The organism is Chryseobacterium vietnamense (assembly GCF_031454475.1).
GTDB lineage: Bacteria > Bacteroidota > Bacteroidia > Flavobacteriales > Weeksellaceae > Chryseobacterium > Chryseobacterium vietnamense.
This window is the reverse complement of sequence record NZ_JAVDQX010000001.1, coordinates 749727-807397: the sequence shown is the minus strand read 5'-3', so window position 1 is coordinate 807397 and position 57671 is coordinate 749727. Positions and strand designations below refer to the sequence as shown.

Annotated in this window: 46 protein-coding genes (2 of these 46 cut by a window edge); 24 read left to right on the top strand and 22 right to left on the bottom strand. The window is 37.2% G+C overall.

All coding sequences use genetic code 11. The annotated features are described in order from the left end of the window. On the top strand, window positions 1-584 hold the 3' portion of the coding sequence (locus tag J2786_RS03580) for a nucleoside phosphorylase (RefSeq protein ID WP_047431311.1). It extends 271 nt beyond the left edge of the window; only the last 584 of its 855 coding nucleotides appear in the window; its start codon lies off the left edge, out of view; the stop codon is at window positions 582-584. Between the two features lie 175 nt (window positions 585-759). Here J2786_RS03580 and J2786_RS03575 read toward each other — a convergent pair whose 3' ends face one another. From J2786_RS03575 to J2786_RS03565, 3 genes are all read right to left on the bottom strand, one after another. Next, entirely contained in the window at window positions 760-1521 is a 762-nt protein-coding gene (locus J2786_RS03575) for a Rossmann-fold NAD(P)-binding domain-containing protein (protein WP_047431314.1), read from the bottom strand. 175 nt (window positions 1522-1696) lie between these two features. Beyond that, complete coding sequence (locus tag J2786_RS03570; RefSeq protein ID WP_047431317.1) at window positions 1697-2974, bottom strand: phage tail-like protein; 1278 nt, start codon at window positions 2972-2974, stop codon at window positions 1697-1699. Window positions 2975-3224: 250 nt separating this feature from the next. After that, the gene (locus tag J2786_RS03565) at window positions 3225-3785 is read right to left on the bottom strand and encodes a DNA-3-methyladenine glycosylase I (protein WP_047431320.1); all 561 of its coding nucleotides are present in this window, start codon (window positions 3783-3785) and stop codon (window positions 3225-3227) included. A gap of 139 nt (window positions 3786-3924) precedes the next feature. Between J2786_RS03565 and J2786_RS03560 the strand changes: the two genes are divergently transcribed. After that, a complete protein-coding gene (locus J2786_RS03560) occupies window positions 3925-4224 on the top strand; it encodes a hypothetical protein (protein WP_047431323.1) in 300 nt (99 codons plus the stop codon). 120 nt (window positions 4225-4344) lie between these two features. Further along, the gene (locus J2786_RS03555) at window positions 4345-5154 is read left to right on the top strand and encodes an enoyl-ACP reductase FabI (protein ID WP_034697597.1); all 810 of its coding nucleotides are present in this window, start codon (window positions 4345-4347) and stop codon (window positions 5152-5154) included. Between the two features lie 159 nt (window positions 5155-5313). On the opposite strand, the gene J2786_RS03550 is transcribed toward J2786_RS03555, so the two are convergent. From J2786_RS03550 to J2786_RS03525, 6 genes are all read right to left on the bottom strand, one after another. Continuing rightward, on the bottom strand, window positions 5314-6753 hold the full coding sequence (locus tag J2786_RS03550) for a glycoside hydrolase family 30 protein (protein ID WP_047431325.1): 1440 nt from the start codon (window positions 6751-6753) through the stop codon (window positions 5314-5316). A gap of 40 nt (window positions 6754-6793) precedes the next feature. Next, window positions 6794-7603: a glycoside hydrolase family 16 protein gene (locus tag J2786_RS03545; protein WP_047431328.1), complete on the bottom strand. Its 810-nt coding sequence runs from the start codon at window positions 7601-7603 to the stop codon at window positions 6794-6796. A gap of 81 nt (window positions 7604-7684) precedes the next feature. Beyond that, window positions 7685-9907 (bottom strand): beta-glucosidase BglX, encoded by a 2223-nt coding sequence (gene bglX / locus J2786_RS03540; RefSeq protein WP_047431331.1) that lies wholly within the window; start codon window positions 9905-9907, stop codon window positions 7685-7687. A gap of 9 nt (window positions 9908-9916) precedes the next feature. Continuing rightward, window positions 9917-11341: a glycoside hydrolase family 30 protein gene (locus tag J2786_RS03535; protein WP_047431334.1), complete on the bottom strand. Its 1425-nt coding sequence runs from the start codon at window positions 11339-11341 to the stop codon at window positions 9917-9919. A 3-nt stretch (window positions 11342-11344) separates the two neighbouring features. Continuing rightward, window positions 11345-12874: a RagB/SusD family nutrient uptake outer membrane protein gene (locus J2786_RS03530; protein WP_047431337.1), complete on the bottom strand. Its 1530-nt coding sequence runs from the start codon at window positions 12872-12874 to the stop codon at window positions 11345-11347. Between the two features lie 9 nt (window positions 12875-12883). Continuing rightward, window positions 12884-15802, bottom strand: a complete 2919-nt coding sequence (locus J2786_RS03525) for a SusC/RagA family TonB-linked outer membrane protein (RefSeq protein WP_047431340.1) — start codon at window positions 15800-15802, stop codon at window positions 12884-12886. A 176-nt stretch (window positions 15803-15978) separates the two neighbouring features. Here J2786_RS03525 and J2786_RS03520 point away from each other — a divergent pair, with 176 nt between their 5' ends. The 8 genes from J2786_RS03520 (at window position 15979) to J2786_RS03485 (ending at window position 28387) form a co-directional block, all read left to right on the top strand. Beyond that, the gene (locus J2786_RS03520; RefSeq protein WP_082001965.1) at window positions 15979-17163 is read left to right on the top strand and encodes an MFS transporter; all 1185 of its coding nucleotides are present in this window, start codon (window positions 15979-15981) and stop codon (window positions 17161-17163) included. A gap of 16 nt (window positions 17164-17179) precedes the next feature. Further along, window positions 17180-17968: an NUDIX hydrolase gene (locus J2786_RS03515; RefSeq protein ID WP_052186977.1), complete on the top strand. Its 789-nt coding sequence runs from the start codon at window positions 17180-17182 to the stop codon at window positions 17966-17968. A 128-nt stretch (window positions 17969-18096) separates the two neighbouring features. Continuing rightward, window positions 18097-19275, top strand: a complete 1179-nt coding sequence (locus tag J2786_RS03510) for an acyl-CoA dehydrogenase family protein (RefSeq protein WP_034698448.1) — start codon at window positions 18097-18099, stop codon at window positions 19273-19275. A gap of 160 nt (window positions 19276-19435) precedes the next feature. After that, a complete protein-coding gene (locus J2786_RS03505; RefSeq protein WP_047431347.1) occupies window positions 19436-21394 on the top strand; it encodes a T9SS type A sorting domain-containing protein in 1959 nt (652 codons plus the stop codon). A gap of 292 nt (window positions 21395-21686) precedes the next feature. After that, complete coding sequence (locus J2786_RS03500; RefSeq protein ID WP_047431352.1) at window positions 21687-24482, top strand: TonB-dependent receptor plug domain-containing protein; 2796 nt, start codon at window positions 21687-21689, stop codon at window positions 24480-24482. A 21-nt stretch (window positions 24483-24503) separates the two neighbouring features. Continuing rightward, complete coding sequence (locus J2786_RS03495) at window positions 24504-25724, top strand: DUF4876 domain-containing protein (RefSeq protein ID WP_047431355.1); 1221 nt, start codon at window positions 24504-24506, stop codon at window positions 25722-25724. A gap of 1 nt (window position 25725) precedes the next feature. Further along, window positions 25726-27240, top strand: a complete 1515-nt coding sequence (locus tag J2786_RS03490) for a DUF6850 family outer membrane beta-barrel protein (RefSeq protein WP_047431358.1) — start codon at window positions 25726-25728, stop codon at window positions 27238-27240. A 7-nt stretch (window positions 27241-27247) separates the two neighbouring features. Next, a complete protein-coding gene (locus J2786_RS03485; protein ID WP_047433305.1) occupies window positions 27248-28387 on the top strand; it encodes a cytochrome-c peroxidase in 1140 nt (379 codons plus the stop codon). A 99-nt stretch (window positions 28388-28486) separates the two neighbouring features. Here J2786_RS03485 and J2786_RS03480 read toward each other — a convergent pair whose 3' ends face one another. From J2786_RS03480 to J2786_RS03455, 6 genes are all read right to left on the bottom strand, one after another. Beyond that, the gene (locus J2786_RS03480; protein ID WP_047431360.1) at window positions 28487-30850 is read right to left on the bottom strand and encodes a patatin-like phospholipase family protein; all 2364 of its coding nucleotides are present in this window, start codon (window positions 30848-30850) and stop codon (window positions 28487-28489) included. Window positions 30851-31018: 168 nt separating this feature from the next. Beyond that, window positions 31019-33706, bottom strand: coding sequence for a PD-(D/E)XK nuclease family protein (locus J2786_RS03475; protein ID WP_047431362.1), 2688 nt, complete (start codon window positions 33704-33706; stop codon window positions 31019-31021). Beyond that, window positions 33703-34239 carry a DUF922 domain-containing protein gene (locus tag J2786_RS03470; protein WP_047431364.1) on the bottom strand — a complete coding sequence of 179 codons (537 nt, stop codon included), beginning with the start codon at window positions 34237-34239 and terminating at the stop codon, window positions 33703-33705. Before J2786_RS03470 ends, J2786_RS03475 begins: the two co-directional genes overlap by 4 nt. Next, entirely contained in the window at window positions 34239-34643 is a 405-nt protein-coding gene (locus J2786_RS03465; RefSeq protein WP_047431367.1) for a hypothetical protein, read from the bottom strand. Before J2786_RS03465 ends, J2786_RS03470 begins: the two co-directional genes overlap by 1 nt. A gap of 62 nt (window positions 34644-34705) precedes the next feature. Next, window positions 34706-35341, bottom strand: a complete 636-nt coding sequence (gene rsmG / locus J2786_RS03460) for a 16S rRNA (guanine(527)-N(7))-methyltransferase RsmG (protein ID WP_047431370.1) — start codon at window positions 35339-35341, stop codon at window positions 34706-34708. Between the two features lie 98 nt (window positions 35342-35439). Then, window positions 35440-36777, bottom strand: a complete 1338-nt coding sequence (locus J2786_RS03455) for a M20/M25/M40 family metallo-hydrolase (protein ID WP_047431373.1) — start codon at window positions 36775-36777, stop codon at window positions 35440-35442. Between the two features lie 239 nt (window positions 36778-37016). On the opposite strand from J2786_RS03455, the gene J2786_RS03450 reads away from it, so the two are divergent. The 5 genes from J2786_RS03450 (at window position 37017) to J2786_RS03430 (ending at window position 42634) form a co-directional block, all read left to right on the top strand. Beyond that, window positions 37017-38210 carry a pyridoxal phosphate-dependent aminotransferase gene (locus J2786_RS03450; protein WP_047431375.1) on the top strand — a complete coding sequence of 398 codons (1194 nt, stop codon included), beginning with the start codon at window positions 37017-37019 and terminating at the stop codon, window positions 38208-38210. Window positions 38211-38243: 33 nt separating this feature from the next. Next, entirely contained in the window at window positions 38244-41183 is a 2940-nt protein-coding gene (locus J2786_RS03445; protein ID WP_047431378.1) for a M16 family metallopeptidase, read from the top strand. 148 nt (window positions 41184-41331) lie between these two features. Beyond that, window positions 41332-41964, top strand: a complete 633-nt coding sequence (locus J2786_RS03440; RefSeq protein ID WP_034698496.1) for a peroxiredoxin — start codon at window positions 41332-41334, stop codon at window positions 41962-41964. Between the two features lie 113 nt (window positions 41965-42077). After that, on the top strand, window positions 42078-42386 hold the full coding sequence (locus J2786_RS03435) for a thioredoxin family protein (protein ID WP_034698499.1): 309 nt from the start codon (window positions 42078-42080) through the stop codon (window positions 42384-42386). Next, the gene (locus J2786_RS03430; RefSeq protein WP_002980002.1) at window positions 42386-42634 is read left to right on the top strand and encodes a DUF6952 family protein; all 249 of its coding nucleotides are present in this window, start codon (window positions 42386-42388) and stop codon (window positions 42632-42634) included. Before J2786_RS03435 ends, J2786_RS03430 begins: the two co-directional genes overlap by 1 nt. Before the next feature lie 1471 nt (window positions 42635-44105). Here J2786_RS03430 and J2786_RS03425 read toward each other — a convergent pair. Genes J2786_RS03425 through J2786_RS03415 form a run of 3 tightly spaced genes read right to left on the bottom strand, consistent with a single transcriptional unit; the run spans window position 44106 to window position 46352 of the window. Next, the gene (locus J2786_RS03425; RefSeq protein WP_047431380.1) at window positions 44106-44795 is read right to left on the bottom strand and encodes a Bax inhibitor-1/YccA family protein; all 690 of its coding nucleotides are present in this window, start codon (window positions 44793-44795) and stop codon (window positions 44106-44108) included. Window positions 44796-44832: 37 nt separating this feature from the next. Further along, a complete protein-coding gene (locus J2786_RS03420; protein ID WP_310023984.1) occupies window positions 44833-45270 on the bottom strand; it encodes a peptidylprolyl isomerase in 438 nt (145 codons plus the stop codon). A gap of 47 nt (window positions 45271-45317) precedes the next feature. Then, window positions 45318-46352, bottom strand: a complete 1035-nt coding sequence (locus J2786_RS03415; RefSeq protein ID WP_047431386.1) for an acyl-CoA reductase — start codon at window positions 46350-46352, stop codon at window positions 45318-45320. Window positions 46353-46411: 59 nt separating this feature from the next. On the opposite strand from J2786_RS03415, the gene J2786_RS03410 reads away from it, so the two are divergent. The 7 genes from J2786_RS03410 to J2786_RS03380 all read left to right on the top strand — a co-directional run bounded on the left by J2786_RS03410 (window position 46412) and on the right by J2786_RS03380 (window position 54444). Further along, complete coding sequence (locus J2786_RS03410; RefSeq protein ID WP_034698512.1) at window positions 46412-46762, top strand: 4Fe-4S binding protein; 351 nt, start codon at window positions 46412-46414, stop codon at window positions 46760-46762. A 111-nt stretch (window positions 46763-46873) separates the two neighbouring features. Beyond that, window positions 46874-47938: a 3-phosphoserine/phosphohydroxythreonine transaminase gene (gene serC, locus J2786_RS03405; protein WP_047431391.1), complete on the top strand. Its 1065-nt coding sequence runs from the start codon at window positions 46874-46876 to the stop codon at window positions 47936-47938. Between the two features lie 112 nt (window positions 47939-48050). Then, entirely contained in the window at window positions 48051-49016 is a 966-nt protein-coding gene (locus tag J2786_RS03400) for a D-2-hydroxyacid dehydrogenase (protein WP_047431393.1), read from the top strand. A gap of 2 nt (window positions 49017-49018) precedes the next feature. Further along, window positions 49019-50263: a DUF1015 domain-containing protein gene (locus tag J2786_RS03395; protein WP_047431396.1), complete on the top strand. Its 1245-nt coding sequence runs from the start codon at window positions 49019-49021 to the stop codon at window positions 50261-50263. 54 nt (window positions 50264-50317) lie between these two features. After that, complete coding sequence (locus J2786_RS03390) at window positions 50318-51721, top strand: M28 family peptidase (protein WP_047431399.1); 1404 nt, start codon at window positions 50318-50320, stop codon at window positions 51719-51721. A 2-nt stretch (window positions 51722-51723) separates the two neighbouring features. Continuing rightward, entirely contained in the window at window positions 51724-53082 is a 1359-nt protein-coding gene (locus tag J2786_RS03385; protein WP_310023978.1) for a M20/M25/M40 family metallo-hydrolase, read from the top strand. Window positions 53083-53085: 3 nt separating this feature from the next. Further along, on the top strand, window positions 53086-54444 hold the full coding sequence (locus J2786_RS03380) for a M28 family peptidase (RefSeq protein ID WP_047431402.1): 1359 nt from the start codon (window positions 53086-53088) through the stop codon (window positions 54442-54444). A gap of 329 nt (window positions 54445-54773) precedes the next feature. Here the strand turns inward: J2786_RS03380 and J2786_RS03375 are convergent, their stop codons facing one another. After that, a complete protein-coding gene (locus J2786_RS03375; RefSeq protein WP_156121430.1) occupies window positions 54774-55226 on the bottom strand; it encodes a hypothetical protein in 453 nt (150 codons plus the stop codon). A gap of 655 nt (window positions 55227-55881) precedes the next feature. Here J2786_RS03375 and J2786_RS03370 point away from each other — a divergent pair. Next, a complete protein-coding gene (locus tag J2786_RS03370) occupies window positions 55882-56112 on the top strand; it encodes a hypothetical protein (protein WP_142015312.1) in 231 nt (76 codons plus the stop codon). Window positions 56113-56292: 180 nt separating this feature from the next. Here the strand turns inward: J2786_RS03370 and J2786_RS03365 are convergent, their stop codons facing one another. The 3 genes from J2786_RS03365 to J2786_RS03355 all read right to left on the bottom strand — a co-directional run. Further along, window positions 56293-56514 (bottom strand): hypothetical protein, encoded by a 222-nt coding sequence (locus tag J2786_RS03365; RefSeq protein WP_156121432.1) that lies wholly within the window; start codon window positions 56512-56514, stop codon window positions 56293-56295. Between the two features lie 144 nt (window positions 56515-56658). Continuing rightward, entirely contained in the window at window positions 56659-57234 is a 576-nt protein-coding gene (locus tag J2786_RS03360) for a hypothetical protein (RefSeq protein ID WP_047431411.1), read from the bottom strand. A 167-nt stretch (window positions 57235-57401) separates the two neighbouring features. Continuing rightward, a protein-coding gene (locus J2786_RS03355) for a peptidylprolyl isomerase (protein ID WP_238594424.1) crosses the window boundary here: on the bottom strand, window positions 57402-57671 show its end. It continues 768 nt past the right edge of the window; the window shows 270 of its 1038 coding nt (coding positions 769-1038); the start codon falls outside the window, past its right edge — the gene reads right to left on this strand; its stop codon occupies window positions 57402-57404.

Genomic DNA, 57671 nt, shown 5'->3' with positions numbered 1-57671 from the left:
TGGATGCTTTGGTGAATATCGATCTTCAGAATAAAGAATTTAAAACCGAGCACAAAGCTCTTGAACTTTTCCGTATGGGAACCTGCGGAAGCGTAAACCCTGATGTACAGGTAGACAATATGCTGGTTACTCAGAATGTTGTTGGTTTGGACGGATTAATGCACTTTTATCAGGATTACAACTTCGAAAATGAGTTTTCGAAAAGTTTCTTAGAAAAATTCCCTTACGAAAAAATTAAGCCGATGCTTTATTTCTCAGACTGGGCGGAAGAAATGGGAGAATACTACAAAGATGCCAAATACCATGGAAACACGGCAACATTCCCGGGATTCTATGCTCCACAAGGAAGACAGCTTCGTTTAAAGGCCGTAGATGATCAGTTCTTAGAAACATTGAACGACCTTGGAATCACCAATTTCGAGATGGAAACTTCTGCAATCTATGCCCTTTCAAAATTATTAGGACACAAAGCTATTACTGTAAATAACGTTATTGCCAACAGAAGACGTGGAGAATTCTCTGCAGATCACCATGCTTCTGAGAAAAACCTTATTGAATGGGTATTGGAAAGAATTATTAAGTAATTATTTATTGATATAATAAAAAACCTCCGGAAACAACTTCCAGAGGTTTTTTTTATAGGTTTTGGCTAAAGCCAATGAAACTGATCTATTTTGAAAACGGGCTAAAGCCCGTTCCTAATTGAACTTTTATTGTTGAGTTTTTAAAGGCCAATAATCAATGATACAAATGCCATGATTACAAATGAAAAGTTTTAGGATCCGGATATTGAAATGTATAATCCAGTTCTGAAACCAACTTTGAAGACATAACCTTCTTTCCTTTCACCTCAAATTCTTCATCATCAGGAATATTTTTCTGTGCATTGATTACCTGGCTTTTTGCCGGATGAATGGGTGCCGTTACATTGTATAGTTTTGACTCAGTATTCTGTTCAATCATTTCGGAGATAATCCCGCTGATATCAATATAATGAATGTGATTTACCGCGTGATCCGGATTACTCACATTGTAATTTTTCAGAAGCCTGTTGTCTCCCATGAGGCCACCAAGCCTTAGAATATTAAGTTGGGGATATTTATTTCTAAGCATTCTTTCACCAGATACTTTTTCCAAAGGCATATCTTCTTCTGTAAATTCTTTCGGTAGATCAGGATAAACACCTGTTGAACTCATCAGAAACATTTGTCCTTTAAAATCCCCGATAAAGGCTAACAAATTCTGAATCCTGTTATACAATGAACTCACACAGCAGCTTTTTTCAGAAACGGGAATGGTAATAATCAAAACATCCATATCTTTAATCTCAGACCATCGGGAATAAGGTTCTGTAAGCTGATAATCCGGAAAAGAAGCTAGTACTGCATGAATTCCTTTGCTGTTAATATCATCTCTTTTCTTATCTGTTGTCGTGGTTGCGGATATACTATACTTTCCGGACAAGGAGGACGCTATTCTTTCTCCCAGCCAGCCATAGCCTATAATTCCTATATTTTTCATATCTCGATAGAAATTTTCATTTTTTAATGATACAAAAGTAACTTATTTGCAGATGTATGATATTTTAATATGAAAAGAAATTTCAATTTAAACCTGTATATATGCATAATAATAAAAAAAGGACTCCCAATCCGGAAGTCCTTCACACCATATCAACTATAATAAAAAATATTATTTAAAATTCATTGATCATCACATAAAAATGTCCGGAATACAAGCTGTTGGCACTTCCTGAAATATTAGTGAGATTAATTGTAATACTGGAAGTGGAAGTCAACCTTGGATTTGAGATTGAAAAAGAGGCATTCCCCTGAAAGTCACCTGCCGGAGAAACCACAACTACAGCTCTTGTAGAGCCAGGCTGGTATTCTGCCGGAACCGGAATATCAATGGTTGTAGATTTTCCCGGTTGTATATTGTTGATAGATATTCCAGGCCAAGCTTCAAAACTCATCTGATTTTTCTGTACACTGCCCTTTTCTCCCAATTTAAATTGTCCACTTACATCCAGTTTCGCGGAGACATTTGGAGCACTTGTTCCAATGCCTACATTAGCATTGCTGTTTCCCAGAATGATCGCATTGGCTTGTGAAGTAGAAGCTCCGTATCCCACTGCTGTTGAGTATTGTCCCAATGCATTAGCTTCTGAGCCTAAAGCAGTTGAGTTCTGACTATTGGTTACGGCATTATATCCCAAAGCCGTTTCACTATTTGTATTCGTTTTTGCATTATATCCCAATGCAATAGACTGAAATCCATCTGCGGAAGAGTTATTTCCTACAGCTACAGATTCATTACTGCCGGTCTGTGCATGAAATCCTATTGCTGTAGATCTGAATCCTGCTGCTGTAGTTTTATTTCCTACTGCTAAAGCTTCATTTCCGGAAACTACTGCTGCACTTCCAATAGAAATTCCCATAAATGCTGAGCTTGCACTTCCCAAAGCAATACCATTCTGCCCGGCGGCCGATCCTATTCCAAGGCTTACTGAATTATCAACCCCCAATCTTCCGGCTGTTAAAGCGTTTACTTTAAAGATCAGATCATCATATGTTTTTGTTCCTAAAGCCAGAGTTGTATTGGCGGCTCCATAATTCCCTACATTCGTTCCTGTAAGATTCCAGTTGGCTCCATCTTCTGTTTTAGTGGTATTTCCGCCGTTTGCTGAAATTTTGTTCCATTTAGATTCAAACCAGTAATAAAATCCAATATCTGTAAGGGTGGAACTTCCATTATTCCATACAATAAGTCCGTCTGCTGGTGAAGGTACCGTGATATTATCCGTTGTCGCAGTCAAAGCAACACTTGGGAGAAGCACTCCTTTATTATTTGCATTTACATGAAGCATTGCTGAAGGTTCTGGACTGGATATTCCTATCCCAACCTGAGCATATATACAACAAGTAAATAGCAGTAAAAGTAAAGTGTATTGTAGTTTATAGTCTTTTGGCATTCCTCTATTTTTAGGAGGTGCAAATATACGAATTTTTAACAAATCACCGGTTTTATTAAAAAAATCATAATTAAAAACACAATATAGTGATTAAAATAAAATTTAATCACAAAGCAATGAAAAACGTTTAATATCAAATACTTACCAAACAAGCATTCATTAAGCTTTTTCAGGTATCGCTTATCTTGCGTTTAAATTTTTTAATTATATAATTGACAATAAACTTCACTAAATTCTGAATAAAAACAAATTACTTTTTCCTGGTAAAGCATTCTTTTATATGGTCATTGACCATTCCTGTAGCCTGCATATGGGCATAAATGACTGTAGATCCAACGAATTTGAACCCTCTTTTTTTAAGTTGTTTGGAAATAAGATCAGAAATCTCTGTTGTGGCAGGGACATCTGATAGTTTTTCAGGATTGTTATCCATTGATTTTCCACCAATGAAACCCCAGATATAGTTGGAAAAGCTTCCAAACTCCTTTTGAACTTCTATAAATTTTTGTGCATTGGTTACCGCTGACAGAATTTTGAGCCTGTTTCTTATAATACCAGGATTATTCATTAATTCCTCAATCTTTTTATCAGAATAGGCAGCCACTTTTTTATAGTCAAAATGATCAAAAGCCTTTCTGAAATTTTCCCTTTTAGACAAAATGGTATACCAGCTCAGGCCCGCCTGAAAGCTTTCCAGAATCAGAAATTCAAATATTGTTTCATCATCGTAAACAGGTCTTCCCCACTCTTCATCATGGTACTTCCTGTAGAGATCGTCTTTTTCACACCAGCCACAGCGAATTTTTTCCATAATTATCATATTTTACAGGTTAAAGTTACTACTGATTTTGAAAGATATAACAAAATATTATGAAAAGTTTAACAGAGACTTCCTGTTTTAGGAATGGTTATTGTTTAATTACCATTACCAAATTAAAATTTATACTATTATGAACAATTCAGAGTACAACAAAGCGGAAAATGCAGTCAATAATGTAGAAAATTCTTTACAGAATGCAACGGACAAAGCCAAATGGAAAATCGATGAATTGGCAGACAAGGCTAAGGATTATATCAATGAGAAGAGGGATAATGATCAGGAAGCCAGCCAAGAAGACTGGCTCGACAGGGTAAAAGCTAATGTATCCGATGCATGGGAAGATATCAAGGATAAAGCAGATGAAGCATGGGAAAAAACCAAAGATGCAGCAGAGGATGTAAAGGCAGAATGGAATAAGAAAACCAATTAGTATTTCAGTCATATAAATATTTTCAATAAAATGGAGTCTTAAATTGATAAGGCTCCATTTTTTATTATGCCATAAGCACAATTATTGTTACATTTGTATTATAATAAACATTAAAAAATTATGTCATACGGTTTACTTAAAGGCAAAAAGGGAATTATTTTTGGAGCCCTTAATGAACAATCTATCGCATGGAAAGTTGCTGAAAGATGCCATGAGGAGGGTGCTGAATTCATTTTATCTAATGCTCCTATTGCTTTGAGAATGGGAGAACTTAATGGTTTAGCAGAAAAAACAGGTTCTGAAGTAATAGGTGCTGATGCTACTTCTATAGAAGATCTTGAAAAACTTTTTGATGCCGCTGTTGCAAAATTTGGAAAAATCGACTTTATCCTTCACTCTATCGGAATGTCTATCAACGTAAGAAAAGGAAAACATTATACAGAAATGAATTACGACTGGTTGGAAAAAGGCTGGGATATTTCCGCTGTTTCTTTCCATAAAGTAATGCGTGTAGCTTGGGAAAAAGACTGTATGAACGAATGGGGAAGCATTTTGGCGCTTACGTATATTGCAGCTCAAAGAACATTCCCGGACTACAATGATATGTCTGATAATAAAGCGTATCTTGAAAGTATCGCAAGAACTTTTGGAAACTACTGGGGAGAAAGAAAAGTACGTGTAAATACCGTTTCTCAGTCTCCAACAATGACTACTGCAGGTAGCGGTGTGAAAGGTTTCGGAGGATTCCTTGGATATGCAGAAGATATGTCTCCACTAGGAAATGCTACCGCTCTTGAATGTGCAGACTACTGTGTAACTTTGTTCTCTGATCTTACTAAAAAAGTAACGATGCAGAACTTATTCCATGATGGAGGTTTCAGCAGTTCAGGAGTAACTCAGAAAGTAATCAGTAAATACGATGCTGAATAATAACGAACTGACACAGTTTCGTTCAAAATAAATAAACCCCATGAAAATTTCATGGGGTTTTTGTTTTTATCATTCTGATCTTCATGATTCACCATAAAACCGGCGGCCTCTTCGAGGCCGCCGGGTCTGTCAAAAATAATATTAATATGTAATATGAAACTATAAAATTACGGTCTGTATAGAGTGTGCAGGAGCATTCAGTTTGGCAGCCTTTCCTTCTATCCATAGATTGGTTTCAATATCATTATCGGAATCGTTCATAATAACGGTTACCAACTGTCCGTTTTCATTCATAAAAGCAGAAGATGTCAGTGCTGCTCTGTTAGAAGAACTTCCGATTCTTTGAGCATTCGGTTTGATATATTTTGAAACGTGGCCTATATAATAGTATTCATAAGTATAGAATACCTCTCCTGTTTTGGTGTCAGCAATAATTGGGGCAAAGCAGAAGTTTCCTTTGTGGTTAGGTCCTCCGGTTTCATCCAGTAGAATATTCCAGTCCGTCCATAAAGCATTTCCTTTATTGAAGTCGTTCAACATGTTTTTGCTATACAGCTCTCCCAAACTTACATCATAAATTTTATCCATATTGAACTGTTCCTTACATCCTTCGGTAAAGGCAAGAAATTTATCTGGAAAGGCTCTGTGCGTTTCTGCTAAATTATCAAAAAGCTGGGTTTTATTGTTCCATGTTTCATACCAGTGATATCCGATACCGCTGGCATATTTTGAAGTTTCAGGATCGCTTAATGTAGTAGTGGCTCTTTGATAGATAAGGTCTCTGTTGTGGTCCCAGATCATTACTTTTTTGTCTTTATATCCGTTTTTCCAAAGCGTTGGCCCAAGATTTTTTTTCAGGAACTCTCCTTCTTCTTCAGCGGTGTAGATGCATGATTCCCAGCTTTGGGTAGCCATTGGCTCATTCTGAACTGTTAATCCCCAGATATTGATACCTCTTTTTTCGTATTCTTTGATGAATTTGATATAATAATCTGCCCACGTCTGGTAATACTGATTTTCCAGTCTTCCGCCTTTATATAAGCTCTGGTTTGATTTCATCCATGCCGGCGGGCTCCATGGAGAGAAATAAAATGTGAAATTATTTCCTATCGCTTTCTGAGCTTCTTTGATCATCGGAATTTTATACTTCTCATCGTGAGCAACGTTAAACGTCTTTAGAGAAGTATCATTATCCTCTACATAGGTATAAGAATCACTGGAGAAGTCACAGGAGTTCATATTGGTACGAACCACAGTATATCCTAATCCGTTTTTTCCAAAATAAGCATCCAGAATTTCCTTCTGCTTGTTCTTTGGCATTTTATAAAAAGTTTCTGCTGATGCATCTGTGATGGCACCGCCAATTCCTATCAGTTTCTGATATTTAAAGTTGGGAGCTACAAAAATACAGGCTTCCGTTTCCTTAGGCTGACCAAATTGTTCAAATTTAACGGCTCCTTTATCCGCCATCTTCTCATTCACTTTCGAATTGGTAAGAATTACTTTAGCTGTTTTTCCTGCATTTTTTTTCCAATAATTCTGAGCATTGACATTAACAGCAACACCTACTACAAAACAACTTACAATTAGTTTTCTCATGATTTTTTTCTGTTTCCGGACCCAGTGGTCCTCATTTTCATTATTTATTCTGATAGACTCTTACGTAGTCTATATAATACTTCTGTGGAAAAACAGCATCATCAATACCTTTTTGTCCTCCCCACATTCCACCTACAGCGAGGTTTAAAATGATAAAGTAAGGTCTGTCAAAGGGCCATGCTTCCTTGTTTTTCTCTTTATTCACATAGGTGAAAAACTTTTGGTCATCAATATAAACATCTATTTTTTCCGGTGTCCAGTCTGCTTTATAGATATGAAACTTTTCGCTTGCATCTTTTACAAACAGCGTATCGGTTTTCTGGGTTCCCTGGATATGGTTGTACTTTTTAGTATGAACAGAAGCATGTATAAATCCCTGGTTATAACCAACATGTTCCATAATATCCAGCTCACCATCATCCGGCCATTTCTTCATATTTTCGCTCATCATCCAGATAGCAGGCCATGTTCCGCGGCCTTTGGGAAGCTTTGCTCTGACTTCTACTGTTCCGTACTGAAAGGAGAATTTTCCTTTGGTTAAAAGTCTGGCAGAAGTATATTTATTGTTTTCCCAATTTTCTTTTCTGGCCTCAATGATCAGGTTTCCCTTTTCCATTCTGGCGTTCTCAAGCCTGTTTTTGGTATAAAACTGAGCTTCCTCATTTCCAAAACCTCCACCTCCTACATCATAATTCCATTTTAATGAATCCGGAAGACCTTTCCCATTAAATTCATCATTCCAGATCAGGGTTCTGTGAGCATCAGGTTTGTGCGAGGCACAGTTCAAAACAGTAAGGAAAAAAGTTCCTGCTGCGCATATTTTGATGATATTTTTAGCTTTGAGATTCATATATATTAGAGTTTTAAGTTTTGGCTAAAGCCAACTTTTCTGATGTTTTTAATGAGCGGGTTTAACCCGCTCCTATTGAATTTATTTTGTCCAGTTGATTCTTTTGGTCTGTACATGTTGAGAATCAGTTCCGATCATAATATCAAACTCTCCACCTTCCCAGTCAAAATTCAGCTCATCATCAAAGAATTTCAAGTCTTCAGGAGTAAGTTTAAAATCTACTTTTTTACTTTCTCCTTTTTTGATGAATACTTTCTGGAAGCCTTTCAACTCTTTTACAGGTCTTACTACTTTTCCGAAAAGATCCCTGATATAAAGCTGAACGACCTCCTCGCCATCATATTTTCCTGTATTGGAAACGGTAACACTGATATTCAGCGTCTGATTTCCTGTAAGGCTTGTTGAACTTAATACCATATCGGAGTATTTGAAATCGGTATAGCTTAAACCATATCCAAACGGATATTTCGGATCATTATCAAGATCTATATACGCTGAAACATAGTTTCTGTCTGTATTATTTTTTGCAGGTCTTCCTGTATTATAATGATTGTAGTATACAGGAATCTGACCTTCTGTTCTCGGAAAGCTCATTGGAAGTTTCCCTCCGGGGTTTACGGTCCCGAACAGAACATCTGCAATAGAGTTTCCAGCTTCGGTTCCCAACCACCATGTGTACACAATTGTTGGAATATTATCTGCCGCCCAATTGAAAATCAGAGGTCGTCCTGCATTGATCATCAGAATGATGGGCTTCCCTGTTTTGGCAATTTCTTTTAATAAATCTTCCTGAACGCCAGTAAAACCAATAGTACTTCTGCTTTTTGCTTCTCCACTCATCGCATGGCCTTCTCCCAGTGTCATAATGACAACATCAGCTTTTTTCGCCGTTTCTATAGCTTCTGCAAACTGGCTTTTATCCTGATCATCTACATTGCAGCCTTTTGCATAGAGTAAAGTAGAATTTTTATCCAGTTGATTTTTAATTCCGTCAAATTGTGAAATGATTCTCTGGTTGTCATCTTTGAATGCAACAGACCAGAAACCATGGTTGGCTACTGTTTCTTTACCGAAAGGACCAATCAGAGCTACTGTTTTTGTAGTTTTTGAAAGCGGAAGAATATTTCCCTGATTTTTAAGAAGAACAATACTTTTTGATCCGAATTCTCTTCCAAATTTTCTGTTTTCCTGATTATCGGTCTGTTCTTTCTGTCTTTTTTCATTACTGAACCTGTAAGGATCATCGAAAAGTCCCATTTCAAATTTCTTGGTTAAAATTCTTCCCGCTGCATCATCTACCAGTTTAGGATCTACTTTCCCTTCTTTAACCAGTTTTGGAAGTTCTGCCATATAGACACGGCTTTCCATATCCATATCGCTTCCCCCCTGTATTGCTTTTTCAGCAGCTTCAGCACCATTTTTTGCGTAACCGTGAGGAACCATTTCTCCGATGCTTCCCCAGTCTGAAACTACAAAACCTTTATAATTCCATTTTCCTTTTAAAAGATTTCTCTGAATATATTGATTGGCTGTTGCAGGAATTCCGTTAATATCGTTGAAAGAGTTCATAAAAGTAGCTACTCCTGCTTCTGCCGCAGCTTTGAATGGCGGAAGGTATGTTTCGTTAAGCTGTCTGAGACTCATATCTACAGAATTATAATCTCTTCCACCTACGGCAGCTCCATATGCTGCAAAATGTTTTGCGCAGGCCATTACAGCATCCAGACTTCCCAAACCTCTGCCCTGAAACCCTTTAATCCTTGCCAACCCTATTTTTGTTCCCAGGTAAGTATCTTCCCCGGAACCTTCCATCACTCTTCCCCATCTCGGATCTCTGGCAATATCCACCATTGGAGCAAATGTCCAGTGAATACCATAAGCGGCGGCTTCTGTTGCAGCAATTCTCTCTGATTTTTCTATCATTCCAAGATCCCAGCTTGCTGCCTGTCCTATATTCACAGGAAATGTGGTACGGTATCCATGGATAACGTCCTGCCCGAACAGCAAAGGAATTTTCAGCCTTGACTGCATCGCCAGTTTCTGAAAGGCTCTTGTTTCTTCCGATCCGGCAACATTCAGCATAGAACCTACTTTCCCTTTTTTAATTTCTTCTAAAACAGCAGCAGAGTTGGATTGCTGTGGTCCTGTAGCATATTCAAAACCACTATATTGTACCATCTGCCCAACTTTTTCTTCAAGGGTCATTTTAGACAGCAACTCTGTTACTTTCTGATCAATTGTTTTTTGTCCGTAAGCATTCAGTCCAAATGCGGAAAATGCCAGTAAGAAATAAACTCTTTTCATAGTATCAAATTAAAAAATATAGGTTGCTGTAGAACGTCCTGAAATTGTTACTGCAGCGGTTTTGCCAGCAAATTTAATATTAAAATTCTCATCTGCCTGATTATCGTTCTGTACAATTAAAACTATTTTCCCAAATTGAGTCTTAAAAGCCGCCGTGGAAAGTTTATCCGTCTGTGTGGAAGCGATACGTTGAGAACCTGCAGGAATAAATTTTGAAGCATGTGCAATAATATAATAGGAAACGTTTCTGGTGAAATTCCCGCTATCGGAAACGGTTATTGCTCCTTTACATTCCGTACATCCGCCATCTGTATGAGGGGCAAACTTCAGATCGTTGGCTAGATTCCATTCCAGCGCAATTTTACTCCAGTTTCTCATAGATCCGATGATCACGTTTTTTGTATGCCAGTTCAGATCTTCGGTAAAAGTTCCTTTGGAACCTGTCCATTGTTCAGTAAAGTATAAATTCTTATCCGGGAAAGCATCATGTACCGTACTTAAAGCAGAGATATCTCCTTCGTACAGATGAAAAGCAGATCCGTCTATGTATTTGTTTGCTTCGGAATCCTTTAAAATATCAATCGCATATTCAGGTTTGTTGCAATTGTGATCATACACAACAATTTTGGTGGTAATTTCATTGGATTTAAAAACCGGACCCAAATGATTTTTGATAAAATCTCCCTGTTGCTCAGAAGGCATATATAAACTTGGGTTATTACCAGGATGTAAAGGCTCATTCTGAGGAGTTATAGCATCAATGGTGATCCCTTCTTTTTTCATTCCCTGAATGTATTTTACAAAATACTCAGCATATGTTTTATAAAATTCCGGTTTCAGACTTCCTCCTTTTGATTTTCCGTTGTCTTTCATCCAAACAGGAGGAGACCAAGGTGCTGCAATGATTTTAATGGAAGGATTAATCGTTAGAATTTCTTTCAGCATTGCAATCAGGTTTTTGTCCTTTGCAAGGCTGAATTTTGAGAGAGCAATATCTGTTTGTCCTTCCGGCAGGTCATCGTATGAAAATACTTCGCCATCAAGATCGGAAGCACCAATACTTAATCTTAAATAGCTGATAGAAATTGAATTTCTATCATTTCCAAAAAGTTCGTTAAGCAGTGCTTTTCTTTTGGAAGGCGACAAACGGTTGATTACCTCAACACTTCCTCCTGTTAATGTATATCCAAAGCCATCAACATATTGAAACTTTTGAGCATCATCAATTTCAATATTCTGAAAGCTGTTGGTGTTATTTAAAAATTTAACAGAGGTCTGCTGCTGTAATTTTACACTTTCATCTCCTTTTGTAAGCCAGTACTGTACTTCATTTCCTTTATGGGAAGCCATTGATGTACATGATAAAGGAAAAAGGGCCACACCACTAAGTAGTGCGGCACCTCTAAAGAAACTATATAAGTTGTGAAACTTCATATTTTAGTAACCAGGATTTTGTTTGATCTTCGTATTAAGAAGTTCATTATAAGGAATCGGTAAAAGCTCATTCTTATTGGGTTTAAATCCTCTAGATGCTAATTTGGAAGGTGCTTCTTCCCATCTTACGAGATCAAACCATCGATGCCCCTCACCAGCCAGTTCACGTCTGCGTTCATCTTTAACAGCTTGCAGTGTTACTGGTACTGAAGGCAGCCCAACTCTGGCTCTTACTGCATCCAATAGAGCCTGGGCTCTTGCACCAGAGCCGTTTAATGCTTCGGCTTCCATTAAGTAAGTATCTGCCAGCCTGATTACGATATAATTCCTGCTGTAGTTAAGCTCCGGAGCTCCGGGAAGATTGGATACCTCATCTCTTCTGGGAAGATATTTATTCAAAAAATAACCGGTATCATTATGAGCGGGTGAATATTTGATCTCTCCGCTTGCAGTCAGTTGTTTTGCGTTCAGGATCGTGGCATTCACTCTCGGATCGTCCTTCAGGAAATTATAAAGATCTTCTGTTGCAGTATTAAATGCCCATCCTGAAACAATATCAGGTGCTGTAGTCTTTAATCTATCATATCCTCTCGGTCCTATCATTATACAGATAGAGTTTCCTTCATCCTTTCCTTGCCCCCAGAAGCCCCAGTCTGAATTTCCTTTATTGGTATGCATCACTTCCAGAATAGATTCTGTGGTGAACTTGTTGTCCTGTCTCCACAGGTCATTATAATTGGCAATTAATTTATATCCGTACTGACTGGCTTGTCCCGGCGTTCCGTTCACTTCTGCAAATTGGGCTGCAGCAAGATCTTTCTTATTGTTATACAGATAAATTTTTCCCAGGATAGCTCTGGCTGTCCCCTGGCTTATCCTTCCTACCTCAGCTTTGTTAGTAGGTGCAATAGATAGCGGAAGATCATTAATGGATGCTACAATATCTGATTCAATCTGCTCATACACTTTCTGGGTCTCTGCCTGAGGGATATTATAATAATCATCGGTTGCTGTAATAGGCTGTAAGATGAGAGGAATATTTCCAAACATTTTAAGCAGCTCAAAATAGTAAAGTGCTCTCAGCGTTTTAGCTTCAGCAATAAATCTTTTGCGTACCTGATCATTCATTTTAGCACCCGGAATTCTCTGAATAAGGAGATTTGCTCTTGCAATTCCCTGGTAGAAATCATTCCAGTAGGTTTTGGGAACAGTGATCTGATCAATAGAATAGTTGGAGAAACTTTGTATTCCGGTACCGTCTGTAGGACTTCCGCCGCCGGAATAGAAATCATCGGAAGCTGCGTTAAAGAAAGTGACCGTATTTTCAAACCCGCCAGAATATTTTCTTAGCAGGTCATACACTGATACCAGCGCACTAAAAGACTGCTCTTCATTCTGGAAGTAGTTATTGGAGTCAAAAGCTCCTTTATTCTGCACATCTTCAATGAACTCATCACCACAGGATACGGAACTGAATCCAATACCTGATGTAAGTGCGATCAGTACTATTGCTTTATAGAATCTATTTTTCATGTTTGTTTTTTAAAATTGAATGTTAGCACCAAATATGAATGTTCTGGCCTGTGGATAATATGCCCTATCTATACCATAGGAATCATTAACTGCAATTTCAGGATCATATCCTGTATATTTTGTAAAAGTGAAAAGATTTTCTCCTGTTACATAAAACCTTACCTTACTGGCACCAAAGCGTTTGGAAATTTCTACTGGCAGCGTATATCCCAGCTGAACCAGTTTAATTCTCATAAAATCTCCTTTCTGAAGATAATAATCGGACATTTTGGTGTAATTTTCATTTTTATCATCGGCATCCAATCTTGCCACTGTATTTGAAGTACCTGGTCCTGTCCATCGATCAAGAATTGTAGTTTGGTAATTACTGTAGAACAGATCAAGTCTTCTGAGACCCTGGAAAATCTTATTTCCTCCCTGACCTTGTAAAAACACCATCAGATCTACGTTCTTATAATTAAGATTTAATGTTAAACCATAGGTAAACTTAGGGACAGAACTTCCCAGATATTCATAATCATCCTGATTGATTCTGCCATCGCCATTTACATCAAGTCTTTTGAAATCACCAGGCTTGGCATTAGGCTGTATCAGGCCACCACTGGCATTTCTATAGGCATCAATTTCTGCCTGTGTCTGGAAGATACCCAGATTCTGATATCCATAAAAAGCTCCGTAAGGTGAACCCACCTGGAATCTTGTTACCGGTCCCATAGACTGGAAAGATGCAAAGTTTTCGTAGATTTTATCATCTTCAAGTCTTGTTACTTCATTCTTTAAATAAGAGAAGTTACCATTTACTGAAATTCCGAAATCAGACCAGGTCTTTTTATATCCCAGATTAACTTCAACACCAGTATTGTTCATATCCCCCACATTTCTCCAAGGTCTGTCCGGTGCACCTACATATCCTGGAATATCCACCTGGCGAAGAATATCCGTTGTTTTCTTCTTAAACCAATCCACTGTCAAAGTAAAATCATTTAAGAATTTCAAATCGGCAGCAATATTCAACTGAGAAGTCTCTTCCCAGCGAAGATCCGGGTTTTCAAGAGTAGTTGGAGCATATCCGATAATGATATTATTATCACCATAAGTATAATTGCTTCCTGATTTAAGGAAGTTTGCAAACCTGAAGTTTTCAATAGCATCATTACCTAAAACACCATATCCTCCCCTGAACTTCAAAGTGTTAACGATCTTATTCTCCGGCCAGAAATTTTCGTTGGAGACATTCCATCCCAAAGAGAAGGCAGGAAAGTTCCCCCAATGTCTGTTTTTTGCAAATTTAGAAGAACCATCTCTACGGATTGTACCGGTAAACAGGTATTTATCTTCATAATCGTAAATCACTCTGGCAAAATAAGAGGCCTTGTGGGTTTCAACCCCGTCATAAGCTGATGTTGAACGGTTTTCCTGGGGAACATCAAAATTAAAGGACGCGTCCTCCCAGTTATTAACCGGCAGGTTGATATAGGTGGTATTATTTCCGGAACCTATATTATAAAAGTAAGCTCCCTGTCCGATTAATACACTCAAATTATGATTTCCCCATTTATTCTGATACGTCAATGTATTTTCCGTATTCCATTCCAGCTTTCTGTTGCTTTCTCTTAAGAAGCTATTAAATACTGTATTTCTTGAATTGGTATTAAGATAAAATTTAGGGGTAAACTGTTCTTTTCCCCAATAAGATAGCTTTCCGTTAAGGGTAGTTTTGAAAGTAAAATGTTGTAAAAACTTTAACTCTGCAAATATATTCGCCACAAAATCATCCGACCAGTTGTATCTTCCAAGCTGAGTTTGTCTGAATGCCAGTGGGTTTGTCATCTCATTCTCTACAATAGTTGATACACCATACGGATTTCCGAAAGCATCTCTAATCAGATAAGGAGAAATACCTGCATTATTGTACGGGCTTGTATTCAATAAGGCAGGATCTGTAACCACTACCTGTGTTATAGGGTCTAAATTGATCGCTGAACTTAAAGGACCTCCGAATTCGTCATTCGCATTAACTCCTTTCGTCTTTTGGTGAGTATAGGAGAATGTTTGTCCAATGGTAAGGAAATCAAAAACTTTATGGGTAGAATTCAACCTTACATTCATCCTTTTGTAATTTGAAATATCTTTCAGGACAATTCCGTCCTGTTCATAATACCCGAAAGAAGAATAAAAAGTAGATCTGTCATTTCCTCCACTCAGACTGAATTCGTGAGACTTTCTTTCAGCAGTGTTGAATACTACATCCTGCCAGTCTGTACCGGCTCCAAAAGATTGAGGATTAGTAAAACGCGGGGCCTTTCCGGCATTAGTCAGAGCTTCATTAATAATAGTTCCGTATTGGCTGGCATTCAAAAGATCCAATTTTTTTGATGCCGATCCCACCCCGTAAAAACCATTATAGGTTAAGTTCATCTTTCCCTTTCTCCCTTTCTTGGTTGTTACAAGAATAACACCTTTGGCTGCAGAAACCCCATAGATCGCTGCAGAGGCACCATCTTTCAGAATTTCCATATTTTCTATATCAGACTGGTTGAGCCATGCAATATTATCCACAACAATTCCATCTACAACCCACAAAGGATCATTACTTCCTGCACCAAAACTTGTTACACCACGAACCCTTACTGTAGCTGCAGACCCAGGCTGTCCGGAATTGGTCACCACAGAAACACCTGCCGCCCTTCCCTGAAGGACCTGTTCAGGCTTTCCTGAAGGAATATCCTCAATATCCTTCGCCCTTACACTGGAAATAGCTCCTGTCACATTACTCTTTTTCTGAGTACCGTAACCGATGACTACCACTTCGTCTATTTTGTTTTCTTTCGCAAGTGTGTCCTTCACCTTGGTGGTCTGGGCACTGAAGTTGGCCGTAAAATAGAGGACGGCAACCACTCCTACGCTTCTTGATATTCTTACATTCATATACAGTTATTGTTTAATTCTCAAATTGAGACAATAAAAATATATTTTTTTTTAATTAATTAACATTCTATTCATAAATATTTTAATTTTTCTTTTATTTTTCAGGGTTAGAAGCCCTATCTTAGCATCAATATTTCATAAAATTTCATAAAAAATTAATAAAGTTATCTCCCAAAATGATCGTCAAGCCTTCAAAAATTTCTCTTCCGTTAAAACTTACCTTTCTCATTTTTTCAATGGTTCTAAACTGTATGGGACTGGTGATTCTGCAGTTGTCAGAAGAGAAAATCACCTATGGAGAACTGGGGCTTTTAGAATCTTTCAAAGATTTACCTATTGCTTTTATTTCGCTTTTTGCAGTGAGCTTTATCAACAAGACCGGACCTAAAAAAGCATTGATTCTGGCCCTGGCTATTGTTGGATTCTGTTGCTGTCTTCTTCCTTTTGTAAAAGTTTTCTGGTTTTATAAATTGTGGTTTGCAATTATAGGAGCCTGTTTTGCTATCGGTAAAATCTGTGTTTTTGGAATTATTAGGAATAATATTTCGGATGAAAAATCCCTGGCAAAGACCATGAATAATGTTGAAGCATCTTTTATGATCGGGATTTTCGTTGTGAATACAGGTTTTGGATGGGTGATTTCCAGCCAGTACTCGGAATTCTGGAAGTTTGGTTTCCTGTTGATTGCTTTATTATCTGTACTGACTATTTTTCTGCTTTCGAAAATAGAAATAGTAGAGTCAAAACCTATGGAAAGTAAAAGTATTCTCTCAGAATTATCTGGGTTTACCACCCCTGCAGTTGCTTTGTTTTTAGGAGTGGTCTTTTTTATCGTCTTTGTGGAACAGGGATTCAATTCATGGCTTCCTTCTTTTTATAAAAACCATCTGAAAGTCAATTCTTTTTTTGCGCTTCAGGCCACTTCTTTTCTATCTATTTTTTCTTATGCAGGCCGAACAGTTACTGCCAATATTATCAAAAAATTTTCATTACCCAGATATTATATTACATGTATGGTACTTATTATCACCTTACTGTTCATGATAGTGGGCATTCAGTATTTTGATTCGGAAGATTCCAGATTCTTGCTTTTTTTATTTCCGGTTATTGGCTTGTTTCTTTCACCCCTCTATCCTGTGATCAACTCAAGAATGATTGCGCAGGTGGATAAAGATAAAATCAATCTTTTCACCTCTCTTATTGTTATTTTTTCCTCCCTGGGCAGCTCTGTCAGTTCTATTATTATGGCCGTTTTGTTTGAAAAGCAGCTGTTGAATTATTATCCGTTATACATCTTATCTTCTGTAATTCTGCTTTTTGTGATTAGTTTTATATATTTTACTGTCACAAATAGAAAATAGTTTTATTTTTACTGCCATGAAAATCAAAGACACAAAAAGTAAAGAAACGCTACAGGAACTCATTGACACGAAAGATTTCGTAGCGCATATTTCCGTTGACTGCACCATATTCGGCTTTCATAATAACATTCTGAAAGTTTTGCTTTTAAAATATCATGATCTGGATCTATGGTCACTTCCGGGTGGTTTTGTTTTCAATGATGAAGACCTGAGAGAAGCTGCTGAAAGGGTTTTGTTTGAAAGAACACATCTTAAAGGGTTATTTTTGAAACAGTTTCACACCTTTGGAAGAATAGACCGTACAGAGAATAATGTACATCAGATTCTCCTTAAAAATAAAGGAATAACCGTTCCTGAAGATCACTGGATTTTCCAGCGGTTCGTTACAGTAGGATACTGCAGCCTTATTGATTTTTCGCTGGCTGATACCTTCCCTGATGCTTTCAATGAAAGCTGTGAATGGTTTGAAGTCAACAACCTGCCTAAAATGGCATTCGATCACGACAGAATTATAGAGACAGGTCTTGAATATCTGAGAATGAATATCAATACAGAGGTTGCAGCAAGTAACCTGCTTCCTGAAAAGTTTACCATGAAGGATCTTCAGGCCCTTTATGAAACTATTTTAGGACAGAAATTCAGAAGAAATAATTTTCAGCGAAAAATTTTAAGCCTAAATATTCTGGACAGAATGGAAAAACTCTATGATGGCTCAGCCAATAAAGCACCCTATCTGTATAAATTTAAAACTGAAGTTCATAATTCTACCAATCAGTATCCCATCTCTAATGATGAGGAGTCATAAAAATATAAATTTAACCAAAATCATAAATAAAATAGCAGTACACCCCTGAAAATCAACAGTAAAACAAGTTTTTAAAAAAATTTCTCAGACACCACGAAAAATGCTATTTTTAACAAAATCAAAAAATCATGTCATATTATCCTCTTACAAGCATCCCTGATTATTATGGAATTGATGCTTTACTTACTGAAGAACACAAACTCATCCGCCAATCTGTAAGAGACTGGGTTGAAAGTTTTGTAATGCCGCAGATAGATCAGGCCGCTCAAAATCATACAGATATTCCTAATCTTATGAGAGAATTGGGGAAAATCGGAGCACTGGGACCGTATATTCCGGTTGAGTATGGCGGTTCAGGATTAGACCAGATTTCTTATGGTCTGATTATGCAGGAGCTGGAAAGAGGAGATTCTGCAGTACGTTCTGCTGCTTCGGTACAAAGTTCATTGGTGATGTTTCCTATCAACGAATTCGGTTCTGAAGAACAGAAAAAGAAATATCTTCCAAAACTTGCTGCCGGAGAAATGATCGGGTCTTTTGGATTAACTGAACCTAACCATGGTTCTGATCCAGGTTCTATGGAGACTTATTTTAAAGATATGGGAGATCACTATCTTTTGAATGGAGCGAAAATGTGGATCACCAATTCTCCTTTATGTGATATCGCTGTGGTATGGGCAAAAAATGAGGAAGGAAAAGTACAGGGATTAATCGTTGAAAGAGGAATGGAAGGTTTCACTACTCCTGAAACGCACAATAAATGGAGCTTAAGAGCTTCCAAAACAGGAGAGCTTGTTTTTAATGATGTAAAAGTTCCGAAAGAGAATCTTCTTCCTGGAGTAACAGGATTAAAAGGACCTTTATCTTGTCTGAACTCTGCAAGATATGGAATTTCATGGGGAGTAATCGGTGCTGCTATTGACTGCCACTGTACTGCTGTTCAATATTCTAAAGAAAGAAAGCAGTTTGGAAAACCAATCGGTTCTTACCAGCTTCAGCAGAAAAAATTAGCTGAATTCTTAACAGAGATTACAAAAGCTCAGTTACTTTGTCTTCAGCTGGGAAATCTTAAAAATGCACACAAAGCAACGCCTGCTCAGATCTCTATGGCTAAACGTAATAACGTGCATATGGCCATTGAAATAGCCAGAGAATCCAGACAGATCCTTGGTGGTATGGGAATCATGGGTGAATTCCCGATGATGAGACATGCCGCAAACCTGGAATCTGTAATTACTTATGAAGGAACACATGATGTTCACTTGCTGATCACCGGATTGGATATTACAGGAATCAACGCTTTCTAAAAAGATAAAAATATAAATGCAGAGAGTCTGGCCAATGGTCAGACTCTTTTATTTTACTCACTTTGCAGAGATTTTATATTCAATGAATAATTATTAATCTTCTAAAGTTTTTGTTGTTTTATTAAATTTATTACTTTAATACCACACAAAAACAAACAATATGAAAAAAATCACAACTTTTTTACTAAGTCTTACAGCTCCATTTTACTTTGCCCAGCAGGCTGGTGATGTTGTAAGTGCCGAACAGAAACTGGATTTAACACCTCAGGGAGTCATCAATTTTATCGCCAATAATCTTGGTGATCAGGATGCTCCGGAATTTGCAAACTACCTGAACAGCTTCAATCTCGGGCTGAAAGGGTACAAAATCACTTATTACACCAAAAACGAGAACAATGTTCTTGTAAAAGCAACAGGATTACTGATGTATCCTAATGTACCCTTCAAACTCTCAACAGTAGTATCGGATCATGGAACTACAGACAGCAGACACAATGTTCCGTCTAATTTTAAAGGAGCTTTAACCGCTGGATTTGTTGTTGAACTATCCTATGTACTCAACGGTTATATTTTGATGGCACCCGACTACGTAGGGATGGGAACTGGGGACGGAACTCACCCATATGTAGATTATGCCACAGAAGCCGGAGCTACAATAGATTTTATAACAGCCGCAAATAAAGTATTGGCCCAACTGAACATTAAACGTTATGATGAATATTTCCTGGCCGGCTATTCACAAGGCGCTCACGCTGCTATGTCTACATTAAAAAGATTAAGCGTTTCAAACCCCACTCAGATAAAATTTAAGTATGCTTACATGGGAGACGGACCTTACGATTTCTCCGGAGTAACGTTAAATAAAGGAGTCCTTGAAAAAGATTTTTATCCTTTCACCTCATTCCTGGCAAATGTCCTTCATACCTGCAACAATACAGGATATAAAACGTATAATAATGATATTTCAGAAGTTATATCTGCCGAATATCTGGACAAATACAATTATCATGTTGTTCAGGATAACGGCGGACTTCTGTGGGGTCCTGTTATATGGAGAAAGCTCTTTACAACCAGCTTCGTTAATGATGTTACTAATAATCCTAATAACAAGCTCAGGCTATACATGAAACCTAAGGATGTCTACGACTGGTATAATAAAACACCAATGACACTGGGACATTCTACCATAGATTTAGCTATCCCGCCAGAAAATACGTCCAAAACTATTGATGTTCAGCGTGGCTACTATCCATGGTGGGATCTGAATAAATATAAACTGGATTCTTTTTACTGGGGACCATTAGGACATGTGGGAGGAATTCTTCCTTTTACATTAGCTTCCAATGCTAAATTCAATACGCTGAGAAGCGGCGGGTTTCTTAATGAATGGGCTATTGCAGGGGCAATTTTCGGTAAGCAGTCAGCAGAGAAAGCATCTGAAAGGCCTTCCCTTCTGTCTTCACAGATCAAGCCTGATCTGGGCAATATGCAGCTGGTTGAAATTACAGATTTCAATAAAGAAAAAACACAGAGCAGAACAGCCAACACCCAAAATTTATCGGCTTTAAAAGACGGAGTCTATCTATTAAAAGTATCGGAAAACAACGAAAATAAAATAATTCCATACATCAAAAACACACCAAAAGAAGTTGCTGAAAACGAAATTGTACAATCTGCAAGCTCATCAGTTTTGCAATTAACAGTAGATCAGGAGGAACTTACTGCTGTACATATTTTTGATGAAAATAAAACCCTGATCAAAAGTATTTCCCAAAAACAATATCGTGAAGCCGGAGGAATCAACATTCAGGATCTGGAAAATAAAGACTATACATTTGAAGTAGTTACGCCTTATTATAATCTTCAGTTCCGCAAGGCCGTTGGAGGAACAGTGTCACCAGAAAACAGTACTGATATTTATACTCTGAAACAACAAATTATAGTGAAATCCGGTAATGATATTAAAAACATCAGCATTTACAGTATTTCGGGTGCTCTGATCGTTCAGCAGGAAGTTAATAAACCAGTGTTTGAATCCAGAAGCTTAGAATCGGGAGTATACCTTGTACAACTCACATTTTCTAACGGAAAAACTATCAGCAAAAAAATAAAAGTGTAAACAATCACTCTTCATATCTCATTTCAAGTTAATTTTTGGCACTTCAGCAATGAAGTGCTTTTTTTATCGATGAATAACTCCACAAAAAATAATTGGAGATAAATTTTATTTTAAAAACCTTAAAATTACATAATCCATTATTATTTATCATTTTACAATATCCATTTTCAACTTTTAGCAAAAATTATATTAAAATAGCACAAATGATTCTTGTCATTTATTTTGAATTATTCTAAATAAAATTAGTAAACTTCTACTGAGCATGCTACTTTTGCCGAAAGAATAATGCCAGATGGTACATCATGACTCCCGCTTTCCTTTGAGGCTTCGATTTTTCAGTTTTCTTATTTTTATCATTACGATGACAGCCGTCAAGGCACAAAACCTAGAATTCATCATCACTTTTGAAATAAAAAGCAAAGATCCGGACTTAGTAAAAGGTTCTGAAATTAAGATTTCCAGTGAAGAAACTTCCTATTCAGTATTTACCGATGATAAAGGAACCGCACAACTCTCTCTTGTGCCTGGAAAATATAAAATAGAAGCCTGGAAAAACGGGATTTCAGTATATACCGGGAAGATATTTGTCACAAAGACAGAAGTTTTTACGCTACACTTTCAGGAGAAACTCAACACCATTGAAGAAGTGGTCATTACGGCGAAAGAAGGAAAAGGGCTTACCTCTTCCTCTATCATTAATCAGCGAGCTATGCAACATTTGCAACCTTCAAGTTTTTCCGATCTTCTGGAACTTCTTCCAGGCGGAAGATCCAATGATCCGGTTCTTAATCAGACCAACAAGATCAGTCTCCGTGAAACCGGAAGGCCTAATACTGATTACGATACTTCTTCGATGGGAACTACATTTTTGGTGGATGGTGCTCCGCTCAACTCTAATGCCAACCTTCAGTATTCTTATGATTTTTTAGACAAAACGAATAACGGACTTAAAAGAAGGCTTAATATAACCAGCGGTGTAGATATGCGAACGATCTCTACAGATCAGATTGAAAGCGTGGAAGTTATTCGTGGAATTCCTTCTGTAATCTATGGAAATCTTACGTCAGGAATTGTAAAAATCACCAATAAATCCGGATATACAAAATGGAAAGCCAGATTCAAAGCAGATGGTTACAGTAAGCTTTTTGCCGTAAGCAAAGGTTTTGAAAATAAAGAAAAATATCTGAAAATCAATGCCGGCCTGGATTATCTGAACGCAAAGACGGATCCAAGAGACCGTTTGGAAAGCTATAAAAGAATTACTACTCATTTAGGTATCATTAAAGAAAAAAAATATGACTATGGAACGGCAAAATGGCAAAGCAATCTTAGTTACACAGGTTCTCTGGATGGTTCAAAATCTGATCCTGACATCGATTTGTCCGAACTGAATTCTTATGAAGTGAATACTCATTTCCTGAGTCTCTCCAATGTATTCAATTATACTAAAAACGAGCCGTCATTCTACCGCTCCACTGAAATTCAGGCAACGGTTAACCAGAGATTTGACAAAATAAAACAAACCAAGTTTATCCAGCTTGAGAATGCAACGGCCTTTCCTCTATCTGGAACCGAAGGTGAATATGATGGCTACTACCCTGAACCACGCTACATTTCAAATTATACGGTGGACGGAAAACCTCTTGATCTGTTTGTGAAAATGATTAATAATTTTCAGCTTAATTATCAATCAATGACCTATGAATTCAATGCTGGATTCGACTGGCAGATGAGTAAAAACTGGGGAAAAGGACAATTATTTGATATTTACAGACCTATTGATCCCAAAGCCACATTCAGACCTCGTGCCTATCGGGGTATTCCTTCTTATATGACTTCTGCGTTGTTTATGGAGTCTGTCAACACATTAAATGCGGGCAAACATAAACTTACACTGGCATTAGGACTGAGAGGAAACACCATGATGAATTTACCTTCTTCATTCAAAATGAATGGAAAATGGTATGCAGATCCAAGAGCCAGTTTTCAATGGGAACTTCCTTCATTTGATTGGATGCATAAAAAAACAACGATAGCTTTAACTTTAGGATATGGTAAACAGAGTCTGTTCCCCGATCTCAATATTCTGTATCCTGAACTTATTTATAAGGACATCCAGCAGCTGAATTACTTTCATAACAATCCAAACTACAGAAGAATCAATTATAAAACACTGATTTACAATCCACAGAACCCGGATATAGAACCTGCCGTGAATGAGAAATTTGAAGCAAGGATAGATTTCAGTCTGGGAGCACATCAGCTTTCAGTCACTGTATTTAAGGAAAATATGCGCAATGCTTTTCGATCTATGAATGAATACGCCTTGTATCAGTACAAAAAATACGATACTTCGGGACTGAATCCTAATGCCATCACTTCCCCGCCGGATGTGAACACACTTCCCTACCAGACAGTGAATGAAAACTTTCTCTATACCACACAGCGAAATGGCAGCAAAGTAGACAAAGAAGGGATTGAATTTCAATATTCTTCCAATAGAATCCCGGTGATCAACACAAGGTTTACCTTAAACGGAGCCTGGTTCCGGACAAAATACGGAAACAGTCTGCCCGTATACAGAGGAAGAGATTTACTGATCAACGGAAGACCTTATCCTTATCTTGGATTATATGAAGGAATGGAGCCCAATTCCGTGAATGAGGTTTTGAATACCAATCTGATGCTGGACACTTATATTCCCCGTCTGGATCTTGTTTTTTCTTCATCATTTCAGTTTTCCTGGTATTCTACGAGGCAAATTCTTCCTATGAGCGGAATTCCAAGCCATTATGTGGATCAGAACGGTACTATATTTCCCTATCATCCGGATTCCGTAAAGGGAACTATTCTGGAAAGTCTGATCATCGCTCAGAATGAGGATGTATACAATACCACAAGAAGACCTATGGAAATGAATCTCAACCTGAAAGTAACCAAAAGTTTCAGAAATAAAGCGATTGTAGTCTCCATGTTCGCAAACAGACTATTCAGCTATTATACTCCTTACACTATCAACGGATTTACCATCAACAGAAAAGGAGCTTATGATCCTTACTTCGGAATGGAAATCAATTTCAATTTATAAACAATTTCAATTCAATAAATTATGTTAAAACATGTATTAAGAACACTGTTCGTATTATGGGCAGCTTTTGCCATTACAGCCTGTTCTTCAGATTCCAATGAAGCTCCTGAAGCAAAAACCTCATTAAAACTGGAGCTTAAAGTAGTTTCTGACCCTATTCAGGTTAAAGAATATAAAAATATTTCTATCATTTTCAAAGAGTTAAATTCAGGATTTACCATTACCCAAGAGCTAAAAAACACCAATGTTCTGCAGGTTGTTCTTCCTTCAGGAACATATAATATCACTGCAGAAGGAAGCATTATGTACGGTGACAACTCCGGATCGGTAGAAGCTAAAGTTGCCGGTGTACAAAACGGAATCGTTATCAATGGCAATGAAACCAGCAAAACGCTGGATCTCTCTTTGAAATCAGGTAACAGTAGTGATCTGATCTTAGAAGAAGTCTTCTTTACCGGAACCAAAACACCAGAGGGAGCCATGTATTTCGGTGATCAGTATTTTAAAATTACCAATAATACGGACAAGACCTTGTATGCAGATGGTATGCTATTAATACAATCCAGCTTCATGACGAATGAAAAACAGGATTACAGCCCCAATATCATGGGAACTGTTCTATCTGCAGGTGCTATCATCAGAATTCCCGGAAACGGAACGATGTATCCCGTAAAAGCCGGAGAATCTATTATTATTGCCGAAGATGCTATTAATCATAAAGATTTTAACCCTTCATCCATTAATCTATCTAACGCCAGCTTCCAGATTTTCACAGAAGACTCAGATGATATTGATAACCCAGCCGTTCCGAAAATGGTGAATGTCTTTGAAAAAATGGTGATCCATACACAAGGATATTATGCTTATGCCCTGGCACGGATGCCACAGGGGATGACTACCGAAGCATTGATTGCCCAAAACTCCTATACTTACACTTATAACCTTACCATTAACGGTGATGTATATCCAATGGACGGAACTGCTGTTAAAATTCCGAATGAATGGATCACAGATGCAGTCAATTTAAGTGTACAGGATTCATTCCAATGGCTGGTAACCTCACCTTCTTTGGATATGGGATGGACTTCCGTAACTACTTTTGACGGAGATAAAAACCGTTTCGGAAAAGCTGTCCGCAGAAAAGTAACAGGAAAAACAATGGAGGGTAAAAATATCCTTAAAGACACCAATAACTCCACAACAGACTTTGAACATGGTGTAAAGCCATCTTTATTCAATTAAAATGAAGTATTTTCTTTCCATATCTATTCTGCTCACTTCCTTTTTGGGAATAAGAATGCATGCTCAGATTAATGACACTATCATAGAAAAAGTACGTGAGGAATACAGCTTTGAAAGACTTATTAAAAACAGCATTACTGTTAACCCGGCCAGCTATTCAGGGGCAAGGAAATACAGCAGTAATAGGTTTACTATATTGACAGAAAAAAGTAACACTCCCAACCAGCTGCAGCAAAAAGGAAGGGGAAAAAACCTATGGGGTGCGGAGGTCTACAGCTTACAGAAACTCAATGATAAAACATCCGTCTGGGGTAATGCTTCTTACACACAAGGAAAAAATAAGCAGGTGGTATGGAACGAAAATTCAGATTATGACCTCATTTACCCTTATGTGGCCGCCGACAGTGTGGGTGGTGATATGAAGTTTGAAAACTATAGCTTTTCAGGAGGCTATTCCAGGAAGGTAAACACTTACACTTTAGGAATTGCAGGAAGTTATCAGGCAACATTGAGTTACAGAGATATAGATCCCCGACCCAAGAATACAGCCGCTTACTTTTCTTTGGCAATGGGAGCCGATAAACTGATCCTGGAGAAGTTCAGAATCGGAGTGTATGCAAATGCTGAAAAATATACTCAGAAACATTATCTGAGCTTCGTCAGTAATCAGGGATATCCGATGATTTATAACATGAGCGGACTGGGAAATTACAATGAGCTGCTTTCCGGAAAACTTCGTCAGGCCTATTATGAAGGCTGGTCTTACGGCGGAGGTTTACAGATCTTTGAAGCAGACAACAGAAACTGGTATCTGAATATAGGTCTTAAAAAGTTTAATCTTGATAAACTCCTGACAGAATATACAGATCTCAATGCCTCAAAAATTAATGAACAGCAGTTTACCTTTTCAGTCGGAAAATTCTTTGATTCAGGAAAAACAGTCTGGGGAATTTCTGCCGAAGGAAACAGCACAGAGAGAAAAGGAACAGAAAACCTCTTCCTGAATGAAAACTCAAGAAATTATATACAGATCGGAAGTGTGGAAAAATACAACCATAAGATCAATACTATTATTTTCAAAGGGCTTATACAGGTGGGAAATGAAAAGGCAAAATCGTCTCTGCTCCCCTTCTTTGGATGGGTCCAGGAAAAGGAAAAATACAGCAGTCCATTATCAAGAATAGAATTAAGTAAACTGATATATGGTGCGGATTATCAATGGCTGAAAACTTTCGAAAATCTACAGACATTATCTGTTACAGCAGGACTTTTAGCTGCCAATGTCTATCAAAAGGACGCTCTTTTCAACAATTCCGGAAAGCCATCTATCAATGCTATGCTTCAGGAAAATTATGCCTTCCAGTCTTCGGATTTCTGGCAGGCAAAACTTGACATTCATTTTCATTTTAGCTTTCCTGTAGTGAAAAATGCTTTCGTGGGAGGTAAGGTGATTTACAGTAATTTTAACAATAGCAGCAATACTTTATTGGCTGTCAGCATAGGAAGTATTTTTTAAACACATGATGATAAAATTTTCAGATATTAAATTAGTCGTTGTTCTGGCAGGAATTTCCCTGTTTTTTATGCAGCACACCCTTCAAAAGTACCAGGTAGATTATGGAGAGGCTGTAGAACAATATAAAAAACCTGTAAAATACTGGCCAAAACCTACAGTGGATGCTGGGGTCAACTGGAAAGAATTTGAAGCCATAGAATGGGATTCCAATTATTATGACACGCAGGAGTTACCCGAAGTTATGCTTGGGAAAAAACTTTTTTTTGATCCCAAATTATCATCATCCAGCCAGGTGTCCTGCAGCAGCTGCCACAACCCTGAACTGGGCTGGGGAGACGGCCAGGAAGTGGCACTGGGAACAGATCATTTGCAGGGAAAAAGGAACACACAGTCGCTTTTCAATATTGCAGACCGTCATTCCTATTTCTGGGACGGAAGAGCCAAAACATTGGAAGAACAGCTTGTAGGACCTATTTCCGCTCATAACGAAATGAACATGAAACCTGAAAAACTGGCCGGAAAACTATCAAAAGTGAAAGAATACAGACAGATTTTTAAAGAAGTCTATCACACTGATAAAATAACATTTGATAAAATAGCTAAAGCGCTGGCTACATTCCAAAGAACAATCAGAAGTCAGCGCAGCAAACTGGATAAGTTCATTAAAGGCGATTATAAAGCCATGAGTGATAAGGAAATCTACGGGATGCATCTCTTCCGTACCAAAGCAAGATGCATGAACTGCCACTATGGAAAAAATCTTACCGATGAATCTTTCCACAACATAGGACTCACCTATTACAAACGGGAGTATGAAGATCTGGGACTTTATCATATCACCAAAAACTCAGATGACACAGGTAAATTTAAAACTCCCTCGCTGAGAGATCTTGATTATACTGCTCCATGGATGCATAACGGATTGATGGATGATATGCATGGCATTGTCAGTTTATACAACAGCGGTATGCAGATGATTAATCCCACTCCGGAAGAAAAGAAAGTTGACCCTAATTTTCCGGTCACTGACCATCTGATAAAACCTTTACATCTGAATGAACAGGAAATGGATGCCATTGTTGCATTTCTAAAAAGTATGTCCGGAAGCTATTACAAAATGCCAAGACCGGAAATCCCAAGAAAATAGATTTAAAACAGAATAAATAACTGATCCTAAAAACAGTAAATCCTTTTACCTAAAGTGCCTATTTAGATAAAAGGATTTTTTTATCTTTTTAACTGATCTTTAAAACTTGAATCCTATACTGAAATAAATCCTTGAAAAATCTAGCTGACTGTTTCTGGAAATATTCAAACCAATAGGACCGATAAGAGATTCGTAACCAAGGTTCAATCCGTACCCAAACATATCAAAACTATCGTTAAAAGGAGAAAGTTCTTCGCTTACCTTTCCATAGCTGAACGAAGGGGTAAGATAGAGTTTTTTCATAATTCTGTACTGAAATGAAATGGCCGCCTTGGCCACCGAAGTCATCGGAAGCTCTTTCTGACGAAGACCATTGAATTCAGGGCTTAACAGATCATAATTGTATTCGCTGCCTCCAAGGTTATACTTTTGATTCAAAAACAGATACGGAACGCGATCATCTTTCTTTGATCCGAAACTTGCTCCCAGAAATACATTAGCCTTTACTGTAAGCCTTCTGGTGATCGGATAGAAAAAATTCTCATTTAATGTGAATGAAACAAGGTTTTTAGGTTCGGAATAATAAGATTCTTTCGGATTCAGGATCAGATACAGGAGAGGCTGCACGGTGTTCAGATCATAAAGTTCATACTGATCTCCGTAGTAAAATCTTGTACTCACCTGAAGATGATTCCCTTTTGTTGTAAAATATCTTTTATTAAGATTATTCTGTTCAAATTTCAGGAAAGTATTGAAATTACTGTGGTTATACAGCTTCTTGCTGTAATTATCTACTTTCGATTGATCTACCTTATCCAGTAAGCTGTACATTCTTTCCGTACTGAATTCTGTTCCCAGAGATAGATAAGAATTGGGGTTGATATTATAATTCAATGCAATCTTTCCGGTTATGTTACGATACATATGGTTAGGAAAACGGTCACCCCCATCTTCATTTATATCATACAATCTGAAATTAAGGTCGTTACTTTTAAGATGAATCATCTTAGCTTCCAGATCCAGCCATAGACGCTCTCCACTGTCTAAGAACTGCTGATAAGCAAGTTTAGCTTTGAAACGTTCGGAAATATCCACCGTAGCCAGGAATCTTGATCTGTTCAGGAGAATGTTTCTATATGTATAATTGACAATAATCCCCACAGACTGTTCCGTATCATAGTGCAGTGCCAGTTTAAATGCTCCTTTTTTCGCTCTTTTCACAAATACATTCATCACAAGCCCATCATCTGCATTGGTATAGGTATAATACACCTTTACATACTGGCGCATTCCAAACACACGGTCTATGGCTTCATTCACAGTTTTTGCATCATAATACTTCCCTTCTGTAAGCCCCATTTGCTTTTTCAGTACTTCAATTTCTGCCGCATCAGTAATAGGCGTCCCGTCTTCTTCGTTAAAAGTAAATTTTGTGGTAGGCAATTTTACCTCTTCAATCATAGTATGTTCATATTGGATTCCGGCTTTTCGCTGAGCTTCTGCCAGAGCAACAAACTCAGGAAGATGTTTTCTCGCTTCAGCCTCTCCTATTTTGATAATCTTTCTGAATCTGGCAAAATCCTTCGTGGTAATTTCTCCCAATGGATCTACAAAGTCTACGAGAATATCAGAGAGTGCTTTTTGATGTTTAAAGTCTTCCACGGAGCGGATGGCATGAGTCTGATAAATCATCTTCATCGGATTTTCAATCTCCTTTTTTGTAAAAAGCCTGAAACCAGTGTAGCCTCCTATCACAAAATCAGCACCCATCTCACGAACTTCATTAGCGGGATAATTACGATCCAGACCTCCATCCACCAGAAGCTTCCCATCAATATAAACAGGAGCAAAAGCGGCAGGAATTGCCAATGTAGAACGAATAGCCAACGGTAATGACCCTTCTTTCTGCATCACAAGCCCTCCGTTTTCAATATCGGAAGAAGTAAGCTGCACCGGGATTCTTAGTTTACTGAAATCATTGATATGTTTTGCGTTGAAAGTTAACGTATTAAGCACTTCTCCCATGTACTGCCCTTCAATATACGAGCTTGGGAGAGTCGGAAAACCTTTGACTACAGGAAATTCGAGGATGTACTTATCATATTCGTCTTTCTCACTGATATTGACTTTATTATAAGGAATTTTATTGCTTAAAATCCTGTTCCAGTCCATTTTATAGATCGTATGCTTCAGCTGGTCAGCATTATATCCCATTGCATATAATCCACCCAGAATTCCTCCCATACTGGTTCCTGTAATATAATCAACTTTGATTCCCAATGAGTCAATCATTTTCAAAATCCCGATATGTGCGAACCCTTTTGCACCGCCACCACTGAGGGCAAGACCAAACTTTGTGTCTTTGGTCACATTCTGAAGGGCAATATTCAGGGAATCGTTCTTTTGCTGAGATTTGATAATAAGAGAGAAAGCAATAGCTAAAAATATCAGGATCTTTTTCATTGGAGCTGCTTAATGTATCTGATTTAAACTTTATAAGTTTTTAATAAGTAGTAAAGATACACAAAAAGTTACCTGCTTTATCACTGCATTTCGTGAAGTAAACAATTCTAACCCAGCTTATTTATTAAGAATAAAAAAGAAAAAAAACATAGTAATCCTAAAAAAATTTTAATACGTTTTTATCGTTTCCACGAAATTAATATCCGGATTTAGGATTTCAAGGATAAGGCTTTTTACAGATTTCATGGCATCATCAATATTTCCTTTATCAAACTGTAATGAAACCATTCCCTTTTTAGCATCTGCAAAACTCCATATTCCTGTTTCAATGGGGAATCCCCAAAACTCAGGAAGGTGCTGAACAACGTAATGGTAAATACAAAGCTGAAGGGCCTGCTTTCTGTCGCTGTTATGAAAATATGCATCTACATTATCCTGATCAATCTTGACAGTAAGATTTTTAATTTTGGCTGTTTTATAATCGATAATCCTTAGAGTACCGTTCAGTTTATCAATCCGGTCAATAAACCCGAAGAAAGAAATTTTATCATTCCCCTCAAGAGGAAAATCTATATTTTCGAACCTTCTTTCAATATCAATGATCTCCAGTTTATTGCCCTGCCTGATAAGTTCAAGATCATGATTCAATACATTCTCAATGACCTTTTTAGCAATGGCCTTATGGATAAAATTCATTCCTTTTTCGTAGAATTCCGGCTGATGTTTCAACTTCTCAATAGCAATATTTATGTATTGATCTATCGCTTTAACTGAATTCTTTAAATCGCTTTCTTTTAAAACCTTACCCTTTAACACCTCATACACTTCTTGAAGCGAATAATGCACCAGATTCCCGTAATTCTTTATCGATAATTCTTCTTCAATCTCATCTGTTTCCGAAGTGTTTAAAATCTTGGAAAGGTAGAAATCAATAGGATTATAAAGGTAACTCGTCAGGTGGGAAGCGGATACTTTTTCCTTCCATTTTTGAAGGCGCTCCTGTACGATCTGTGTCTTCGCAATTTCTATGGGTTTGGTGGTAATAGGCTCTGAAGAATTTTCAATAATGAGATGTTCGATGTCATGAGAACTCTCCATTTCGATCTGTGTAATGAAACGGCTCTTTTCTCCGGTATTGACTCCGGAACTTAAAGCATTGTACAGCAAATGTACGTTCTTCGCATCCTGAATCAGTCTGTAAAAGTGATAAGCATAAATGCTGTCATTTTCAAGAAAAGTATGGAGATCAAAGAATCTTCGGATATCAAAAGGAATATAGGTATTCTGTGAGTTTCCAAGCGGAAGTTTTCCTTCGTTCACAGAAAGCAGAATCACATTTTCAAAGTTCAGGAGACGCGTTTCCAGCAATCCCATAATCTGAAGCCCTCTCAGAGGTTCTCCCTGAAAGTCGATACTTTCAGAATTGATATGCTGGTTGATCAGGATTTCCAGCGTTTCCATTTTGATCTCAATATTGTAAGGAGTCAGCTGGTTTTTAATGATTCTGAATGCATTTTCAAAGTGAGAGACATTCTCATACTGAATATCATCGATTTCGAGCCATTTTACCTGCTGGCAGAACTCAATAAGCATATCCAGATAACCGTTGGTTCCAGTTGCTTTTTGAAGAAGACCATAATAAGACAGCCCGCTCAGGAGTTCATGTAAAAGTTTCCTGGAAATATACACAATATTCCTCTCTTCTACTTTGGCTTTAAAATCATTAATAATCTGTTCGTCTTCTACAGATTTCGGCAGTTCTTCCAAAATAGGAAAAACATCTCTGTAATAATAAGACATTTTATTTTTTTCCAATTGCTTCTGCAGGTAGAAAAGACGTTTCACGGCATTGGAGAAAGATAAATTTTTCAATGGAAATCCCATTGTAATATTCAAATTATCGACCCCATGCATTACATCAAGACTGGCAGGAAGAAGATTTTCATCCAGCAGTACCACTGCTGTATTGGAATAGGTTTTATTATTGATCTCTTTAAAGATCTCAGGTAATACTTTGGTCTGGGTTACATTCCCGGACACTTCGTACACCTTAATTTTTTTAGGTTGATTAAAATCGTCTTCTATCCATTGAAAAGCTCTGCCATCATCAAATTCTTTCCAGGTTTTATGATTTCTGAGAAACTTTCCGGCTTCCTGTCTTTCATCATTGAAATAATAACGGTCTGCCTGAAAGAAGCACTGCGCTTTATTCCACTGCAAAAGGCTTCTTACAAGCTTTTCCTCTACCGGAGTAAAGGCATTGAAACCACAAAAAACAAATTCTTCCCTGGTATTTTTAGCGAAGTCTGCAATCCTGGCTTTAGCCGCCTCGTGAATCATTCCGGAAGTTGCCCAGTTTCTTTCCTGCAGTCTCTCCTTGAGTACAGGGAGAAAAACGTTCATATTCTGCCAGAAATTAAGAAACTTTTTTCTCGGGACATCATCGTCCTCTCCAAGATCCTGAGCCCATTCTTTGATCCTTTCCTCGTCAAACATATACTGCAGAACCGCCTGATCGCTATCTGAGAATTTGAGAATATCATCCCAGTCTTTCTGTAAGGTGGGAAACCATTTCAGAAAATCTGAAAAATCATCTCTTGGAATAAGGTTCAGGCTTCGGTACACATCAAAAGAGAAAAGCCACAACGGAATCCCCTGAATAGTCTGTTGATCAGCAATTTTATTGATGAGTTCCTCTATCGTAAAAAAGTTGGGAAGAAACCCTGAATAATTATTTTCTTCCAGGATCTGTCTGATAAAAACAATGGGACGTTTTCCGGGCAGAATAATATTAAACGCAGAAAGGTCAGTGTTTTGTGCCAGCAGTTCGTGGATGATTTTATTGAGGAATTTCAAAGGGTTTGGTAGCTTTTTAAGTTATCTAGTTGTTCAGAAATCGACTGATTATATTCGGTTTGCTTTTCTTTATCTATTCCATGACGGGTTTCTCTGTCATAGGCCATCTGAAAGTTTTTATAATCAGCGGATATCCCATCATAAATTGCTTTGAAATATCTGTTGTAGTCTCCTGAATTTTTGATTTTTTCAGCGACTGCTTTTCTGAATTTTCTCACAAATAATTCTGCAATATCGAAATGCTTTTGCTCATGAAGGAGAATATAATCATCCATTTTTTTGACATCTTTCCACGATTTATCCTCATGAAACAGGGTCTTAATGGTAATCTTGACCGGAGCCTTCGGATCAGAAGATTTTTCAGAATAAAATTCCCAGCCACAATGGGTGTATGCTGCCACGTCAGGATTCTTTTTCCTGTTAACTGGGCTTCTAAAGTTCTCCCACGTCAATTTTCTGCCTTCTTCCCAGATAATTTTCTGTCCGGATACAGCATGTGCTGCCAATAAACATACTACAAAAGTCAATCTCATTATTCCACTACAATTGTTTTGGTAATCCAGTTATTTCCTCCATTCCAGAATTTAAAAGTATAAGTACCTTTTCTTTGCGGACTGAAATTGATTTGATTGGCTCCCACGTAATTTCCTTGTGTACAAGGGCCGTTGGTAATGTATTTATAAGAAGTAACCGTTCTTTCGAGATTGGTATTATAAACATAATCATATCCGTAAAAACCCTCACATTGAGACGGATACGTGGAATAAGTTTTGATGCTCTGCATGGCAAAAACATCCATGGTATCATTGACAATTTTTACGCTGTCTATTTTGATTTTACCGATAGATTCAATGGTGTGATAATCATCATCATTACACGAAACCAGAAGCACGCCCAATACGAATACTGAAAGTCCAATATTTAAAAGTTTTTTCATAACCTTTACTTTTCTGATTATTAACAAACATTAGCAAAAATTATTCCTTATTTACATAAAAATCAGGAATTAAAATTACCTTTTGATACATAAACTACTTTCTTAGTATCAAAAAATTCTTCATCAAAATAGTGTTTGAGATTAAAAATTTCACATTTAAGTCCGGCAAGCTCTTCAGCAAGATCACCGCCTTTCAAATATAAAATTCCGTTATGTTTTGGATTAAACTGTTCTTTTTCAAACTTCCCTTTCAGCCATCTTAAAAATTCAGGCATTTGGGTTACCGCTCTGCTGACCACAAAATGGAATTTTTCTTTCAGCTTTTCTGCTCTTCCATGGATAGCCGTCACATTGGTTAATCCTACTCCTTCTGATACAGCCTGTACCACACTGATTTTCTTACCGATGGAATCAATCAGGGTAAATTCTGTTTCAGGAAACAGGATCGCCAAAGGAATTCCCGGAAAACCACCGCCGGTTCCGATATCCAAAACCTTGGTTCCCGGTGCAAATTCCATCACTTTTGCAATTCCCAAAGAATGCAGAATGTGCTTTTCATACAGGGATTCCATATCTTTTCTGGAAATTACATTGATCTTTTCATTCCATTCATTGTACAGATTTTCCAGTTTTGAAAACTGTTCTTTCTGTTTTTCAGTAAGATCCGGGAAATATTTTAATAGTAACGATGCAGACATGTGAATTATTATAAAGCGCAAAAATAAGTTTTATTTCTCTTGTATTCAAATCTACTTTTTCTGATCAGGCTGTAAGTTCTGGTTTTCAGCAAAATCCATCATTTTGCAATTCCCGGTATAACAGGTACACTCAGATTTCCTGATGAATTCACGCTCTGTACAGCAAAAATATAATTGTCTTTCGAAAGCGGAACCTTCATAGAAAGCTCCGTTGTAAACATTTTTTTCTGCCACACCGGACTGTCCGTTTCCCTTGCCAGCACATAATAACCTGCCGGTATTCCGGATTTTGGTTTTTCCCAATGTAAAGTTGTTGAATTTGTCAGCTCTTTCACATCCATTTCAACTTTCTCCGGTTTTGAAGTAGATTTTGCAAGACTTGCCAATACGGCAATATTGGCTGCAACATTTTTTTTCAGATATTTAAAATCGATAAACTCGGGAAGATCACCGTACTGCTTACCGTTTTCAATTCTTATGTCCTGATGCTGATGATCATAATTTTCATAATATTCAGTCAGTCTTACAGAAGGAAATCCGTTATTCACAAAGCTGGTATGATCTCCTCCCCGCAAGAACCTGTCATTTCTGTAAATCAGTTTGATTTCCAATCCTTTTACATATTGCTCTGTAATTTCTTTGATATAACGGGCCAGCTGTCTGGACTCACTATCGTTTTCAAAACCAAGATTTCTGATTGTCATCGCTTTTTTATCCAGATCTTTGTAAGGCAGACCTTCGCTGAATACACGAAGTACACGGTTGTTGACCTCCCCCGTTTCTCCTGCCTTGGGATTGCCGATCATGTCATTATTCAGAACCGCTTCCAATTGCCAGTTTTCTTTTTTGACTTTTTCAGCCAATTGTTTAGAACCCAGCAATGATTGTTCTTCTCCGGAAAAGGCCACAAAAATAACAGAGGCCGAAAATGAAGATTTGCTCAATATTCTGGCCGATTCTATCACAGCACTTACACCACTGCCATCATCATTAGCACCAGGCGCTTTGGAAGTTCTGTTCATTACATCAGTAACTCTTGAATCGAGATGTCCTCCGATCAGGAAAACTCTCTTGTCGTTTGGATCTGTTCCTTTCAGAAAAGCAACAGCATTGCCAAGATTTACCGCTTTATCAATTCGTTTTCCATCCGGCTGAAGATCTTCCTGCTGAAGATACACCTCCATTCTGCCGCCGGAATTTTTAGCATAATCACTGAATTTTCTGATCACCCAGTTCCTTGCTGCACCTATTCCGTTCTTTGGATCATCTATCGAACTTAAGGTATGTCTGGTTTCAAAGCTTACCAACTTTCCGATGTATGATTTCAATGAATCCTCATTCACCTGTGAGACATATCTTTTCACTTCATCATCTTTTGAATGCCTTTGGGAGAACAGAGAACACGAAATCAGCAATAAAAAAACAGAATATTTCATAGGACAGATCTTAGATGGTTAAAGATACAAAACACTAAGCTTCAGAAGGACTTTTTTTATTATTTATGACCTCCTGTTCAGATTACTTTTATTTAACTACACCTATTTACTAAGAAATTGAATAAGTTTCCAACATCGGAATTTTGTCAAAACCTGACAAAAATCTTTAAAGTACCCTTATTTTTATTACCTCCAAAAGACGTTTTTATTATATATTTGTTAAAATTCAAAAAAATACAATGGATAAACTTTCAGATAGAGTAAAAAGATTAGGATACTCCCAGACATTTGTAATGTCTAACAAAGCCAGAGAAATGAAAGCCAGCGGAATAGATGTGATCAGCTTAACTCTTGGCGAACCGGATTTCGATGTTCCGGAAAACATCAAACAGGCAGCATTCGATGCCATTAATCAAAACTACAGCCACTACTCTCCTGTTCCCGGATTTCTGGAACTGCGTGAGGCTATTGCATATAAATTAAAAAGAGATAATAATCTGGAATACAAACCTACTCAGATCTGTGTTTCCAATGGAGCTAAGCAGGCCATTATCAATGTTCTGGCAGCTATTATCAATGATGGTGATGAAGTTCTTCTTCCTGCACCTTACTGGGTAAGCTATGATGAAATGGTAAAAATGATGGGCGGAACATCTGTAATGCTTCCTACCTCTTATGTTACTGATTTCAAAGTGACTGCAGAACAGCTTGAAGAAGCTATTACAGAGAAAACCAAAGCAGTCCTTTTCAGCTCACCGTGTAATCCGTCAGGAGGATATTATACTTATGACGAATTAAAATCTATCGCCAGAGTAATTGCCAAATATCCACAGATAACAATAATTTCTGATGAGATTTATGAGTATATCAATTATGAAACTAATACCACTTCGATTGCTCAGTTTCCGGAAGTTTATGAACAGACAGCTGTAATCAACGGAATGTCAAAAGCATTTGCTATGACCGGATGGAGAATCGGGTATTCTGCATGTCCGGAATGGCTGGCAAAAGCATGTGAAAAAGTACAGGGACAGATGACCAGCGGGGCTAATACGGTAGCACAAAGAGCTTCTATTGTTGCCCTGAAAACAGATCCTTCCGAATACAGATACATGATTGATGCTTTCAAAAAAAGAAGAGATCTTGTCTATGAACTGATCAAAGAAATTCCAGGATTCAAAGTGGTCCTTCCAAAGGCTGCCTTCTATTTCTTCCCGGATATTTCGTATTACATTGGAAAAACACTTGATGGAACAGAAATTAAAAACTCTGACGACTTTGCTATGTTCCTTCTGGAAAATGCTCATGTTGGATGTGTAGGTGGATTCTCTTTTGGAAGTCCGGAATGCATCAGGTTCTCCTATGCTGCTTCTGAGGACGATTTAAGAGAAGCAATGAAACGAATTAAAGACTTATTGGAGAAATTCAATTAATAAATTAATAACCCAAAATAAAACATAACAGCAATGAATCTGTTAAAAAAACTAACCATCGCTACAAGTATTGCTGCTGCAAGTTTCGCAGGATATGCTTTTGGCCAGGATTTCCAATGGAAAGAGGCTACTTCCAATGGCTACAAGTACAAATACGTAACCAATGACCCTACTTCTGCAAGGTATTACACTTTAAAAAACGGACTAACGGTTATTTTAAGTCCTACGAATAAGGATCCAAGAATACAAACGTATATCGCAACAAAAGCAGGAAGTAAAACCGATCCTGCAGATCACACCGGTCTTGCTCATTATCTGGAGCACATGCTTTTCAAAGGGACGAATCAGTTTGGTTCTAAAGACTGGGCAAAAGAAAAACCTATGTTAGATCAGATTGATGCTCTTTACGAAAAGTACAATCAGACCAAGGATGAGGCCAAAAGAAAAGAAATCTATAAAGAAATAGACAGGGTTTCCGGAGAGGCAGCAAAATTTGCAATCGCAAATGAATACGATAAAATGATGGCGGGTATGGGAGCTGATGGAACTAACGCCTTCACTTCTTTTGAACAGACCGTATATACAGAAGATGTACCTTCCAATGTTCTCGACAAATTCCTTGCTGTACAGGCTGAAAGATTCAGAGAACCGGTTCTGAGACTTTTCCACACAGAGCTTGAAGCGGTATATGAAGAAAAAAACAGATCTCTTGATGATGACGGAGATAAAGTTTTCGATACCATGTTTGCCAACCTTTTCCCTAATAACAATTACGGAAAGCAAACCACCATCGGAACCATTGAACACCTGAAAAACCCTTCTCTACACGCTATCAGAGAATATTATAACAATTATTACGTTCCGAATAACATGGGAATTATCATGTCCGGAGATTTTAATCCGGATGAAGTGATTGCAAAAATTGATAAGGCTTTCTCTTATATGAAGCCTAAAGCCGTTCCCGAATATAAAGTCGGGCAGGAAAAACCTATCACCTCTCCGGTTGTAAAAGAAGTAGTAGGACCGAATCCTGAAAACGTAATGCTTGGTTTCAGATTTCCGGGAGCTTCCACCAAAGATGCCAGAATGCTGAATCTTGTTGGAAATATGCTTACCAACGGACAGGCAGGATTGATTGATCTTGATCTGGTAAAAAAACAGAAGCTGCTGGGTGCTACTGCCGGAGCATATGCCTTGAAGGATTATTCCGTTCTGCTTTTACAGGGTAAACCCACTGAAGGACAGTCTCTGGATGAAGTGAAAAATCTTCTTCTTCAGGAAATTGATAAATTAAGAAAAGGAGACTTCTCTGATGATCTTATTCAGTCTATCGTCAACAATGAGAAGAAAGGTATTATTCAGAAAGATGAAAAATATTCTTCAAGAGCAAGCATCCTGATGGATGAATTCACTTCGGAGGTTGACCACAAAGCATCGCTTGAGTATGTTGATGAGATTTCAAAACTGACGAAAAAAGATATTATGGATTTCGTATCCAAATACCTTCAGAATAATAATTACGTTGCAGTTTACAAAAGAAAAGGTGAAGATAAGAGCATTGTAAAAGTTGATAAGCCAACCATTACTCCGGTTTCCGTTAACAGAGAAGACCAGTCTCCTTTCCTTAAAAAGATTGATGAAATGCCAGAAAACCCTATCGCTCCGGTATGGTTGAATTATGACAAAGATATTGCTAAAAACAAATTGGCTGCTGTAGATGTACTTTCTGTAAAAAATACAGACAACGCTTTGTTCAGAATGTATTATCACTTTGATTCAGGAAAATGGAATAACAAAATCCTTCCATTGGCGGCAGAATATCTTCAGTACTTAGGAACGAAAGACAAATCTTCGGAAATCATCAGTAAGGAATTCTATAAACTTGCCTCAAGCTTCAATGTGAGTGCAGGAAACGAGGAAACTTACGTATCACTGGAAGGTTTGAATGAAAACTTTGATAAAACCATTTCTTTATTTGAAGATTTGATTAAAAACTGTCAGGCAGATCAGGCTGCTCTTGATGCTTATAAAACAAGGCTGAAAAAAGCGAGAGCCAATGCAAAACAGAATAAAGGAGTCATTATGGCCGGATTGAGAAGTTATGCTCAATATGGTGCTCAGAATCCTTTCAACAATGTACTGAGCGATGCTGAACTTGATGCCTTAAAAGCAGAAGACCTGATCAATGTTCTTCATGATCTGTTCAATTTCAAACATAAAGTACTGTATTACGGACCAAAATCAGGAAATGAAGTGGTAGCAGCTTTGAAACCTATCCACAAACTTCCTGCCACCCTGAAAGATCTTCCTAAATCAAAAACTTTCGCTCAGATCCCGACTGATAAGAACAAAGTATTGTTTGCTCATTATGACATGGTACAGGCTGAAGTGTTCTGGGTAAGAAATTCTGACCAATACAATCCTTCTACGACTCCAACAGTAAGTTTATTCAACAACTATTTCGGAGGCGGAATGGGATCTATCGTTTTCCAGACCATCAGAGAATCCAAAGCGCTGGCTTATTCTACGTATTCTTATTTTGCACTTCCAAGCAAGAAAACAGATAAGGACATGATTATGGCTTATGTAGGAACACAAGCGGACAAATTCAATGAGTCTACAACGGCTATGAATGAGCTTTTAACTACCCTTCCAAAGTCTGAGCAGTTATTCGAAACAGCGAAAAGCGGATTGAAAAAATCAATTGCTTCTGAAAGAATTACTCAGGACGGAATCATCTTCTCTTATCTGAAATCTCAAAAGCTTGGAAACAACTTTGATATGAGAAAGAATGTTTATGAACAGGCTCCTAAATTGTCTTTTACAGACATCAATTCTTTCCATGATAAGGAAATGAAGAACAAAAACTACACCTACTGTCTTGTTGCCTCTCAAGATAAAGTGAATGAAGCTGATATGAATAAATTAGGCGAAGTAAAAAAACTTAATTTAACTGAAATATTTGGTTATTAAAATAAACAAAAAGCCCTGTTCTCAGGGCTTTTTTATTTAACAACGCACCAAAAACAATTATAGATTTTATTTATCGATTTTAGTTTGTTCGATAGACAGATCTTTTATATATTTGCATAAGAAATTTAAATATAAAAACAGAAAAATTATGTCTTTAGTAGGAAAAAAATTCCCAAATTTAACAATTGACGCAATGTCTGAGATGGGTGACGATTTAAGAATCAACATCCTTGATGAAGCAGTAAACAACCAGCAAAAAGTTCTTTTATTCTGGTACCCTAAAGATTTCACTTTCGTATGTCCAACTGAGCTTCACGCTTTTCAGGAGGCTTTAGGTGAGTTCGAAAAAAGAAACACTAAAGTAATCGGTGCATCTTGTGATACTAACGAAGTACACTTCGCTTGGTTGAACACACCAAAAGATAACGGAGGAATTGAAGGAGTAACTTACCCACTTTTAGCTGATACTCACAGACAATTGGCTAACACGTTGGGAATTGTTGATCAGGATTTCGAATATGATGAAGATGGAAACGAAGTTTTCACAGGTTCTAACGTAACTTACAGAGCAACTTACCTTATCGACGAAACTGGAAAAATCTTCCACGAAGCGGTAAACGATATGCCTCTTGGTAGAAACGTAAAAGAATTCTTAAGATTAATCGACGCTTACACCCACGTACAAAAGCACGGTGAAGTATGTCCTGCAAACTGGGAAGAAGGAAAAGACGCTATGAAAGCTGACAGAACTTCTACAGCAGAATACTTAGCGAAGAACTAATATAATGTGCTAATTTGAAAATGAGATAATTGGAGAATTATCAAAAATTATCTCATTTTCTTCTTTACAAAGCATTAGTACATTTCAAATTAACAAATTTTCAAATTACAATCATGTACACAGAATTAACCGAAGATACATTACAAAATATAGTTAACGACAACGAAAAAGTAGTTGTTCAATATGGCGCAACATGGTGCGGAAACTGCAGAATCATGAAGCCGAAATTTAAAAAATTAGCATCTGAAAATGATTCTATTCCATTTTTGTATGTAGATGCTGAAAAGCTTCCTGAAAGCAGAAAATTAGCAAAAGTAGACAACTTACCTACTTTCGCCATCTTTAAAAATGGAGAATTGGTCAACCAGGTTCAATCTAACCAGGCAGAAAGTTTAATTAACCTTTTTAACGAATTAGCATAATGAAATTACCCGTAATCAGACAGTTTTATCAGAATCAGACTCCTGAAAACCTTGAAAAAACATTGGAAGTACTGGAAAGTTTCTGTGAATTCAGAGGAACAAGTGAAGAAGATCTTAATGTTGCAGGAGAATTAATCACCAACATCTGCGGAGCTTTGGAAGTTCACGCTAATGTACAGAACGGAATGAGCGAAAAAGATGCTTTAAACTCTTTTGCTCAGAAGGTTTTAGGATCAATCGACAAATAATATCTTGCGATTATTCTGATCAAAAGATTAAAAAAACACAATATACAATACCTGAGGTTTTCCTCATTACTATACTTTTTTCTATTCTTTAGAATCTTTATTTCAACTGTAAAATGTACTTCAGAGGACTGTAACCGGTCACATGAGGCTGGAAGTTGTATGAAAAATTGTAAAGAATAACCAATTAAAATCCGGGTGATATTTTCATCAGGATTTTTTGGGTTTTGGTTTAAACCACTAATAACACAAATGTTTTTGCACAAATTTCACAAATAAATATATACAATCATCTGTGTCAATCTGTGAAATCCGTGGTTAAAAAATATTTCTAAAATTATTATAAGTTTCGGCTAAAGCCATTGGAAAAGATTCATTTAAAGTCAAACGGGCTTCCTTCGTCTAGGCTCAGGATTACTTCCCGTTCCTATTGATATTATTAAATTGTGTTTATTCGTCAAAACATTAGTGACATTTGTGTTTAATTTTTAAACACAAGTAACACAAATATCCCTTCACAAATAAATATATACAATCATCCGTGTCAATCTGTGAAATCCGTGGTTAAAAAATATTTCTAAAATTATTATAAGTTTCGGCTAAAGCCATTGGAAAAGATTTATTTAAAGTCAAACGGGCTTCCTTCGTCTAGGCTCAGGATTACTTCCCGTCCCTACTGATATTATTGAAGTCGTGTTATTCGTGAAATCATTCTTGCAATTAGTGTTTAATTTTTAAACACAAGTAACACAAATATCCCTTCACAAATAACACAAATAAATATATACAATCATCCGTGTCAATCTGTGAAATCCGTGGTTAAAAAAATATTTCTAAAATTATTATAAGTTTCGGCTAAAGCCATTGGAAAAGATTTATTTAAAGTCAAACGGGCTTCCTTCGTCTAGGCTCAGGATTACTTCCCGTTCCTATTGATATTATTAAATTGTGTTTATTCATCAAAACATTAGTGACATTTGTGTTTAATTTTTAAACACAAGTAACACAAATATCCCTTCACAAATAACACAAATAAATATACACAATCATCCGTGTCAATCTGTGAAATCCGTGGTTAAAAAATATTTCTAAAATTATTATAAGTTTCGGCTAAAGCCATTGGAAAAGATTCATTTAAAGTCAAACGGGCTTCCTTCGTCTAGGCTCAGGATTACTTCCCGTTCCTACTGATATTATTGAAGTCGTGTTATTCGTGAAATCATTCTTGCAATTAGTGTTTAATTTTTAAACACAAGTAACACAAATATCCCTTCACAAATAAATATACACAATCATCCGTGTCAATCTGTGAAATCTGTGGGATATTCATAAGTTTCTGCAAAATATTCGTTCCTATTTACATCATTAAATTGTGCTTATTTGTGAAACCATTAGTGCAATTTGTGTTAAAAAAAGAAATCCCGATGAAGAATCACCGGGACTATATTTTAAAAAGATAAAATCTAATGATCAATTAGTTTCTTCTGCTCATCAGAATACTTAGAATATACCAGAATAAAAGCATAATCGAAGCAAAAAGCTGCAATGCTGCCCCTACATATTGGTTAGTTCCATAAGAGTCTTTTAATTTGCTTGTCTGATACAGAATGGTAGCTGATGCTAAAATCACCATTCCAACTGAGAACCACAATCCAAGGTTAAAACCAAAGATCATTCCTCCCACAATAAGTCCAATGGAAATAAATCCACCGATTACAATGATGTTTCTTAAGAAGGAAAAATCTCTTTTAGAAGTGAATGCCACTGCGGAGATACCAGCAAACATCGCAATCGTTAAAGTAGCCGCCTGGAAGATTACGTTTGAGCCACCTGTCATATTGGTTGCAATAAAAAGCAGAGGCAAAAAGATAATTGCTTCCAATAAAATATAAAATCCTAATCCCAGATACTGAGTAGATTTACTTTGTGAAAGTGACCATTTGGAGGCTAAAACAGAAGCCAGCCAGAAGACCCCGATAATCAGCAGCCAGATATATCTCTGTGCAAACATCATTGCAATAAGCTCTGCCGGAACAGTTTTTAATAATATCGTTTCAACTCCAATAAATGCAAGAATAGATAATGCAACATGCAAATACGTCTTCTTGTAAAAATTCGCCTTCTCCACGTCCGAAGAATGAGCGACTAAAACATCTGTCATCATAGTTAATATTTTTTAGTTAATCGAAAATACATTTGATCTATTTCGCTGGCAGCACACCCAGAATTTTACCATCATCCTCAAATACAGCGGTAATAGCCTCTTTCGAAGATGACTCTCCCGCATATTTATATTTGATACTTGGATGATTGGTGCCATCCATCGTTTTATAATATCCTGCTTTTAAGATTTCAAGCTTTTTATTCGGATCAATACCCTCTTTGACTTTTTTAAGAACATCATCCGTAACAATTTCCTTCACTTTTTCAGAAAGTAATCCATCAATGGTTGTACGGTCGGAAGCCTGTAAAGCCTCAACAAACTTAAGGAAGTTATCGTTATATAAACTAAGCTTCTCCTTGCTTATACTAGCCTGCTGCTCTTTTTTGGGACTGCTTTCAACCTTTGCACCTGTTACTTTCTGTGCAAAAATCAACTGTCCGCCCACAAGAGCAAGTCCCAGCAATAATTTTTTCATAGTATTCATTTTTGTTCTGGTGAAATAAGTGATGGAAGATACGAAAATCAGACCAGTTCTAAAAATTTCATTGTATCCACATTATCTGCATAGGTATCAAGCCCCGGATTTTGTGCTTCTCCAAACGGAATTGCATCAAACCCTACCTCTTCTTTTGCAACGACACACTGAATATTTTCCTCATTTTCAGCGATGAAAGTTTTTACATCATCCAATGATTCATATCTGCTGAAATTGATTACAGAAAGTGGACTGAACAGTTTGTCATCCTCTTTAAGCATTACAAAATTATTATCCCAGAATTTATCCTGATTTAAAAGATAAACGGCTCTGTTATAATCATAATTGTTGGCATATTTATTATGATTGATAATATCCTGGAATCCTAGAAAGTTTTCAAACAATCTGTCAATAACAAAATCCTGCGGAATGAAAATTCTCGTCACATTTCTGCATCCTAATCCAAAATACTGGAAAATATCTTTTGCCAGAAGCTGCAGTTCTTCATCCGTTTCATCTCCCTTCAACACCGCCACAGAAGTTCTGTTCTTACGAATAATATTTAAATGATTTTTAAAATAATATTCTAGATATCTTGCCGTATTATTACTTCCGGTAGCAATAACTGCATCAAAATTCTCTAATTTTTCAACAAATTCAAAAGCTACATTCTCATTGGAAAACTCATTCCACTTCTTTAATAAAAACGGAATCATATACTTATCCTTTGAAGACAGCTTAATGACAGGAATGTGATTGCTTAAAACAACAGACATGACATCATGAAATCCTACCAAAGGGATATTTCCGGCTAAAATAAGTCCAACTCTTTTAGAAATTTTAGAGATTGAATAATTTCCAAGCCAGTTTTTGATATTTTCTTCAGTCAGAAGATCTGTCCATTGCTGCAAAGCAAATTTCTGATTATCAATAGTAAACCATGGATTCTCTATTTCAGATCTTTTTAATAATAATTCAATATCAGAATCATCTTCATTGTGATCCTCTGGTTTCTTCGCTAAAAACGCTTTTATATAACCACTTAATTTAATAAGTCCTAAAACTTGATTTTCGGTATTCATAATTACTTTAAAATTGGGTAAAATTTTGTAATTTTGTGCAAATTTAAAAAAAATTAGCGATGGCTATTAAAATAACTGATGAATGCATTAACTGTGGGGCTTGCGAACCGGAATGCCCAAACAATGCAATATATGAAGGAGCTGTAGATTGGAAAGCTTCTGACGGTACGGCTCTTCAAGGTACTATTACGATGCCGTCAGGACTTACTGTAGATGCCAATTCACCACAGGAACCCGTAAGTGATGATGTATACTTCATTGTAACAGATAAATGTACAGAATGTAAAGGATTCCACGAAGAACCTCAGTGTGCAGCTGTATGCCCTGTAGACTGCTGTGTGCCTGATGAAGATCACGTAGAATCTGAAGAAGCTCTTCTTAATAAAAAAGCATTCTTACACGGCGAATAAAAAAATTCCGTCTCATGATCTGTGAGGCGGCTTTTTTTAACCCAAAATCCAATTAAATCAAAATAAAGCAGAAGGATATTTCAATTCCCGAAGCACCCAAAAAATAAAAATATGAACAAAAAGCACAACTTCAGCGCAGGACCATGTATTTTACCACAAGAGGTTTTTGAAAAATCAGCACAGGCTATCCTTGACTTTAACGGTATTGGATTATCTCTTCTTGAAATCTCCCACAGAAGTAAGGATTTCGTTGCGGTAATGGACGAAGCGCGTGCCATTGTAAAAAGATTGATGAATCTTGGTGATGATTATGAAGTACTTTATTTAGGAGGTGGTGCCAGCCTGCAGTTTGCAATGGTTCCTTACAACCTGATGAAAGTAGGAGGAAAAGCAGCTTACCTGGATACGGGAACTTGGGCGGCCGGAGCCATTAAAGAAGCAAAAAAAGTAGGAACAGTAGAGGTAGTAGGTTCTTCAAAAGAAGAAAACTATTCTTTTATTCCTAAAGATTATACGGTAGGTGCAGAATACGATTATTTCCACTGTACTTCCAACAACACCATTTATGGAACTCAAATGAAATCTTTCCCGGAAGTGGATACACTGATGGTATGTGATATGAGTTCTGATATTTTCTCAAGACAACTTGATTTTTCTAAATTTGACCTGATCTACGCCGGTGCTCAGAAGAATATGGGACCTGCAGGAGTTACTTTAGTGGTTATCAAAAAAGAAATCCTTGGTAAAACAGGAAGAGAAAATATGTTTTCTATCCTCGATTACTCTCAGCATATTGCTAAAGAATCTATGTACAATACACCACCGGTATTCCCTGTATATGCTTCTTTACTTACCCTTCAGTATCTTGAAAGAAATGGAGGAATTGCGGCTGCAGAACAGAGAAACGAAGCTAAGGCAAAACTTTTATATGAAGAAATCGACAGCAATCCGTTATTCGAAACGTTCTGCGTAAAAGAAGACCGTTCATTGATGAATGTTTCTTTCAAAATTACAGACGAAAGCAAAAAAGAAGAATTTGACAATGCATGGAAAGCGGCAGGAATCAGTGGATTAAACGGACACAGAAGCTTAGGCGGGTACAGAGCTAGTTTATACAATGCTTTACCTATCGAAAGTGTACAGGTTTTGGTGGATGTAATGAAGTCAATAAAATAGCTTATATTAGGCGACCGAAAAAATAAAAAGATATCAGACAACAGATGTCGGATAACAGACCTCAAAATCTAGCTTCTGACATCTTCAATCTAACATCTGTAATAAAATACTCATGAAAGTTTTAGCAAACGACGGAATTTCAAAAGCAGGAGAAAATACCCTAAGAGAAGCCGGAATTAATATTCTGGACAATAGAGTGGCTCAGGATCACGTTATTAATTTTATCAACGATAATAATGTGGATGTTCTTCTGGTAAGAAGTGCAACGAAAGTGAGACAGGATCTGATTGATGCATGCCCTGGCCTTAAAATCATTGGAAGAGGCGGTATCGGAATGGACAATATTGATGTAGAATATGCCAAAAGTAAAGGCATCAAGATAATCAATACCCCTACAGCATCTTCAAAATCAGTGGCAGAATTGGTTTTCGGACACTTCATTTCACTGGCAAGATTCCTTCACGAATCTAACAGACTGATGCCTCTGGAAGGAGAAACTCACTTCAATGCCATGAAAAAGTCATTCAGTAATGCGTATGAACTTTCAGGAAAAACATTAGGAGTAATCGGCTTTGGAAGCATTGGCCAGGAAGTCATAAAGATAGGAATTGCTTTAGGAATGAAAGTAACCATTCTGACAAGAAGCCCGAAAACAGAAGTTCTTACACTGAACTTTTTCGACGGACAGTCTGTGAACTTTGAAATCACCTCTACCAATGATATGGATGCATTCCTTAAAGAGGCAGATTTCATCAGTATCAATACGCCGAAAACGAATGAGTATATCATAGATACCCCTCAGTTTGAAAAAATGAAAGACGGGGTCTATATTGTAAATACCGCAAGAGGAGGTGTCATCAATGAAGTGACCCTTATCGATTTTATAGAATCAGGAAAAGTTGCCGGAGCTGCATTGGATGTTTTTGAAAACGAACCCAACCCGGAACTGCCTTTACTGATGAACCCTGCATTATCACTTTCCCCTCACGTAGGCGGCAATACTGTGGATGCGCAAGAAAAAATCGGTATCGAACTTGCTGAACAAATTATTAAGCTACAAAAAGAAACTATAAGATAAATATGCCTGTTTTTAAACCTTTCCGTGGAATAAGACCTCATAGAGACTTTGAGAGTACTTTCCCTACCCATCCACTGGATAATTTCACCCAGGAAGAGATTGCAGAGAAAGCTCAAGTTGAAAATACTTACATCAATATGATTAAACCCTATGTTGTAAGTAAATCTAAAGATATTGACCGGAATCTGCGAAAGATCCGTTCTACATTTGAAGAACTTCTGGAAGAAAAGAAATTGGTCCAGGACAATTCAGCCTACTATCTTTATGAGCAGATCTACCCCAACAAGCAGATGTTCAGAGGACTTCTGGGATTGGCAAGTATTGAAGATTTCTGGAATGGAAAAATCAAGAGACATGAAAGTACCATTCCACAGAAAAAGGAAAAACTGGCCCACTACCTTGAAAAAGTAAACCTGCAGGCAGAACCAGTACTTCTTACCTACCCTGCCAATTCAAAAATTGAATTGCTGATGAACCATGAGGAAAAAAATGTTCCTATCTTCAATCATGTAGATTCTATGGGTATCAGACATAAAATCTGGAGAATAGACAACCGTCTGAAGCTGCAGCAGTTTAAAGAAGTGATTGATCAGATTGATTCGTTTTATATTGCTGACGGACACCACAGAATTGGTTCCACGGCAATCAACGCAAAATACCATAAGGAGAAAAATAAGAAACATAATGGTACAGAGCTTTACAACTTTGTATACAGTTTTATTGTTTCCAACCAGTCAATAAAGATTCATGACTACAACAGAATTTTACATGACCTGAATGGTATTTCACCGGCAGATTTCCTGAAAGAACTTGATAAATATTTTCTGATTCACGAAAAAGGAGAAGCATCCTACTACCCTTCTCAGAAATTCCATATCTCAATGTATATGGATGGAAAATTCTACTCTCTTCACGTAAAGCATGATCTTCGTTCCAAAGAAATGTCTCTGGATAATCTGGATCACCATCTTTTAGACAAGTATATTTTCAAAAGTATCCTTAAAATTGAAGATCCGGATAGCTCTGAACTTATTTCTTACGTAAAAGGAACTTCCAACATTAACGGAATCAATCTTTTAAAAGAAAAAGTAGACAACGGAGAAGGTAAGGTCGGTTTCGGAATTTATCCTGTAAGTTTTAATGATATGATTAAAATTTCAGATCTAAAATTAAGTATGCCTCCAAAATGTACATTTATTGAGCCGAAATTAATTACAGCCCTTTTAATGTACGATATGAAACCTTAATAAATTCCTATTTTTTCCCTACTTTTATCAACGGAAAAGATAAGTAAATAAAAAATGAAAAAAATATTCATTATACTTCCACTCTTTTTGAGTGGATTTTTATTTTCTCAAAAAAAACCACAAAAAAGCCCGGCAAAAAAAGGAACTGTTGCCAGATTCAATTATCATGATGAATTCAGAAAAATTTCAGATGAAATTATGACCAACGGCACTGCTTATGATAACCTCGGGGAACTTACCAAAAGAATTGGTCCACGGTTTAGTGCAACTCCCGGCTATACCAAAGCTGTAGAATGGGCAGAAAAAAAATTCAAGGAAATTGGTATTAATATGATCTGGAGACAGGAGGCCAAAGCACCTGTCTGGATCAGAGGAAAAGAATCTTTACAAATCAGATCCGGAAATGGAGATTGGAAAAACATCAGAATGCTTTCTTTTGGAAACTCGGAGGGAACAGGCGGAAAGGATCTGGTAGGGGAAATCGTTTTAATCAATTCCACCACAGAGCTTAATGCCATGTCAATAGGACAACTAAAAGACAAAATAGTTTTCGTAAATATTCCTATGGACCCGAAAATTATCAATACAAGCGATTCCTATTTGCAGACCGCAAAATCAAAATTAATTTCCGCCTCTGTAATTGCTAAAACAGGTGCAAAAGCATTAATTATAAGATCACTCACCACTGCTAATGACGATACTCCACATGCTAAGATGATTTATTACGAACCTGATGATAAAGTTAAAATTCCGGCATTATCAATTGGAGTAAGATCAGCAGATGAATTGGAAAAAACCTTAAAGAAACAAAAAGTCACAGCAAAAATCAACATGACCGCCGAATCTAAAGGCGACACTACAAATCCCAATATTATTGCTGAAATTGGCGGCAAAAAAGATTCTAAAGTAATTGTTTTAGGTGCCCAGCTTGATTCATGGGATATTGGTGAAGGGGCAGTGGATGACGGAACAGGAGTTGTGCAGTGTATCGAAGTGCTAAGAACGCTCAAAGCCCTTGGATATGAAAATAATCACACCATACGCGTCGTCTTGTATGCCAACAGCGAAAACGGAGGACAAGGCCGTGAGATGTATGCAGCGTACGTAAAAAAGAAAGACGAAAAACATGTATTTGCCTTAGGAACTGATGCCGGAGGATATTCTCCACGAGGATTCTCTTTAGATATGTCACCTCAAAGACGAAGACTGGTATATCCCTGGAAAGAATATTTTCTTCCGTATGGCGTTTATGACTTTGACCAGACAGAAGCTATTCAGGATATTTCACCTTTAAAAAAACTGGATATTCCTTTAGCAGAACTTGTAGTAGACACTCAGAGATATTTTGATTATCACCACTCTGAGCAGGATACTTTTGACAAAGTCAATAAACGGGAACTTCTTCTCGGAGCGGTTGCCATCACACAGATGATCTTTATGGTTGATAAAAACTGGTAACAATGAAAAAGATACTAAGAACTTCATTATTGCTTTTTGGACTGGCTGCTTTTGGGCAGTCTAAAGAAGATTCCATCCAGTTCAGAAAAATTTCCACTGAAATCCTGAACAACGGAAAAGGATACAATGAACTGAGAGAGCTTACCAAAACGATAGGCCACCGTTTAAGCGGATCTGAAGCCTATGAAAAATCGGTACAATGGGCAGCGCAGAAACTTCGTGATGCCGGAGCTGATAAAGTATGGCTTCAGGACGTGATGATTCCGGTCTGGGTAAGAGGAAAAGAATCTTTACACATCAGAACTTCTGCCGGAAATTGGAAAAGTATAAAAATGCTTTCCCTTGGAAACTCTGAGGGGACAGGAGGAAAAGATGTTTCCGGAGAAATCATCATGGTAAAATCGCTGGAAGAATATGACAAACTTCCTGCTGAAAAAGTGAAAGATAAAATTGTGTTTTTCAACTATTCTTTTGATCAGGGAAATGTGCAGACTTTTATTTCTTACCGCGATGCAAGCCCCTACCGAAGGACTACAGCTTCATTAACAGCTAAAAAAGGAGGAAAATTTGCCATCATCAGATCTCTTTCCTCTGCCTTAGACGATGTTCCCCATACTGGAAGCATGCGCTATGACGAAAACATTTCCAAAGTACCTGCCATAACAATTGGAAATACATCAGCCGATGAACTTGAAGCATTATTAAAAAAACAGAAAGTCACAGCAAAACTCAATTCAAACTGCGGAATGAAAGGCGAAAAACTTTCCCATTCTGTTATTGGGGAAATCACAGGTAAAAAAGACCAAAGCGTTATTGTTGTTGGTGGGCACCTCGACTCCTGGGATGTTGGTGAAGGTGCTCATGATGACGGAGCCGGAATTGTGCAGAGTATTGAGGTATTAAGAACTTTTAAAAAATTAGGAATTCGGAATAACCATACTATCCGCGCCGTCTGCTTTGCCAACGAAGAAAACGGAACGAAAGGCGGAAAACAGTATGGCAAAGTTGCCAAAGACAACAATGAGAAGCACATATTTGCTATAGAATCAGATGCCGCAGGTTTTTCACCGCGGGGAATTTCCCTTGAAATGGATGATACCCAAAGAAACCAGGTCAAAAGCTGGATCAACCTGTTTTTACCTTATGGAGTTTATAATTTTGAAGGTAAATATTCCGGATCCGATATTGCTCCGCTTCACGAAATGGGAGTTCCCACAGCTGAACTGGTGCCAGATTCACAACGCTATTTTGATATTCACCATACCGAAGAAGACACTTTTGAAAAAGTCAGCCGAAGAGAACTTTTACTGGGTTCTGCGGTAATGACACAACTTATTTATATGATTGACAAAAATTGGTAAACAATGAAAAAGATACTAGGAACTTCATTATTACTTTTTGGAATGGTCGCTTTTGGCCAGTCTAAAGAAGATTCTATCCAGTTCAGAAAAATTTCCACAGAAATCCTGAACAACGGAAAAGGATATAGTGAGCTGCGAGAGCTTACAAAAAACATAGGTCACCGTTTAAGCGGATCAGAAGCCTATGAAAAATCGGTAAAATGGGCAGAACAAAAACTTCGCGAAGCCGGTGCTGATAAAGTATGGCTTCAGGAAGTGATGATCCCGGTATGGGAAAGAGGAAAAGAATCTCTGAACATCCAGACTTCCAATGGAAAATGGAAAAGCCTTAAAATGCTTTCTCTTGGAAACTCTGAAGGAACCGGCGGAAAAGATGTTTCCGGAGAAATTATCATGGTAAAATCCATGGAAGAATATGACAAACTCCCTGCTGAAAAAGTGAAAGATAAAATTGTATTCTTCAACTATGCTTTCAGCCAGTCTTTTATAGAAACTTTCAAAGCCTATGGTGACGCTGCAAAATACAGAACAACAGCCGCTTCTTTAACGGCTAAAAAAGGAGGAAAATTTGCCATCGTAAGATCTCTGTCTTCTGCTTTTGATGATGTACCTCACACAGGAGCAATGCGCTATGAAGACAAGGTTTCCAAAATACCTGCAGTAGCGATCGGAAGTACTACCGCAGATGAACTGGAAGCTTTACTGAAAAAGCAGAAAGTTACTGCAAAACTCAATTCCAACTGCGGAATGAAAGGAGAAAAGCTTTCCCACTCTGTTATCGGGGAAATTACAGGTAAAAAAGATCAGAGTGTAATTGTTGTCGGTGGACATCTGGATTCCTGGGATGTTGGTGAAGGTGCTCATGATGACGGAGCCGGAATTGTGCAAAGCATTGAAGTATTAAGAACCTTTAAAAAGTTAGCTATTCCAAATAACCATACCATCAGGGTGGTCTGCTTCGCTAATGAAGAAAACGGGGTAAAAGGTGGAATTCAATATGGAAAAACAGTAAAAGAGAAAAACGAAAAACATCTCTTTGCGATAGAAACAGATGCCGGAGGTTTTGCCCCAAGAGGAATTGCCCTGGATATGGATGATGCCAAAAGAAACCAGATCAAAAGCTGGTCAAACCTTTTCCTTCCTTACGGAGTTTATAATTTTGAAGAGCGTTTTTCAGGTACAGACCTTTATCCTCTTCACGACATGGGAATTCCTGCTGCTGAGCTGATGCCGGATTCTCAACGTTATTTCGATATTCACCACACGGAAGAAGATACTTTTGAAAAGGTGAACCGAAGGGAGCTTTTACTGGGCGCCACCGCTTTGACTCAGATTATTTACATGATCGATAAAAACTGGTAACAAATAAAAAAAACCGTCTTTAGAGGCGGTTTTTGTTTTTTAATGGTGCTTTTCATTATTTCAATTCAATAGGAACGGGCTATCATCCTGAGCCTAGATCAAGCGAGCCTCGTTTATCTTTTATGATTATCTCCCAAGGGCTTTAGCCAAAACTTATAGTGATTATTTTTTATAACCACGGATTTCACAGATTCACACAGATGATTGTTCCTGTTTTTTGATAAATTGATTGCTACGATTCTATTTGTGAACTTTGTGCGAGATATTTGTGGCATTTGTGTTTTAAAATTAAACATGATGATGCCATTAATAAAATATATCCTACAAAATTATCCTTTGAGATTTTTAATTTTACGTTTACACAAAAAATTTCTCCACAAAAAGTTTCTCCAAACATGATGTATCCCACCTCCAGATTCCCAATTGACATCAAATTTCTCTCCTTCTAATGCATATCCAGGCATTGCAATTTTCGAATGAAACCTCGGAGGATCATTTTTTATTGCAGCAAAGTAATCAGCATCAAAATTTGATTTTCTGTAATATTGAATTTCTAATATAGTTTCTTTTGTATTTGCCCGAAAAATATACAGAGTAACATCATAAAGATCATTAAACTCTTTTTGTAAAATCTCCACTGCTGAATCTAAAGTGAGTAAGTTTTTTGAATTATTTGCCCTATTCCGGGACATATTATGTTCAGTGGAATTCACTCCTTTAAAATCAGACAGAATGAAAAACAAGTTGGGCGAAATACTATTCCAACAATTAATTTTCGCCAACCCTAAAAGATTGGTTATACAGATATTGATGCTGTCTTTTAAACTTTCCCGATGCACGTTCTAAGTAATTTTAAAGTATTTTAAATATATAAAAAATAATTGCACCGTAATATTTTCTTTGTTTAGAACAACTCACCCTTAAAAACAGAAAATTTTTCTTTGTTTAAGGAAATAACAGAAGAAAAAACGCATCACCACTGATCTCATCAATCCCGTGAAACAAAGTGTTAATCGCAAATTCCGGACTTTGGCATGATATTAGCATGTTATTTCTCGAGAAAAAATTAAAAAAACACTAAGGATGAGAAAAAAGGTTTTCTGTGGATTTTCAGTTTTTCCACTGATTCAAGTTCATATCTAGTATATGAATCCTTTTTTTTCTACGATGCCGTAAAAGATACGGGTTCGTGATTAATTAACCCCCGTTAGTTTTTCACTGCACTTTTGCACCCCGTATCTGACTGGTATCACAATAACAGGAATCTTTATTGATTCAAAAAGAACAAAAATATCCCGGACTTTCAGCCCGGTGTTATGATATAAATAAATGGCAAAGTCATCGTGAACCTTAGCCCAGTAAAGGAATTTATTCTTTTTACCGTGATGAGTGCGCCTTTATTCTATTAATTAATGTATAACCCTTAAAATGTTAGTAATGATGAGAGCCTTTTTTGAAATGATTTTTAAGAGAAATGAAGATGCTGCAAAATTGAATGTATGGAGCCTATTGCTGGTGTTAAGTTTTGCTGCATTTTCAGTGTTGGTATACGCCTTAAAACCAAGCTTTAACAGCTTAATTATATACCTGACGGCATTTGCCGCTTATATCGGGTTTGGCCTTGTATTCATCAGTTCCTTAGCCGGAACGAGTATGAAGAAAAGATAACAGAACATATAACTTTCAATTTATTTTTACTGAAAAAACCGCCCTGTTTGGGGCGGTTTTTTGTTTACAATTCTCCCCCAATTATTACATCTCCAAAAATAACATTCATTACTTCCAATAAAAAAGCCACTCCATCCGGAGCAGCTTCCGATAACAAAGTTATCTTAACATCGTAAAAACTTATTCTTTAAACAGATCCTTCATCATTTCTTCGAGGATCTTTTTTGTTTCTTCTTCAATCATCTTTCCTGATTTTTCAACGAGATCTTCCCTGAAAGGTTCACAGCAGGCTTTTATTCCAAAACCTTCTTCTGTTTTTACAAACTCCGGATGCATACCGTGTTCCTGGCAAACTTCGGATTCTATTTCCTTCTTTATCTGATCGTAATTCAGGTCAAACATATTCTTTTATTTGTTCTTTTAAGTGCATGATAAAGATAGAATTAATAAAGCCTTGCCGAAATCCGTATTTCTACGGTATTTTGAGGAAACAAAAACCGACTTTTCACGACGGTATTATTCTATGAAAAATTATTACTTACTCTTTTAGAATTTGTCCAGAATTTTCTTAGGTAAGATTTTTACCAGTTCTTTTTTATATTCCTTTTCAAGAATTACGAACTTCCATGCCTTTTTATTTTTTGAAACCGCACAGGCTTTCATATTGGCATTGATGAGATACGAACCTTCATTGGCCAGATATTTCACATTATTTGCACCATATTTAGCTGTTAAAGCACTGTTCATTTTCTTTTTCATGTCATCGTTTAATGAACTGACATTACATTTCAGCTTCAAAAAATAATGGGTAATAGAAAAATATTCCCCGGTAATGAGTTCAGGTTTTTCAATATTTCCAAACTTCAGATCCTGTACTTCAATTTTCATGAATGGATTATTGTAGGTCATATTCAAAATCTGCGTCATCTGCTCTTTTGAAACTATCGTGAAAAATTTTGGATATATGCAGCTTACCGCACGATCTATCTGTTTGGATTGAATGCTGTTGACAAAATAAGTAAGTGATTTTTTGATTGCTGCATCGTCAGGATTTGCTTTGGTCTGGGAAAAAGCCATCAACGACAGCATAATGAACAGAAAGAGGAGTGATTTGGTTTTCATGATTTAATGGTTATTATAATTTGAAGATTACTTTACTGGAAAACAGTTAATCTTTCCAGATCATAAAATGTGTCGTAACCTGTACGCCAATCGTTACAGAATGTATTTGAACCAATAAAAAAAGCCATCCTTACGGACGGCTTTTTGATAATATCTTGAAGATTCAATTATTTTACTTTTACAAGCTCAACATCGAAAACCAACCATGAGTTTGGCGGGATCACTCCTCCTGCTCCTCTTTCTCCGTAAGCCATTGCAGGCGGGATCAATAATGTAGCAGTTTCACCTTCTTTCAACAACAGAATACCTTCATCCCATCCTTTGATTACTCTTCCCATTCCGATTGGAATTTCGATAGGCTCGTTTCTTTTGAATGAAGAATCAAATTCGGTTCCGTCTACCAATTTACCTGCATAGTGAACAGATACGTTGTCACC

Excerpts from the sequence above, each read along its gene's own strand:
- J2786_RS03575 (WP_047431314.1), bottom strand. The coding sequence starts at position 1,521 with ATGAAAAATATAGGAATTATAGGCTATGGCTGGCTGGGAGAAAGAATA.
- J2786_RS03570 (WP_047431317.1), bottom strand. The coding sequence starts at position 2,974 with ATGCCAAAAGACTATAAACTACAATACACTTTACTTTTACTGCTATTT.
- J2786_RS03565 (WP_047431320.1), bottom strand. The coding sequence starts at position 3,785 with ATGGAAAAAATTCGCTGTGGCTGGTGTGAAAAAGACGATCTCTACAGG.
- J2786_RS03560 (WP_047431323.1), top strand. The coding sequence starts at position 3,925 with ATGAACAATTCAGAGTACAACAAAGCGGAAAATGCAGTCAATAATGTA.
- J2786_RS03555 (WP_034697597.1), top strand. The coding sequence starts at position 4,345 with ATGTCATACGGTTTACTTAAAGGCAAAAAGGGAATTATTTTTGGAGCC.
- J2786_RS03550 (WP_047431325.1), bottom strand. The coding sequence starts at position 6,753 with ATGAGAAAACTAATTGTAAGTTGTTTTGTAGTAGGTGTTGCTGTTAAT.
- J2786_RS03545 (WP_047431328.1), bottom strand. The coding sequence starts at position 7,603 with ATGAATCTCAAAGCTAAAAATATCATCAAAATATGCGCAGCAGGAACT.
- bglX (WP_047431331.1), bottom strand. The coding sequence starts at position 9,907 with ATGAAAAGAGTTTATTTCTTACTGGCATTTTCCGCATTTGGACTGAAT.
- J2786_RS03535 (WP_047431334.1), bottom strand. The coding sequence starts at position 11,341 with ATGAAGTTTCACAACTTATATAGTTTCTTTAGAGGTGCCGCACTACTT.
- J2786_RS03530 (WP_047431337.1), bottom strand. The coding sequence starts at position 12,874 with ATGAAAAATAGATTCTATAAAGCAATAGTACTGATCGCACTTACATCA.
- J2786_RS03525 (WP_047431340.1), bottom strand. The coding sequence starts at position 15,802 with ATGAATGTAAGAATATCAAGAAGCGTAGGAGTGGTTGCCGTCCTCTAT.
- J2786_RS03520 (WP_082001965.1), top strand. The coding sequence starts at position 15,979 with ATGATCGTCAAGCCTTCAAAAATTTCTCTTCCGTTAAAACTTACCTTT.
- J2786_RS03515 (WP_052186977.1), top strand. The coding sequence starts at position 17,180 with ATGAAAATCAAAGACACAAAAAGTAAAGAAACGCTACAGGAACTCATT.
- J2786_RS03510 (WP_034698448.1), top strand. The coding sequence starts at position 18,097 with ATGTCATATTATCCTCTTACAAGCATCCCTGATTATTATGGAATTGAT.
- J2786_RS03505 (WP_047431347.1), top strand. The coding sequence starts at position 19,436 with ATGAAAAAAATCACAACTTTTTTACTAAGTCTTACAGCTCCATTTTAC.
- J2786_RS03500 (WP_047431352.1), top strand. The coding sequence starts at position 21,687 with ATGGTACATCATGACTCCCGCTTTCCTTTGAGGCTTCGATTTTTCAGT.
- J2786_RS03495 (WP_047431355.1), top strand. The coding sequence starts at position 24,504 with ATGTTAAAACATGTATTAAGAACACTGTTCGTATTATGGGCAGCTTTT.
- J2786_RS03490 (WP_047431358.1), top strand. The coding sequence starts at position 25,726 with ATGAAGTATTTTCTTTCCATATCTATTCTGCTCACTTCCTTTTTGGGA.
- J2786_RS03485 (WP_047433305.1), top strand. The coding sequence starts at position 27,248 with ATGATAAAATTTTCAGATATTAAATTAGTCGTTGTTCTGGCAGGAATT.
- J2786_RS03480 (WP_047431360.1), bottom strand. The coding sequence starts at position 30,850 with ATGAAAAAGATCCTGATATTTTTAGCTATTGCTTTCTCTCTTATTATC.
- J2786_RS03470 (WP_047431364.1), bottom strand. The coding sequence starts at position 34,239 with ATGAGATTGACTTTTGTAGTATGTTTATTGGCAGCACATGCTGTATCC.
- J2786_RS03465 (WP_047431367.1), bottom strand. The coding sequence starts at position 34,643 with ATGAAAAAACTTTTAAATATTGGACTTTCAGTATTCGTATTGGGCGTG.
- rsmG (WP_047431370.1), bottom strand. The coding sequence starts at position 35,341 with ATGTCTGCATCGTTACTATTAAAATATTTCCCGGATCTTACTGAAAAA.
- J2786_RS03455 (WP_047431373.1), bottom strand. The coding sequence starts at position 36,777 with ATGAAATATTCTGTTTTTTTATTGCTGATTTCGTGTTCTCTGTTCTCC.
- J2786_RS03450 (WP_047431375.1), top strand. The coding sequence starts at position 37,017 with ATGGATAAACTTTCAGATAGAGTAAAAAGATTAGGATACTCCCAGACA.
- J2786_RS03445 (WP_047431378.1), top strand. The coding sequence starts at position 38,244 with ATGAATCTGTTAAAAAAACTAACCATCGCTACAAGTATTGCTGCTGCA.
- J2786_RS03440 (WP_034698496.1), top strand. The coding sequence starts at position 41,332 with ATGTCTTTAGTAGGAAAAAAATTCCCAAATTTAACAATTGACGCAATG.
- J2786_RS03435 (WP_034698499.1), top strand. The coding sequence starts at position 42,078 with ATGTACACAGAATTAACCGAAGATACATTACAAAATATAGTTAACGAC.
- J2786_RS03430 (WP_002980002.1), top strand. The coding sequence starts at position 42,386 with ATGAAATTACCCGTAATCAGACAGTTTTATCAGAATCAGACTCCTGAA.
- J2786_RS03425 (WP_047431380.1), bottom strand. The coding sequence starts at position 44,795 with ATGATGACAGATGTTTTAGTCGCTCATTCTTCGGACGTGGAGAAGGCG.
- J2786_RS03420 (WP_310023984.1), bottom strand. The coding sequence starts at position 45,270 with ATGAAAAAATTATTGCTGGGACTTGCTCTTGTGGGCGGACAGTTGATT.
- J2786_RS03415 (WP_047431386.1), bottom strand. The coding sequence starts at position 46,352 with ATGAATACCGAAAATCAAGTTTTAGGACTTATTAAATTAAGTGGTTAT.
- J2786_RS03410 (WP_034698512.1), top strand. The coding sequence starts at position 46,412 with ATGGCTATTAAAATAACTGATGAATGCATTAACTGTGGGGCTTGCGAA.
- serC (WP_047431391.1), top strand. The coding sequence starts at position 46,874 with ATGAACAAAAAGCACAACTTCAGCGCAGGACCATGTATTTTACCACAA.
- J2786_RS03400 (WP_047431393.1), top strand. The coding sequence starts at position 48,051 with ATGAAAGTTTTAGCAAACGACGGAATTTCAAAAGCAGGAGAAAATACC.
- J2786_RS03395 (WP_047431396.1), top strand. The coding sequence starts at position 49,019 with ATGCCTGTTTTTAAACCTTTCCGTGGAATAAGACCTCATAGAGACTTT.
- J2786_RS03390 (WP_047431399.1), top strand. The coding sequence starts at position 50,318 with ATGAAAAAAATATTCATTATACTTCCACTCTTTTTGAGTGGATTTTTA.
- J2786_RS03385 (WP_310023978.1), top strand. The coding sequence starts at position 51,724 with ATGAAAAAGATACTAAGAACTTCATTATTGCTTTTTGGACTGGCTGCT.
- J2786_RS03380 (WP_047431402.1), top strand. The coding sequence starts at position 53,086 with ATGAAAAAGATACTAGGAACTTCATTATTACTTTTTGGAATGGTCGCT.
- J2786_RS03370 (WP_142015312.1), top strand. The coding sequence starts at position 55,882 with ATGATGAGAGCCTTTTTTGAAATGATTTTTAAGAGAAATGAAGATGCT.
- J2786_RS03365 (WP_156121432.1), bottom strand. The coding sequence starts at position 56,514 with ATGTTTGACCTGAATTACGATCAGATAAAGAAGGAAATAGAATCCGAA.
- J2786_RS03360 (WP_047431411.1), bottom strand. The coding sequence starts at position 57,234 with ATGAAAACCAAATCACTCCTCTTTCTGTTCATTATGCTGTCGTTGATG.